This is a genomic window from Mycobacterium sp. NPDC003449 (assembly GCF_053588415.1).
On the sequence record NZ_JBSFPX010000037.1, the window covers coordinates 1 to 44,378 of the forward strand.

44 protein-coding genes, 3 tRNA genes and 1 pseudogene are annotated in these 44,378 nt (G+C 68.1%); 27 read left to right on the plus strand and 21 right to left on the minus strand.

What is annotated here, in order from left to right:
- Positions 1–258, plus strand: a 258-nt coding sequence (locus ACWDTP_RS12565; protein WP_450020046.1) for a fumarylacetoacetate hydrolase family protein, incomplete at its 5' end; no start/stop codon positions are given.
- 30 nt (positions 259–288) lie between these two features.
- Here the strand turns inward: ACWDTP_RS12565 and ACWDTP_RS12570 are convergent.
- Positions 289–1,323 (minus strand): DUF2293 domain-containing protein, encoded by a 1,035-nt coding sequence (locus tag ACWDTP_RS12570; protein ID WP_450020048.1) that lies wholly within the window; start codon positions 1,321–1,323, stop codon positions 289–291.
- A gap of 166 nt (positions 1,324–1,489) precedes the next feature.
- On the opposite strand from ACWDTP_RS12570, the gene ACWDTP_RS12575 reads away from it, so the two are divergent.
- Together ACWDTP_RS12575 and ACWDTP_RS12580 are read left to right on the plus strand one after the other, a co-directional pair.
- Positions 1,490–1,687 (plus strand): antitoxin Phd, encoded by a 198-nt coding sequence (locus ACWDTP_RS12575; RefSeq protein ID WP_450020050.1) that lies wholly within the window; start codon positions 1,490–1,492, stop codon positions 1,685–1,687.
- Positions 1,684–2,064, plus strand: a complete 381-nt coding sequence (locus ACWDTP_RS12580) for a type II toxin-antitoxin system death-on-curing family toxin (RefSeq protein ID WP_450020052.1) — start codon at positions 1,684–1,686, stop codon at positions 2,062–2,064. The genes ACWDTP_RS12575 and ACWDTP_RS12580 overlap by 4 nt, the downstream gene beginning before the upstream one ends.
- An 18-nt stretch (positions 2,065–2,082) precedes the next feature.
- Here ACWDTP_RS12580 and ACWDTP_RS12585 read toward each other — a convergent pair whose 3' ends face one another.
- Entirely contained in the window at positions 2,083–3,240 is a 1,158-nt protein-coding gene (locus ACWDTP_RS12585) for an iron-containing alcohol dehydrogenase (RefSeq protein ID WP_450020054.1), read from the minus strand.
- A gap of 130 nt (positions 3,241–3,370) precedes the next feature.
- Between ACWDTP_RS12585 and ACWDTP_RS12590 the strand changes: the two genes are divergently transcribed.
- A complete protein-coding gene (locus tag ACWDTP_RS12590; protein WP_450020056.1) occupies positions 3,371–4,264 on the plus strand; it encodes a LysR family transcriptional regulator in 894 nt (297 codons plus the stop codon).
- Between the two features lie 7 nt (positions 4,265–4,271).
- Here ACWDTP_RS12590 and ACWDTP_RS12595 read toward each other — a convergent pair whose 3' ends face one another.
- The 7 genes from ACWDTP_RS12595 to ACWDTP_RS12625 form a co-directional block, all read right to left on the minus strand.
- Complete coding sequence (locus ACWDTP_RS12595) at positions 4,272–5,690, minus strand: amidase (protein WP_450020058.1); 1,419 nt, start codon at positions 5,688–5,690, stop codon at positions 4,272–4,274.
- Between the two features lie 36 nt (positions 5,691–5,726).
- The gene (locus ACWDTP_RS12600; RefSeq protein WP_450020060.1) at positions 5,727–7,187 is read right to left on the minus strand and encodes a purine-cytosine permease family protein; all 1,461 of its coding nucleotides are present in this window, start codon (positions 7,185–7,187) and stop codon (positions 5,727–5,729) included.
- A 171-nt stretch (positions 7,188–7,358) separates the two neighbouring features.
- Positions 7,359–8,978, minus strand: coding sequence for a peptide chain release factor 3 (locus ACWDTP_RS12605; protein WP_450020062.1), 1,620 nt, complete (start codon positions 8,976–8,978; stop codon positions 7,359–7,361).
- Between the two features lie 52 nt (positions 8,979–9,030).
- Positions 9,031–9,411, minus strand: a complete 381-nt coding sequence (locus tag ACWDTP_RS12610) for a type II toxin-antitoxin system death-on-curing family toxin (protein WP_450020064.1) — start codon at positions 9,409–9,411, stop codon at positions 9,031–9,033.
- Entirely contained in the window at positions 9,408–9,614 is a 207-nt protein-coding gene (locus ACWDTP_RS12615) for a CopG family transcriptional regulator (protein WP_450020066.1), read from the minus strand. The genes ACWDTP_RS12610 and ACWDTP_RS12615 overlap by 4 nt, the downstream gene beginning before the upstream one ends.
- Positions 9,589–11,061 carry an FAD-dependent oxidoreductase gene (locus tag ACWDTP_RS12620; RefSeq protein ID WP_450020068.1) on the minus strand — a complete coding sequence of 491 codons (1,473 nt, stop codon included), beginning with the start codon at positions 11,059–11,061 and terminating at the stop codon, positions 9,589–9,591. The genes ACWDTP_RS12615 and ACWDTP_RS12620 overlap by 26 nt, the downstream gene beginning before the upstream one ends.
- A complete protein-coding gene (locus ACWDTP_RS12625) occupies positions 11,058–11,462 on the minus strand; it encodes a hypothetical protein (RefSeq protein WP_450020070.1) in 405 nt (134 codons plus the stop codon). Before ACWDTP_RS12625 ends, ACWDTP_RS12620 begins: the two co-directional genes overlap by 4 nt.
- Before the next feature lie 96 nt (positions 11,463–11,558).
- Between ACWDTP_RS12625 and ACWDTP_RS12630 the strand changes: the two genes are divergently transcribed.
- The 9 genes from ACWDTP_RS12630 to ACWDTP_RS12670 all read left to right on the plus strand — a co-directional run bounded on the left by ACWDTP_RS12630 (position 11,559) and on the right by ACWDTP_RS12670 (position 21,145).
- On the plus strand, positions 11,559–12,185 hold the full coding sequence (locus tag ACWDTP_RS12630; RefSeq protein ID WP_450020072.1) for a TetR/AcrR family transcriptional regulator: 627 nt from the start codon (positions 11,559–11,561) through the stop codon (positions 12,183–12,185).
- Entirely contained in the window at positions 12,182–12,865 is a 684-nt protein-coding gene (locus ACWDTP_RS12635; protein ID WP_450020074.1) for a hypothetical protein, read from the plus strand. Before ACWDTP_RS12630 ends, ACWDTP_RS12635 begins: the two co-directional genes overlap by 4 nt.
- Positions 12,866–13,079: 214 nt before the next feature.
- Entirely contained in the window at positions 13,080–14,957 is a 1,878-nt protein-coding gene (locus ACWDTP_RS12640) for an ABC transporter permease (RefSeq protein WP_450020076.1), read from the plus strand.
- A 3-nt stretch (positions 14,958–14,960) separates the two neighbouring features.
- Positions 14,961–16,067 carry an ABC transporter ATP-binding protein gene (locus ACWDTP_RS12645; RefSeq protein WP_450020079.1) on the plus strand — a complete coding sequence of 369 codons (1,107 nt, stop codon included), beginning with the start codon at positions 14,961–14,963 and terminating at the stop codon, positions 16,065–16,067.
- The gene (locus ACWDTP_RS12650; RefSeq protein WP_450020081.1) at positions 16,057–16,830 is read left to right on the plus strand and encodes an HAD family hydrolase; all 774 of its coding nucleotides are present in this window, start codon (positions 16,057–16,059) and stop codon (positions 16,828–16,830) included. Before ACWDTP_RS12645 ends, ACWDTP_RS12650 begins: the two co-directional genes overlap by 11 nt.
- A gap of 19 nt (positions 16,831–16,849) precedes the next feature.
- Entirely contained in the window at positions 16,850–17,674 is an 825-nt protein-coding gene (locus ACWDTP_RS12655) for an inositol monophosphatase family protein (RefSeq protein ID WP_450020083.1), read from the plus strand.
- 30 nt (positions 17,675–17,704) lie between these two features.
- Positions 17,705–18,889 carry a substrate-binding domain-containing protein gene (locus tag ACWDTP_RS12660; protein ID WP_450020085.1) on the plus strand — a complete coding sequence of 395 codons (1,185 nt, stop codon included), beginning with the start codon at positions 17,705–17,707 and terminating at the stop codon, positions 18,887–18,889.
- Positions 18,890–18,934: 45 nt separating this feature from the next.
- Entirely contained in the window at positions 18,935–19,753 is an 819-nt protein-coding gene (locus ACWDTP_RS12665; RefSeq protein WP_450020087.1) for a GntR family transcriptional regulator, read from the plus strand.
- 132 nt (positions 19,754–19,885) lie between these two features.
- A complete protein-coding gene (locus tag ACWDTP_RS12670; protein WP_450020089.1) occupies positions 19,886–21,145 on the plus strand; it encodes a L,D-transpeptidase in 1,260 nt (419 codons plus the stop codon).
- A 23-nt stretch (positions 21,146–21,168) separates the two neighbouring features.
- Here ACWDTP_RS12670 and ACWDTP_RS12675 read toward each other — a convergent pair whose 3' ends face one another.
- Together ACWDTP_RS12675 and zwf are read right to left on the minus strand one after the other, a co-directional pair.
- A complete protein-coding gene (locus tag ACWDTP_RS12675; protein WP_450020091.1) occupies positions 21,169–22,101 on the minus strand; it encodes a dihydrodipicolinate synthase family protein in 933 nt (310 codons plus the stop codon).
- Positions 22,102–22,528: 427 nt separating this feature from the next.
- Complete coding sequence (zwf, locus tag ACWDTP_RS12680) at positions 22,529–24,019, minus strand: glucose-6-phosphate dehydrogenase (protein WP_450020093.1); 1,491 nt, start codon at positions 24,017–24,019, stop codon at positions 22,529–22,531.
- A 172-nt stretch (positions 24,020–24,191) separates the two neighbouring features.
- Here zwf and ACWDTP_RS12685 point away from each other — a divergent pair, with 172 nt between their 5' ends.
- Together ACWDTP_RS12685 and ACWDTP_RS12690 are read left to right on the plus strand one after the other, a co-directional pair.
- Complete coding sequence (locus tag ACWDTP_RS12685; protein WP_450020095.1) at positions 24,192–24,341, plus strand: hypothetical protein; 150 nt, start codon at positions 24,192–24,194, stop codon at positions 24,339–24,341.
- Between the two features lie 247 nt (positions 24,342–24,588).
- On the plus strand, positions 24,589–24,738 hold the full coding sequence (locus ACWDTP_RS12690) for a hypothetical protein (RefSeq protein WP_450020097.1): 150 nt from the start codon (positions 24,589–24,591) through the stop codon (positions 24,736–24,738).
- Here the strand turns inward: ACWDTP_RS12690 and recD are convergent.
- From recD to ACWDTP_RS12740, 10 genes are all read right to left on the minus strand, one after another.
- Positions 24,735–26,402 (minus strand): exodeoxyribonuclease V subunit alpha, encoded by a 1,668-nt coding sequence (gene recD, locus ACWDTP_RS12695; protein ID WP_450020099.1) that lies wholly within the window; start codon positions 26,400–26,402, stop codon positions 24,735–24,737. The genes ACWDTP_RS12690 and recD overlap by 4 nt on opposite strands.
- Positions 26,395–29,631: an exodeoxyribonuclease V subunit beta gene (gene recB / locus ACWDTP_RS12700; RefSeq protein WP_450020101.1), complete on the minus strand. Its 3,237-nt coding sequence runs from the start codon at positions 29,629–29,631 to the stop codon at positions 26,395–26,397. Before recB ends, recD begins: the two co-directional genes overlap by 8 nt.
- A complete protein-coding gene (gene recC / locus ACWDTP_RS12705; RefSeq protein WP_450020103.1) occupies positions 29,628–32,846 on the minus strand; it encodes an exodeoxyribonuclease V subunit gamma in 3,219 nt (1,072 codons plus the stop codon). Before recC ends, recB begins: the two co-directional genes overlap by 4 nt.
- Before the next feature lie 24 nt (positions 32,847–32,870).
- On the minus strand, positions 32,871–34,115 hold the full coding sequence (locus tag ACWDTP_RS12710) for an MFS transporter (RefSeq protein ID WP_450020105.1): 1,245 nt from the start codon (positions 34,113–34,115) through the stop codon (positions 32,871–32,873).
- On the minus strand, positions 34,112–34,567 hold the full coding sequence (locus ACWDTP_RS12715; protein WP_450020107.1) for a MarR family winged helix-turn-helix transcriptional regulator: 456 nt from the start codon (positions 34,565–34,567) through the stop codon (positions 34,112–34,114). Before ACWDTP_RS12715 ends, ACWDTP_RS12710 begins: the two co-directional genes overlap by 4 nt.
- A 57-nt stretch (positions 34,568–34,624) precedes the next feature.
- Entirely contained in the window at positions 34,625–35,461 is an 837-nt protein-coding gene (locus ACWDTP_RS12720; RefSeq protein ID WP_450020109.1) for a hypothetical protein, read from the minus strand.
- Positions 35,462–35,558: 97 nt separating this feature from the next.
- Positions 35,559–36,269, minus strand: a complete 711-nt coding sequence (locus ACWDTP_RS12725; protein WP_450020111.1) for a crotonase/enoyl-CoA hydratase family protein — start codon at positions 36,267–36,269, stop codon at positions 35,559–35,561.
- A gap of 34 nt (positions 36,270–36,303) precedes the next feature.
- Entirely contained in the window at positions 36,304–37,161 is an 858-nt protein-coding gene (locus ACWDTP_RS12730) for a hypothetical protein (RefSeq protein ID WP_450020113.1), read from the minus strand.
- A gap of 67 nt (positions 37,162–37,228) precedes the next feature.
- Positions 37,229–38,230: a phospholipase effector Tle1 domain-containing protein gene (locus ACWDTP_RS12735; protein WP_450020115.1), complete on the minus strand. Its 1,002-nt coding sequence runs from the start codon at positions 38,228–38,230 to the stop codon at positions 37,229–37,231.
- Between the two features lie 228 nt (positions 38,231–38,458).
- A complete protein-coding gene (locus ACWDTP_RS12740) occupies positions 38,459–39,187 on the minus strand; it encodes an MBL fold metallo-hydrolase (protein ID WP_450020117.1) in 729 nt (242 codons plus the stop codon).
- Between the two features lie 140 nt (positions 39,188–39,327).
- Between ACWDTP_RS12740 and ACWDTP_RS12745 the strand changes: the two are divergent.
- The 12 genes and pseudogenes from ACWDTP_RS12745 to rplA all read left to right on the plus strand — a co-directional run.
- A pseudogene (locus tag ACWDTP_RS12745) lies at positions 39,328–39,493 on the plus strand (transcriptional regulator); the annotation flags it as partial.
- Positions 39,494–39,591: 98 nt separating this feature from the next.
- Positions 39,592–39,664, plus strand: a tRNA-Thr gene (locus ACWDTP_RS12750).
- 43 nt (positions 39,665–39,707) lie between these two features.
- A tRNA-Met gene (locus tag ACWDTP_RS12755) sits at positions 39,708–39,781 on the plus strand.
- Positions 39,782–39,820: 39 nt separating this feature from the next.
- Entirely contained in the window at positions 39,821–39,988 is a 168-nt protein-coding gene (gene rpmG, locus ACWDTP_RS12760) for a 50S ribosomal protein L33 (protein ID WP_003881823.1), read from the plus strand.
- Between the two features lie 10 nt (positions 39,989–39,998).
- Positions 39,999–40,475, plus strand: a complete 477-nt coding sequence (hadA, locus tag ACWDTP_RS12765; protein WP_450020119.1) for a (3R)-hydroxyacyl-ACP dehydratase subunit HadA — start codon at positions 39,999–40,001, stop codon at positions 40,473–40,475.
- Positions 40,462–40,890: a (3R)-hydroxyacyl-ACP dehydratase subunit HadB gene (gene hadB, locus ACWDTP_RS12770; protein WP_450020121.1), complete on the plus strand. Its 429-nt coding sequence runs from the start codon at positions 40,462–40,464 to the stop codon at positions 40,888–40,890. Before hadA ends, hadB begins: the two co-directional genes overlap by 14 nt.
- Before the next feature lie 2 nt (positions 40,891–40,892).
- Positions 40,893–41,402 carry a (3R)-hydroxyacyl-ACP dehydratase subunit HadC gene (gene hadC / locus ACWDTP_RS12775; protein WP_450020123.1) on the plus strand — a complete coding sequence of 170 codons (510 nt, stop codon included), beginning with the start codon at positions 40,893–40,895 and terminating at the stop codon, positions 41,400–41,402.
- 184 nt (positions 41,403–41,586) lie between these two features.
- Positions 41,587–41,659: transfer RNA gene (locus ACWDTP_RS12780), tRNA-Trp, on the plus strand.
- Between the two features lie 81 nt (positions 41,660–41,740).
- Positions 41,741–42,193 (plus strand): preprotein translocase subunit SecE, encoded by a 453-nt coding sequence (secE, locus tag ACWDTP_RS12785; protein WP_450020125.1) that lies wholly within the window; start codon positions 41,741–41,743, stop codon positions 42,191–42,193.
- A gap of 26 nt (positions 42,194–42,219) precedes the next feature.
- The gene (gene nusG, locus ACWDTP_RS12790) at positions 42,220–43,032 is read left to right on the plus strand and encodes a transcription termination/antitermination protein NusG (RefSeq protein ID WP_450020127.1); all 813 of its coding nucleotides are present in this window, start codon (positions 42,220–42,222) and stop codon (positions 43,030–43,032) included.
- 81 nt (positions 43,033–43,113) lie between these two features.
- On the plus strand, positions 43,114–43,542 hold the full coding sequence (gene rplK / locus ACWDTP_RS12795) for a 50S ribosomal protein L11 (RefSeq protein ID WP_450020129.1): 429 nt from the start codon (positions 43,114–43,116) through the stop codon (positions 43,540–43,542).
- Between the two features lie 76 nt (positions 43,543–43,618).
- Positions 43,619–44,326, plus strand: a complete 708-nt coding sequence (gene rplA / locus ACWDTP_RS12800) for a 50S ribosomal protein L1 (RefSeq protein ID WP_450020131.1) — start codon at positions 43,619–43,621, stop codon at positions 44,324–44,326.
- The last annotated feature ends 52 nt before the right edge of the window (positions 44,327–44,378 follow it).

Sequence of the window (44,378 nt, forward strand, 5' to 3'; positions counted from 1 at the left end):
TGGGACGAGGTGCTCATCAGGACCTGGGTCGATGGGCGGCTGGTGCAGGCCGAGCCGGTGTCCGCGGCCCATGTCGGCCCCGAAGACCTGGTCTGCTGGGCATCGCAGCAGTTCACGCTGCACCCCGGCGACATCTTCCTGTTGGGGACCCCGGACTATCGCAAGCCCGGCGGCGAAGCCGCCGCGGTGTTGCGGCCCGCGGGCACGGCGCGGGTGGAGATCGCCGGGATCGGGGAGTTGGTCACGCCTGTGATCTGACGTCCGACCCACGGGCACCGGTGCGCGACGCTAGGACCGCCAGGAGTCGAGCACGGTCTCGATGGCGTCGTACACGCGATCCCGCGCCGCCTCGCGGTCGGTGCCCGACATCAGCAATTCGTCATAGTCGGTGTCCTCGTGACGTACCGAGGCCGCGACGGCCAGGCGCACCGCATTCGGATCGAGCGCACGTCCGGCTGCGCTGCGTCCGACCCGGCCGCTGCTCCGGGTCGCCGCGTGGCGGGCGATCGCCTCGGCTCGATCGGTGGGGCAGCGCGGGAACTGGGAGCGGATCGCCTCGGCGAATTCCGCCTGGAAACGAATGTCGTCGTCGGCGCGCCGCGCCTGGTCGCGTTCCCGGCGGCGGGCGCGGACTTCGGCGTCGGACAGGCATTCTTGTTCGGCACGACCGATGGCCTCGGGTTCGGCCAGAATCCCTTGACGTTCATAGCGTTTGCGTGAGCGATTCCACCTCACCACGACCGCGGACAGCGTGCTGGCCTTCTTGGCTCGCCGCGTCAGCGCGGCGTCACCCGCGGGCAGGAACTCCAGATGGCCGAAGTCGGCGCAGTCCAGACACAGCGGGCCCGCATCCTCCATGGACAGGATGTCACCGGTCCCGCCGCAGGATGCGCAGGTCCAGTCCTTGGTCGCGATGATCACCACAAGATCCGGCGGTTTACTCTGCCGTTCGATCGAATGCCTATCGAGATCCCTTGACACCCAATGCGTTCGGTACACCTGCTCGATCTGGTCGTTCCCGTCGATGGTGAACCGCAGCCGACGACGGTCCCGGGTCTGGCTGACGTAGTCGGTCTCGGAGGTGTCCAGGCCGCGGCTGCGCGCCCACCGTTGAAACGCATCCAACGCCGCCGTGACCTTGTTGGGGTTGGTGGCGATGACGTCTTCCAGCGTGTCGAGGCGGCCGTAGCGCCACTGGTGCAGGTGGGACGGTGCGAGCCAGCCCAAGCCGAGCAGGATATCGATCGCGCTCACGTACCGCTGCGCGTCGAGGGCGGATTCGGCGGCCTGCTCGACGCGTTGTTCGAGTTTCGACTGGGCCATATCGGAACAGGTTAACCCGGTGTCTGCGGGTCAGGCCGAGGTGTCGACCCATGTCGCGCGCGGCCGCCTGTGGCGAGTGTGCGGCTTCTCGAGGTGTAGCCGGCGCGTCGAAGCCGGGTATCCAAGTTGGTACCTGTTATGGTACCTAATCCGGTATCGTGGTGACATGCCCTCGCTGAATATCGACTTTGACGACGCGGAGATGGAGCAGATCCGTGCGGCCGCCCAGGCCGACGACCTGTCACTGAAGAAGTTTGCGCGCGCGGCTGTGCTGGAGCGTGCCAGCATGCACAAGCGCAGGGTCGCCGAGGCGGCGCGTGTCGTCGCCGAACGTTCGGCTGAGCTCAACCGGCGTCTGGCGTGACCGACTACCTCGATCGCGAGGATGTCCTCATAGCGGGGTCGATTGCGTTTGGCGGTGAGCTGACGGTGCGTGACTACGGCTTGCTTGACGCCGCGGTGGCTCGACCACAGGCGACCGTGTTCGGTGTCGACGCATATCCGGAACTGTGGGATAAGGCCGCTGCGCTGTTGCAGTCGCTGGCACGCAATCCTGCATTGGTCGATGGAAACAAGCGCACCGCCTGGGCGGCGGCGTGGACGTTCCTGCACATCAACGGGATTGAGCTGGCCGTCGACTTTGATGTCGATCGGGCGGAGGATCTGATGAACGACGCGGCGACCCAGGACCGCGACGTCGCCGATATCGCGGCCTCGCTCGCCGGGTTCGCGGCGCGATAGGTAGCGGCGCCGGGCGCCTCAGTAGATTTCGCGATAGAGCTCCACGATCTCGTCGTGGGTGGGGATCCGTGGGTTGTTGTTCGGTGACCCGGAGGCCAGTGCCTGCGCCGCCATGGTGTCCAGACGCGACTCCCAGTCCCCCTTGTCGATACCGTAGGCCCGTGGGGTGGGCACCTCGACATCGACGCAGAGCTGTTCGAGCTCGGACACCAAAGCGCTTGCCGCCCGGCGATCCTCGGTGGATTCGGCGACGATGCCCATGGCCCGCGCGCAGTCGGCGTAGCGGTCGACTGCGGAGTCGATCGAGAACTTGGTGACCGCGGGCAGCAGCATGGCGTTGGACAGCCCGTGCGCGACGTGGAAATGACCGCCGATCGGGCGGCTCATCCCGTGCACCAGTGCGACGCTGGAGTTCGAGAACGCCATACCCGCCTGGGTGGAGGCCAGCATCATGGCCTCGCGCGCCTCGCGGTCGGCGCCGTCGGTGTAGGCCCGGCGGACGTGCCTGGAGATGGACTTCATCGCCGCCAGTGCGAGTGCATCGGTGAATGGGCTGGCCCGTCGGCTGACATAGGCCTCGATGGCGTGGGTGAGCGCGTCCACGCCCGTATCGGCGGTGAGGCGGGCCGGCATCGACACGGTCAGTTCGAAGTCGACGACGATGGCGACCGGCAGGAAGGACAAGCCGGGGCACAACATCTTCTCGTCGGTCTCGCCGTCGGTGATGACGGTGAACTGGGTTGCCTCCGAACCGCTTCCGGCCGTCGTCGGGACCGCCACGATCGGCAGCGCCGGGCCCGCGTAGCTGCTGGGTGCCTTGTACGACGCGATGTCACCGCCGTTGGCCGACAACACCGCGAATGCCTTGGCGGTGTCCATCGGGCTGCCTCCTCCGAAACCGATGATTCCGTCGGCGTCGTGGGACCTGGCGAGGGCCAGCCCGTCCGCCAGGGAGGTCACCGTGGGATCGGGCACGGTGCCGGAGAAAACGGCGACATCGGCCCCCGCGGCCTGCAGGTTCTTCACGAGCCGTTCGGCCTGACCCGTCTCGGTGAGGTAGCGGTCGGTGACCAGCAGCGGTCGGTGGATGCCGAGTTGAGCGACCACGGTGCCCAGGTCGTCGAGCGACCCGGCGCCGAACTTGGCGACCCGGGGGAGCGCGATGTCGACAGTCATGAGTCCGTCCTCACTTGTTGTGTGGCTGAGTGGCGTTGGCCGTGCACTCATGCTTGTTTCTCATTCGTGCACGAGTCAACGGCCAATGGTGCACATGCGCGTGCACAATTGCACGTGTAGCTTGATGGGCATGTTCAGCGCCGACAACCTGCGGTTTTTCCTCGAAGTCGCCCGCACGGGCCGGCTCAACGAGGCCGCCCGCAACCTGGGGGTGGACCATACTACGGTCGGGCGGAGAATTGCCGCGCTTGAAAAGTCCTTCGGCGAACGGCTTTTCGACCGCTTGCCGGGAGGATGGAATCTCACGGAGGCCGGCGCGGATCTGCTGCCGCGTGCGGAGTCGGTGGAATCGGCCGTGGTCGCCGCATACGACGCGCGAACATCCGCGGCCGGGCCACTCACCGGCACGGTGCGGTTGGCGACTCCGGACGGGTTCGGCGCCTTCGTCGTGGCACCGCGACTGGTCGAGTTGCGGCGGACGCATCCCCATCTGGATGTCGAGCTCGCCACCGCCACGGAACGCGGTTCGCTGTCCGCCCGGCAGTTCGACATCGCGGTGACCCTCGAAGAGCCCCCGCCCCGCGCAGTCCACGTGCACCACCTGGCCGGCTACGACCTGCGTCTGTACGCCGCGCCGCAGTACCTGGACGCGGCGCCGCCGATAACGGAATTGACCGACCTGACCAACCACACGCTGATCTGGTACATCGACGCGCTGCTCGACGTGGCACCGTTGCGGATCCTCGAATACCTGCCGCACAAGCAGCGAGTGGCGATCCAGACCAACAACATCACCGGCCACTGGACCGCGGCCCGCAGCGGGCTCGGCGTCGCACCACTCCCGGAATATGTCGGCGGCCCGGACACGTCGCTGAACCCGGTTCTGCCGCAGTCATTTTCGGTGCGGCGCAACTACTGGCTGGTCATCCCGCGTGAATTGCAGCAGCTCGGCCGGGTACGGGCGGTCGCACAGTTTCTGCGCTCGGCGGTGGCGGCCAACCCATACCTGACCCAGGCCGACTAGCGACAGCTCACACGGCGGGATGCCGCTTGTTCCACGGTGTCACGGCCTGGAAGGCGCCGACCACGTCGACGAGCCGGCGCTCGTCGAAGGCGCTGCCGACCATCTGCAGGCCGACCGGGAACGGGTGGCCGGCTTCTGTCGTGGTGAAGCCGCCGGGGAAGGTGATGGTCGGCAGCTGTGAGAGGGTGAACGGCACCGTGAACCGGTGCACGCCCGCAGTGGTCTCCTCGTCCATCCGGATCATCTTCTCGACCGGTGGGGCGATGAACGGCAGCGCCGGGATCAACACCGAATCCACCTGCGCCAGTGCCGTCTCCATCTCGCCTTTGAAGACCACCCGGCGCTGGAGCAGGACGTCGTAATCGATGCCGGACATCGAGATTCCGAGTTCGATGAGCTCGCTCAGCGCGGGCCCGTAGCTGTCCTTGTGCTCCGGGTAGAGCCCACGGTGCGCGCGTGCGGTCTGCACGGCGCACACCCCGAACCAGTCGGTGATGGCCTCGGTCGGATCGGGCAAGGTGACCGGTACCAGATCGGCGCCAAGGTCGCGCAGCGTCTGCTCGGCCTCCCGGTGGGCCTTCTCGACGTCGGCGCTCACATCGCGGTAGCTCCATTCCGGGTCGATACCGATCCGCACCCCGGTCAGCGAGGCCGGCGCCTCGGTGTCGAACCGCGGGACGGGCCGCAACGACGCGGTCGGGTCGCGGGGATCGGCTCCGGCGATGGCACCCAGCACCAGGCCGGCGTCGCGAGCCGAACGGCAGATCGGGCCCACGTGGTCGAGCGTCGCCGCGAGTTCGACGACGCCCGCCCGGCTGGACCGGCCCCAGGTCGGCTTCAGGCCGGTCGCACCATTGGAGGCCGACGGCATCCGGATCGACCCGCCGGTGTCGGATCCGAGCGCGCCGAAACACAGTCCCGCGACGGGCGCGACGCCGCTGCCACTGGATGACACGCCGACCCAACGACTCGAATCCCACGGGTTCAGCGGGGCCTTGAACGGGGGCGTGTGCTCGGTGTACACCCCCTCGGTGGTGTGTACCTTGCCGACGATGACGGCGCCGGCCTGCTCGAGTCGCTCGACCACCGTCGCGGTGGTCTCGGCTACCTGCCCCGCGCGGATGGCCATGCCTGCCTCGGTGCGCCACCCGGCCTTATCGTAGATGTCCTTGATGGCCAACGGAATCCCGTCGAGGGGGCCGCGGGCAGTGCCGGTTTTGCGCCGTTCGTCGGATTGCGCGGCCTGGGCCATGGCTTCATCCGCCGCCACGAACGCATACGCCCCGATCCGCTGGTCCACCGAGGCGATCCGGTCGAGCGTCAGTTCGGTCAGCTGGCGCGAGGTGACATCCCCGCCGGCCAGCAGCTCCACCAGTTCGCAGATCTCCCGGTAGTGCAGCCCGGCTGCCGAATCGTTGTCCGTCATAGCGTCAATCTCCCTGTACCTGAATCTTTTTCGCTGTCACTCGATGGCCTCTGCGACCGGGTGCCGCCCGTCGGGCAGTTCATCCTCGGAGGCGGGCCCTGGCGCACCATACTGCGAGCCTCTGGAGAGAACCGTGAGCGGGATGTACACGATCGGCCCCACCAGCATGGCCGCGAACGAGGCGAAGTGCAGCGGATAGGCGCCGAACACCCCGAGCGCACCCACGGCCAGGCCCGCGGCCAGCGCCGCCATCCCACACATGTTCCAATCCTTGACCCGGCTCTCGCGGAACTCGATCTGGCTGCTCGGGGCGAGTTTGAACAGTTTGCGGCAGACGAAGTAATCGCTGAGCAGGATGAAGATCCAGGTGTTCGTCATGATGCCGGTGACGGCGAGGAACTTGTCGGTGTACTGCAGCACGTTGATCGGATAGAGCACCACACCCAGCCCGACCAGGAGCACCATCCACCATTGACGGCCAATCCGTTTCGGGGAGAGCACATCCCAGGCGTTGGACAGGGCCAGTGAACCCGAGTACAGGTTCATCACGTTGATCCGCACCTGGGTCAGGATCGCGAATATCACGCCGAGGACGCCCATCACGACCGCGAAGATCAAACCGGGATCCGTGGCGGAGAGCTCCTGTTCGGCGCGGCTGCCGTCGAAATGCGAGATCATCGTGAAGCCGAGGAACACGCCGAGCACCATGACGACGGCGATCATCAGCAACTCGACCAGCATCACGCCCGCGGTCCCCGCATAGGACACCGTCCGCTTCACGAACCGGCCGTAGTCGGTGGCGATCAGCGCCTGGAACACCACCTGCCCATTGGCCAGGCTCAGCGCCTGCCACATCGCCGTCGCCGTGACGCCGTCCTCAACTGCCCATTCCCCGGGCCCGACCAGTACATAGCCGTTGGCGAGCATGACCATGCCGACCACGAAGAGGATCAGGAAGATCGGCATGCCGAAACGCTGCAAGATGTTCATCGAGTGCATACCGCGCCAGGAGTAGTACAGCGCGATGAGCGCGACGATGCCGAACACCACACTGGCGCCCGCCGAATTGATGGGTATCCCTACGATTTCGCTGAGCCCGTGCGAGACGATGCTGCCTTCGAAGATGAAATAGAAGACGTAGTTCACCGCGTAGACGAAGGACGCGACCGCCGAACCCCGCGCGCCGAAACCGAGCCCGCGGGACAGCAGCGGCAACGACAGGCCCTCCTGGCTGGCGATCCTCATCACCAGGGCGCCGACGATGGTGGCGCCGATGACCATGTAGGCGATCGGTATGAGCAGCGTCGGCCACCCGACCAGAAAGCCCATCTGGCCGCCGAGGGCGAACCAGAACATCGCGGTGACATTGCCGGTGAGGACCAGCAGGATGGCCGGCCGGCGCCAGCGCTGACTGTCCGGGACGCGCGTCGTCGCGTAGCTCTCGATCTGATCGTCGAGGCTGGTGGCAGGCCCCTGAAAATAACCGCTGAAGCTCAACGCATGATCCTTATCTCGCGACTGATGGCCGATCCGGTGTGCCCAACATCTCAACCCGCGTATGGGGGTTAGTCAACGGACAGTGCTGCACATGGAAGTGCATAGATGCACGTCGATGCGCGATGCGCTTACTCGTTTATGCACGGCAAGGCATTTCGGGCCAGGCCGGTGTCAGCCCTCGGCGGCCGCCACCAGCGAGCGCAGCGTGATGTCTGGGTTGTCGCGCTGGAAGCCCTCCAGCCGCCACGGTGTGGAGAACAGCACCAGCATGACCCCGTCGGTGCGGGTCAGCACCTCGGCCGAGACCTGCCGGTTGACGAACTCGGCGTCCTCGGGGTCGACGATCCGCGCGACCTGGTACGGCAGCGATTCCAGCGTGATCGGTGCGCTCAGTTCGGCGGCCATCCGATGGGTGGCCACCTCGAACTGCATCGGGCCGACGGCGGCGAACACCGGGGCCTGCTCTCCGCGCTTGTCCGAGCGCAGCACCTGCACGACGCCTTCCTGCTCCAGTTGCTCGATACCGCGCCGGAACTGCTTGTGCTTGCTGGGGTCGGCGTTGCGGGCGATCGCGAAATGCTCGGGGGAGAAGCTCGGGATCGGCGGATAGTGCACGGGCGCATCGCGATACAGCGTGTCGCCGGGGCGCAGCGCGGCGGCGTTGGCCAGCCCGATCACATCCCCCGGCCAGGCGTCGTCGAGTGTGGAGCGCTGCTGGCCGAACACGGACTGCGCGTACTTGGTGACGAACGGCTTGCCGGTGGCGGCGTGGGTGAGGACCTCACCACGCTCGAACGTCCCGGAATACACCCTGGCGTAGGCGATGCGGTCGCGGTGCGCGGAGTCCATCCCGGCCTGCACCTTGAAAACGAAAGCGCTGAACGGGGATTCGACCGCCCGGCGGGTCCCGTCGACATCCACCGCGCCGGCCGGCGGCGGCGCCAGCTCGACGAGCACATCGAGCAGCTGGTTCACCCCGAAGTTCAACGCCGCCGAGGTGAACAGTGTGGGCGAGGCCTCCCCGGACAGGAACGCGTCACGGTCGTAGTCGGCACCGTCGACCGACAGCAGCTCGGACTCCTCGACCGCGGTATCCCAGTCCACGCCCGCGGCGTCGTGCGCCTCGGCGGCGGCGATGTGTTCCTCGGGCGCCGCGGTGGCACCGCCGGCGGTGCGGGTGAACCGGATGAACTGTCCGCCGCGGCGGTCCAGCACGCCCTTGAAGTCCCCGGCGATGCCGACCGGCCAGGTCAAGGGGGTGGGCCGCAGCCCGATCCGCTGCTGGATCTCGTCCACCAGCTCCAAGGCGTGCCGGCCGGGGCGGTCCCACTTGTTGATCACCGTGATGATCGGGATCCCCCGGTGCTTGCACACCTGGAACAGCTTGAGAGTCTGGGGCTCAAGGCCTTTCGCCGCGTCGATGAGCATCACCGCGGAGTCGACGGCGGTCAGCACCCGGTAGGTGTCCTCGGAGAAATCGGCGTGGCCGGGGGTGTCGAGCAGATTGATGACGCAGTCGCGGTAGGGGAACTGCAGCGCGGTCGAGGTGATCGAGATGCCGCGGGCCTTCTCCATCTCCATCCAGTCCGACACCGTGGAGCGTCGCCCGGCCTTGCCGTGGATGGCGCCCGCCTCGGTGATCACCCGGGCGTGCAGAGCCAGCGCCTCGGTCAGCGTCGACTTGCCGGCGTCGGGGTGGCTGATGACGGCGAAGGTGCGGCGGCGGCCCGCTTCGGTGATGATGCGGCGAGATGGCGGGGTGCCCGTGATGTTAACGGCGTTGTCGGTCATATCGACTGGCCATGGTATTGGCGAACCGGGCCGAATCGGTAATCGGCCGGATTCAGCGCCGCGCGCTCCATGCGCGCAGTTCCTCGGCGATGGGAGCCACCTCCGATTCGGCTCCCGTGGCGACTCGGATGACGAAAAAGAAGCGATCGTCTTCCGGGGCGTTGATCCGCTGCCCGTTGATGGCCAGAAAGGTCAGGCAGGCCGCCCAGGCGAGCCGTTTGTTCCCGTCAACCAGGGCATGGTTGCGCGCCAGCGACTGCATCAGCGCGGCGGCCTTGAGATGGAGATCGGGGTAGGCGTCGGCACCGAACACCGAGGCGGATGGCCGCGCCAACGCCGACTCGAGCAGGCCGTAGTCCCGCACCGACACCTGCCGTCCGACGGCATGACGGGCGATCTCCAGCAGGTCTTCGAGATCGAGGTACTCGATCATGCGTCTTTGAGGCGCTCCAGAACCCCGGCCTCCTCGGCGACGACGCGCCGCACCGCCGCGTCGACCTTGGCCTTGTGGGCGCGGCGGGCGATGTACTCGTCGATCGCAGACAGCGCGACCGCCTGCATCGACCGACCCTCGGCGATGGCCTGCCGGCGCAACGCTTCGGTCTGCTCGTCACTGGTGCGCAGCGTCATACCCATCACGTAATGATACCGCCGTGATACCACCCGTCCATTGCTCCAGGGCCGCGTCCCACCCGTGTTGGTCCGCCGACCTGCCGGTCCAGGCCACATAGCCGTCGGGCCGGACCAGCATCGCGGGGCCGTCGTCGGTGCGTTCGGACTGCAGCCCGGCGAACTCCGCCGGCCGCGCGCCGCGCTCGCGGATCAACACGAATCCCGGCCTCCGCTGCAGCGCGGAGAGCGAGCCGTCGGCCAGCGGGATCCGGGCGGCCCGGGTGCCCACAGGTCCGCCGGTGCCGTACCGCAGCCCCGTTCCGGAGAAGCTGCCCGCGACGGCGTCGCGCACCCGGGGTATCCGAAGCAGCCGCGGCGCAACGAGATCGCGGATCCACCGGGCCGCCCGCGGGCGCAGCGTGACGCCGCGGGCCATCAGGCCGGACTGCCGCAACACCCGCCTGCCGATCGGATGCCGCTCGGCCTGGTAGGTGTCGAGCACCGTATCGGGAGCGCCGCCCAGTACCGCGTCGAGTTTCCAGGCCAGGTTCGCCGCGTCCTGGATCCCGGTGTTCATGCCCTGCCCGCCCATCGGCGAGTGCACATGCGCGGCGTCGCCGGCCAGCAACACCCGGCCATGCCGGTAGTCGGCGACCTGCCGTTCGTCGCAGTGGAATCGGGAATGCCAGCCGATCTCGGCCACCCCGAGGTCGGCGTTCATCGCCCGGCCGAGGACGTCGATGATCTCGGCCGCCTCGACCGGCTCGCTGTCGGGCACCTGATGGTGCCGGTCCCACACCATCGTGCGGAACCAGGCGCCGTCGTCATCCGACCGGCCGTAGGGGGCCAGGAACGCGAACACGTCGCGGGTGGAGCCGAGTGTCAGCCCGCCACCGGTCGGCCCGCACGTGAGCTTCACATCGGCCAGCACGATCGAGGACAGGATCGTTCTGCCCGGGAAGTCCGCGCCGACTAATCCGCGGACCGTGCTGTGCGCGCCGTCGGCACCGATCACGTAGCGGGCCCGATACCGCGTCGGGCCACCGCCCTCGCCTGGCCGGGCCGTCACCGTCGCACCGTCGGCGTCCTGATCGAGCGCGACGACCTCGACCCCGCGCCGCACCTGGGCGCCCTGCCCGACGGCGTAGCGGCCCAGCGCCTGATCCACATTGGGCTGCGGCGTGATCATCGCGAACGGATAGTCCGAGTCCAGCTGGGTCAGGTCGATGCGGGCCCCGCCGAAGACGGTGATCCCCGGCGTCTTGTGGGCCGATGCCAGCAGCTCCGCGGCCAGGCCGCGGGCGTCGAGCAGCTCCAAGGTGCGGGCCATGGTGGCGAACGCACGGCTCGACGGGTTGATCGCGGGCCGGCGTTCCAGCACCACGACGCGACGGCCGGCCCGGGCCAGGTCGCCGGCCGCGGTCAGCCCGGTCGGCCCGGCCCCTACGACGAGGACGTCGACGGTGTTCATCGGGCCGCCGCCGCGGTCGGGTACCAGCGCCCGATGTCGTCGGGGGTGGCGACGGCGGCGCGGTTGAACACGAAACGGCAGCCCGGCTGAGTTGTGTGCGCGGTGTTGACGATCGCCTCGAACAGCAGGGTGTTGGCGGCCACCAGCCGCACGCCCGCGCCGATCAGCACGGCGTCGTAGCGGCCGGCCTCCAGCCACTGCCGGGCTTTGGCCGCGCCCGGCTCGCCGAACTCGATCAGACAGTTGTCGACGCGGTACCCGGCCGCTCGCAGCCCGGCCAGATTGTCGTCGTTGGCGGCCCGCAGCCCTTCCCGCGTCAGGCCGGGAAACTGGGCGAAGTCCGGGGAATCGAAGTCGATGACATCGGGATCCAGGCCGATCTGGATGGCGGTGACGGTCATGGTCGGTCCCTCCGCACTCGGCATTCAACGGTTGTTGAACACCAAGCTAGACCGCCGGATTGTGCGTGTCAACAGTTGTTGAATACCCTGGTGGGCATGGCGGCGAAGGGCGATGCGGACGTGACCCGATCGGCGATCCTTGGCGCGGCCCAGGCGCAGTTCGGTGAACGGGGATTCGAACGCACCACGATCAGGTCCGTCGCCACAGCGGCCGGCGTCGACCCGGCACTGGTCATGCATTACTTCGGCAACAAGGCCGGACTGTTCGGCGCCGCCTCGCGCCTCGACATCACCTTCCCCGACCTGGCGGGGGTGGCGCCCCAGGACGTCGCGGCGGTCGTACTGCCGATGTTCGTGACGGTCTGGGCGCCCGAGGGATCGTTCTTGCCGCTGCTGCGGGCGGCCGCCACCAACCGTGCCGCGGCCGACGCGCTGCTCGCGGTCTTCGCCGAACAGGTGGCGCCGGCCCTGGCCGCGGTGGTGCCTGACAGACCGGCCGAACGCGCGGCGCTCGTCGGTGCGCAATTACTCGGTGTCGCGGTGTCGCGCTACATCCTGGCCATGCCGCCACTGGTCGCGATGGACGACGAGGCGCTCATCTCCTGGCTGAGCCCGGTGCTCGCGCACTACCTCACCCACCCCACACCCGCATGCGACACACTGGTCTCACCGGGGGAGGTGTCCGCGGTGCAGCAACCAGACGCGGAACAGGAAACGACATGACTCAGCCGCCGCAGTGGCCCGGCCAGTGGGGCCCGCAGCCACCGCAACAACAACCGCCGCCAGGGTCCTGGGGTCCGCCGCAACAGCCCTATCCGCCGTACCCGGGTCATCTGCCGCCACCACTGCCACCGCAGAAGAGCCGGGCCTGGATATGGGGCGTGATCGCCGCGGTGTGCGTGGTCGGCCTGGTCGCCGTTGGTGTGCTCGCGCTCGTGCTGGTGCACAGCGGCGCGCTCAACGTCACGCTGGGCGGACAACTGTCGGAGGGGCAGTGCGTGACATCGGACGATTACAGCGCGGGCAAACTGCAGTCGAGCGACTGCTCCGACCTCGACGCCGTCTACGAGTTCGCCGGCAAGACCGACGAGGGCAGGTGTCCGGACGGCAAACCCGCCGCAGAGGGCAGCTACTTCGTCTTCGTCCCGACCGACGGCGGCGACCAGTGGTGTTTCGCGATGAACCTCAGCGAAGGCGAGTGCTACCTGCTCGACCTCGACGAGAGCACCATGACCCATGTGGCCTGTGCCCAGGCGAACTCGAGGGCGGGCGGGCCGGTGCGTGCGCTGCATGTCACCGACCGGATCGACGACGGCACCGACACCTCGCAGTGCGGGCCGGTCACGTTGTCCTACAGCCAACCGGAGCGGGCGTACTGCTTCGAAGCGATCGACGGCAACTGATCGCGCCCCGGTCGCGGCGGGCTGGACAGAACAACCAAAACAGTTGCCGTATCGCGGTAATGGGCTGATCCGGGGCTGACGGCCGGGTCTGTGCGCCGCCGGCGCCGACGGCGGAATGTGACTGTTGACACATCGACGGTGTGCCGCATACTCTCCGACAGGTATCTAAAACGATATGTCTTAACAAATGTGAACCTGCAGGCGAGGACACCAGGTGAACCCACAAGCAACGGCGCCCGCTCGTGACGAAGGCGCCACGGCAGCCCGCCCGGCGGAGCCTGCCGAGCGGCAACGCCCGGTCAACGGCGGTCGCGGGCTGCGCTACCGGATCCGGATCGCCGTGCGACGTCCGACCACCGCGATCGGACTGCTGACCCTGGTGCTCTTCGGCTATCTGATCGCGGTGCCGATCGTCACGATGCTGATGCAAGCCGTCACGGTCAGCCCCAAAGACTCGCTCGTCGTGCAGCGACCGGCCGGCTCGGTGACGTCGTACTACCTCTGGCGGGTGTTTCTCTCGCCGGTGTCGGCCGATCTGTTCTGGCGGCCGCTGGTGCACACCCTGGTGGTCAGCGCCTGTTCGGTGGTGTTCTCCCTGATCCTCGGCGGCGTCCTGGCGTGGCTGCTCACCCGGACGGACCTGTTCGGCCGCCGCTGGTTCAGTACCGCGCTGATCGTCCCGTACATGCTGCCCACGTGGGCGTTCGCACTGGCCTGGACCACGATCTTCAAGAACCGCATCGCCGGTGGGCAGCCCGGCTGGCTGGAATCGATCGGGTTGACCCCGCCCGACTGGCTCGCCTACGGCGGCGTGCCGATCACGATCATCTTCACGCTGTACTTCTCCCCGTTCGTCATCCTGCTGCTCGGCAACGCCCTCACCCGATTCGACGCGCAGCTCGAAGACTCGGCCCGGATGCTCGGCGCGCGGTACTTCACGGTGCTGCGGACCGTGGTGGTGCCGCTCATGCGGCCCGCCCTGATCTCGGCCACCACGCTGATCCTGGCCAAGGTGCTCGGTGAATTCGGGGTGACCTACATCCTCGGTCTGCCAACGGATTACAACGTGCTGGCCACCTCGCTGTATCGCAACATCACCACCAGGGAGAACGGCGCGGCGGCGGTGATCGCGGCGGCCATCGTCGTGATCGGGCTGCTCTCGCTGTGGGTGGACGTGCACTTCCTCAAAGAGGCGCGGCGCTTCGTCACCATCGGTGGCAAAGGCTCGATGGACCGGACCCGCCCGCTCGGCCGCTGGCGCCTGCCCGCGACCGCGCTGTGCGGGTGTGCGTTTCTGATCAGCGTCGCGGTGCCGGTCGCGGTGCTGTTGCTGTCCACCCTGATGCACCGGCCCGCCGACTTCTCCGCGGACAACTTCACCTTCGCCTACTGGTTCGGCCACGATCTCGACACCCCCGGCTTCACCGACGGCGTACTGGTGAGCGGCGCGGTGTGGTCGGCGACCTGGAACACCTTCTGGATCGTCGGGGTAGCGGCCGTGGCCGCCGGTGTGCTGGGGAACCTGGTCGGCTATGTGGTGGTCCGCTCACCCAGCCGGCTGCTCGGCACGACCCTGCGCCAACTGACCTTCCTGCCTTATCTGGTACCCGGGATCGCGTTCGCAGTCGCCTATCTGTCGTTGTTCGCCGTCCCGCGCGGCCCGATACCGGCGCTCTACGGCACCGCGACGATCCTCGTGCTGATCTACATGGCCGAGCAGATGCCGTTCGCGTCGCGGGCCGGCATCTCGTCGATGATGCAGCTGGGTCCCGACCCCGAGGAGGCAGCGCAGGTCGCCGGGGCGGGGTGGTGGCGTCGCATGGCGGGAATTGTGCTGCCAATTCAGAAGCGCGCGTTGGCAACCGGGGTGCTCATGCCGTTCATCGCCGGGGTGCGCAGCCTGAGCCTGGTGGTGATCCTCGCTGTGCCTGGCATGGATGTGCTCACCACATTCGCCATCAAGCTCGTCGAATACGGCTACACGCAGGCAGCCAACGGTGTCGTGCTGATCGTCTCGGCCGTCGCGTTCGGCGGCACCTACGCCATACAGAAGACCATGAAGACCGACCTCGGTCGGGGACTAGGTGGATGACCGATGCCCACAATTCAGCTCAGCCGGATCAGCAAGCGCTACCGGGGCAGCGAGGCGAGTGCCGTCGACGACCTCGACCTGACCGTCGACGACGGTGACTTCATGTGCATGCTCGGACCGTCCGGCTGCGGCAAGACAACCACCCTGCGGATGATCGCCGGCCTGGAACAGCCCACGGCAGGGTCGATTTCGGTCGACGAGCAGGTGCTGGACTCCGTCGAACGCGGACTGTTCGTACCGCCGGAACGTCGCGAGATGGGTCTGGTTTTCCAGAGCTACGCGCTGTGGCCGCACATGACGATCCGTAAGAACACCGAATACGGGCTGCGGTTGCGCAAGGTCGCGCGCGCCGAGCGGCAACGGCGGGCCGACGAGGTGATGACCGTGATGGGGATCGACCGCTACGCCGACCGCTACCCGTCGCAGTTGTCCGGCGGGCAGCAACAGCGGGTCGCGCTGGCCCGGATGCTCGCGGTGAACCCGCGCGTCATGCTCCTGGACGAGCCGCTGTCGAACCTCGACTCGCGGCTGCGCCTGGAGATGCGGGCCGAGCTCAAACGCATTCACCAGGACTTCGGATCAACCCTGGTGTTCGTCACCCATGACCAGTGGGAGGCGATGACGCTGGCGACGCGCATCGCGGTCCTGTTCGAGGGCCGTCTCCAACAGATCGGGACGCCGACCGAGATCTACGATCGGCCGCGAAACCGGTTCGTCGCGGAATTCCTCGGCAATCCGCCGATCAACACCATCGAGCTCGGCGGGGCTGCCGAGCCGGCCCCGCACATCGCCGCGGCTCATGCGTTCGCGCTCGCCCGCGCGACCGGATCGGCCCGACCCGGCTCGCTGGGGTTCCGCCCGGAATCTGTGCGCATCGAACGGAGCGGCCGGGACACCACCGGCGCTGGACTGTGCCTGGACGGCAGGGTGTTCGCCGTCCTGCCGACGGGTGGCAGCTGGACGATGGAGATCGTCTGCGACGACCGTCATCTGTTCGCGACCACCTCGGTCCCGCCAGAGATCGCGCCGGGTGACGAGGTGCGGATGCGGGTGGCCGCACACGACGTCCACGTCTTCGATACCGAAGGCGACCGTGTCGATGCCGGCTGAAGCGACGACACCGCGGTTGCTGGCACTCGATCTGGGCGGTGTCATCGTGGAGACAGGTCCGGCCGACGGCTGGGCCCGAGCGTTCGCCCAGCGGTTGCTCGACGAGGTCGACGAAGCCGACCTCCCCGACATCGACTGGCTGGCAGCCGAACTGATCGAAGGCCGAGCCCGCCACAGTGCGTGGAAAGACGCGGACCGCGACGGTGCCGAACTGGACGACCGGCGACTGTGGGCCATGCTCACCCGGCCCGATTGGGGGCAGGCCCTGCTGGAGCACATCGCGGGTGACCGGGCCCGGCTGAGCGCCATGCTGTGTCTCGGTTGGGAGACGCGGATCGTGCGGCCAGGAGTGGGCCGGCTGCTCGACGAGTGCGACCGCGCGGGTATCGCCGTGTGCGTGGTGAGCAACACGATCTCCGGCTCGGCCTATCGAACCGTGCTGGCCGACAACGGGTTCGACGGGCGGTTTGCCGGCCTGGCCTTCAGCGACGAGGTCGGTGTCCGCAAGCCCGATCCGCGCCTGCTGTTGCACGGCATCGAGCAGGCCGGCGCCGATCCGGCGACCACGTGGTACGTCGGGGACACCTACCGCCGGGACGTCGCCTGTGGCCGACGCGCGGGGGTGGCCGCGACGATTCTGATGCGGTCGAGCCGCACCGAGTCGCGCCCCCGCCACGGGCCCGACCCCGATGCCGTCGTCGCCGGTCCCGCAGACCTGCTGGACCGAATCACCACCGGGCTGCCAGACCGTGCCCGCACCTGAACCGAAGAGGATCACTCCCATGTCCGACCTGTCCACCCGTTGCTCGGCCACCGCGCGACGCGCTGCGTTGGCGGTCGGACCCATGCTGCGCACCGGATTCCGCAACGAGATGAACATCGACCTGAAGGCCGACATCCACGACATCGTCACCACCTACGACCGCGCCGCCGAACAGCGGATCCGCGAGATCATCCAGGAGGACTTCCCGGGCTCGACGATCGTCGGGGAAGAGGACGGCGTCCACGGCGATCAGAGCCCGACGTGGTACGTCGACCCCATCGACGGCACCTCGAACTTCGCCCGCGGTATCGCATTCTGGTGCGTCTCGATCGCGGCCGCGGTCGACGACGACGTGATCGCGGGTGTGATCTACGACCCCGTGCAGCGCAACCTCTTCACCGCCGACGACACCGGCGCCCGGTTGGACGGCAAACCCATCCGGTCACGCGGATTCACCGCATCCGGTCAGGCCACCGTGCTGGCCCACTACCCGATGCCCGCCGACCTCCTCGTCGACGAGGAACGCAGCCTCCGCCGGTACGGCGCGATCGTGAAGGACTTCTCGGCCGTCCGCAATACCAGCAGCGGCGCGTTGTGCCTGGCCCACGTGGCCGCGGGCTGGGCCGACGCCACATTCAACTTCGGGACCAACCCCTGGGACGTCGCCGCCGGCAGCTTCCTGCTCAAGCTGGCCGGCGGCAGCTACCGCGCCTACCGCAACGGCAACGAACAACCCGCACGCGGTGATTTCCTGGCCCCCGACTATTACGCCCACGTCACCGATGCCGATTTCCCGTTGATCGAACGCACCATGCTCGAGGGATCCCGGCTGCGTTCAGCCTGATCCGACCCAACCGCGACCCCAGGAGGGCACATGCACATGATCAGATCCGAGCTCAGCCGTGCCGTCGTCACGGGCGCCGCCCTGGTTCTCGCGCTGGCCGGGTGCGCCCCGCCCAGCCAGACCGCCGCGGACGATGCGTCGGCCCCGTTGGCACAGGCGACTTTTCAACCGGACGAGGCCCAGGAGGGTTTCGATCTGGACAAGCTGATCGCTGCGGCCCGCACCGAGCCCCCGATCACGGTCTACGACCAGACCGGAAAGGTGGTCGACACCGCGAAGGCGTTCGCCGAGAAGTACGGGCTGCAGGCCACCGGGGTCAAGGTCGAGCTCGGCGCCATCGACAAAGTGTTGCGAGAAGATCAGTCGGGCAACGTCATCGGGGACGTGATCGTCAATGAGGATCTGCCGACGTTCGCCGTCGAACTGTTGCAACAGGGAGTCCTCGTCAATTGGGTGCCGGGGGATATGAAGGACTCGATCAAACCCGAGGACCAGTATCCACTGACCGTGCACTACGGGCCGATGGGCTGGGTGTACAACAATCAGAGCTACCCCAGCTGTCCGGTGTCCAATATCTGGCAGCTCACCGACAAGGACTTCACCGGACGCGTCGCGATCGCCGACCCGCTCAGCAACCCGAAATACCCGTACTGGTTCAACTCGATGGCGCTAAACGACGATGCGGCGTTGCGGACGGCCTACAAAGACCTGTACGGCACCGATCTCACGACCGATCAGCCCGACGCCGCGCACGAGTGGCTCAAACGCTTCGCACAGAACCAGCCGAAGCTGACCCAGACCGACGAAGAGGTATCGGAGGCAGTGGGCGCGCCGGGACAGACCGAGCCGAGCTTCGGGCCGATCTCGATGGCGAAGTTCCGCAACGTCGCGCAGAAGGGCTACCACCTGGCCCTGTGCGACGGCATGAAACCATGGGCCTTGCAGGCATTTCCGTCCGCGATCGCCTATGCGGCCAAGACCGAGAGCCCCAACGCTGCCAAGCTGTTCATTCACTACATGCTGACCCAGGAGGGGTTTGCCCTCCAGCTCGCCGACGGTAAGCCCTCGACCAACTCGAAAGTTCCCGCGCCCGACGACCCGTCGAACGTCAAGGACTTCCTCGGACAGATGGCACCGCTGCGCAACGACGATCTGGTCAGCGACTATCGCACCAAATCCGACTGGGACGACTTCTGGCGCAGTTCGCATCGCTGAACCGAACCGTTACCCTGCGACCATCCGTCGGACGAGGAGGTGAGGTTGATCGACGAGCGCGTCGACTTCGCCCAATGCTTCAGACCGGTCGCCGCGGCTTCTGGGATTCCACTGTATTCACAGATCGTCCAGCAGGTCGAGGACGCGTTACGGCGGAGAGTCATCCGGCCGGGTCAGTTTCTGCCACCCGAACCCGAGCTGTGCGCGGGGTTCGATGTGGCCCGGACCACGCTGCGTCGGGCGGCCGGCCAGCTGATCGACCGGGGCGTCCTGCGGCGCGTCCCGGGAGTGGGCACCCAGATCAGCCAGGCGCCGTCGATCGACTACTCGTCATTGACCAGTCCCAGCCTGTACTCGGACCTCAAATCCGCGCACCGCGATCCCGCGACGCGAGTCATTTCCATGTGGCCGGTCACCGCCGACGGCGCGTTGTCCCGGCGCACCGGCTTCCCGGTCGGCACGGAGTTGGTTGCCATCGACAGGCTCCGCCTCGCCGCCTCGACACCGATCGCGGTGCTCGGCAACCACCTGCCCGCGCCGCTCGCCGACTTCGAATCGCAGCGACTTGTCGACAACAGTCTCGACGCCGTGCTCCGCGGCCGGGGACACCACACCCGGCGGATCGAATACGAAGTCAGTGCGTGGCAGGCGACCGCGCACGAGGCTCGACTGCTCGACATCGCGGAGGGAACCCCACTGCTGCGTGAGCAGCGGTGGGCGTACGACGCCGGCGGCACCTATATGAACTTCTCCGAGAACTACTACCACCCGACGCACTTTCATATGCGCGGAGTGCTGCTCGAGGATCCGCCGGGGGACGAGCCGAACCGCGCGGAGGCCGCGGACCAGAGACGCCGGTCATAGCAACGACACGGTTACGACTCGCCCACGGCCCAGGAGCCGTCGCATCGCACCTGACCGGGCCCGGTTACCATTGGTGCACCCGATCGGTCCGCCGATCGATACGGCCCTCGCCGAACCACATTGGAGCGCAGTTTGACGTCTGTTCGCCGTGCCTGTCTCGCGGTCGCACTCGCGGTGCTGGCCGTATCGGGTGGTGTCGTCGTCACGGCCCTGCCCGGCTGTGATGAGCACTGCCAGACGGTGGCCGCGCCGCCGCAGGGCGCCCCGCAGCCCTCGCCGACCGAACCGGCCCGGATCACCATTACCCCCGGGCCCGACGCCGACGACATCGACCCGCTGGCCCGGGTCATGGTGACCGCCGCGACCGGCACCGTCGCCCACGTCAAGATGGTCAACGACGCGGGCAAGGACATCCCCGGCGTCCTCACCCCCGACGCGAAGACCTGGAAGCCGACGACGACGCTGGGCTACGGCCGTACGTACACGATGACGGTCGACGGCCTCGGCCCCGGCGGCATGCCGACCCGTCAGACCTCGACCTTCAGCACACTGACGCCCAGCTACCAGGCCAGGGTCTACCTCAACGGCACCTCCTACGCGCCGCTGCGGGACGGTGCGACCTACGGCGTCGGCATGGTCGTGGTGGCCCGTTTCGACGAACCGATCACCGACAAGGCCACCGCCGAGCGCCGCATGCGGGTGAGCACCGAGCCCAAGACGGTCGGCTCGTGGAACTGGATCGACGATCAGACCGCCCACTGGCGCCCGGAGAAGTACTACGCCCCGGGCACCAAGGTCACCGTCGACGCGGCCCTGTACGGAGCCAAGCTCGGCGACGGCCTGTACGGCGCGCAGGACGAGAAGGTGTCGTTCAAGATCGGTAACTCGCACGTTTCGATCGCCGACGACAGGACCAAACAGGTCAGCGTCTTCGACAACGGCAAGCTGGTGCGCACCATGCCGACCTCGATGGGCATGGGTGGCACCGAGACGGTGGGCGGCACCACGATGAGCTTCTGGACGCCGCGCGGCATCTACACCGTGATGGACAAGGCCAACCCGGTGATCATGGACTCCTCGACCTACGGCCTGCCGGTCAACTCGCGGCTGGGCTATAAGACGACGATCCCGTGGGCCACCCGCATCAGCATCGACGGCATCTATCTGCACCAGCTCAACGCGACGGTGTGGGCTCAGGGCAAAGAGAACACCAGCCACGGCTGCCTGAACCTCAACGGCGAGAACGCCAAGTGGTTCTTCGACTTCTCGGTGCCCGGTGACATCGTCGAGATCCGCAACACCGGCGGTGACCCGCTCAAACCCGATAACAACGGCGACTGGACCGTCCCGTGGGCGCAGTGGCGCAAAGGCAGCGCGCTGAGCAACGGGTGACCTGCCGCCGCCCGCAGCGGGGGCTACGCGGCCGGGAACAGCTCGGGTAGCAGCCGATGCGCGTCCGTGCGGGCCGGTTCGACCGCCTGCACCGGCGCCGAGGACGCCGGCCAACGCAACCGGACGCCGACGTCGGCCCAGCCGCCGACCGTCGCCAGGAACTTGTCCAGGGCCGGGTTGGAGAGCCCACGGTCCTGCAACGGGGCGATGTGCCGCCCGAACAGCTCACCGATGCGCCGTTCGACGTCGGCGGCGGCCGCGGGATCACTGGTCATCAGGCGGTACCAGCCGACGGCTCCGCGCGGCGACATGGCCGCCACGTTCGAATAGCTGCCGTGCGCGCCCCTTGCCAGGCCGGAGGCGAGCAGATGGCCCGGCACGAAGACCGACAGCTTGGGTACCGCGGCGGCCATGGCCGCGTACCAGGCGTCGTCACCCCCGGCCATCTTCACCCCGATGAGCTGGGGGACCTCGGCGGCCGCCCGGGCCAGCAGATCCGGCGGCACCGGCGTCTTGGCGTGCGGCGGGTTGTAGAGCACCAACGGCACCCCGCCGGCGGTGTCGGCCGCACCGGTCAGGAACCGCACCACTTCGTCGTCGTTCAACGGCACCCAGTCGGGCAGGATCACCTGGATCGCGCCCGGCCCCAGATCTGCCGCCCGCCGGATCCGGCCCAGCGTCACCGGTGTAGCCGGATGCGAGGCCCCGATCTGGTACGGCAGGCCCGCCGCCTCGCACCGCTGCGCGAGAAGCGTGTTCACGCGGTCGAATTCGTCCTCGTCGATGGCATGGAACTCGCCCGCGGTGCCGTGCGCGTAGATGCCGTCCAGGCCGGCGTCGACCAGCACGTCGATCTGGTCGGCCAGCCGGCCCCAGGCGATGCTGTCGTCGTCGGTGATGGGGAGCAACAACGTCCCCCACACCCCTCGGACCTGATCGGCGGTCAATGGCGTCATCGGAGCACCCTAACGTCCGCCGGATCCTGTCGAACGGTGGCTGACATGCGTGGGGCGTCGGCGAACGCGTGGTCGTAGTGCCCGGCTGTTAGCGACTTTTTAGCGACAATCGCCTCGTGGGCCTCTGGAATCTCATTGGTCCCAGATTGGGTAGTCACTTCCGACTCATACGATGATTGAAGTCCCGTGGGTCCCACCAGTCCAGCGCCCGATTGTCAGCGACTCTGTCGCGCATAGCCGGGCAACCCGAAATCTGTTGCTCGCGAGTTCGGTGAGGTTCGAGCGACGTGAGTATTGATTGCATGCGTGACGAACGTGGCTCATGGTGCGTGAGTGGCGATTGTCGCTGAAAAGTCGCTAACAGCCGGGCAACTCGAGTGGCGCGTCCGAAACTGGTACCGAAGTGACCGGTGTGACGAGTGACGACCTACTCCCGCCAGACCCGTTCGAACGGGAGCCGCCACGCGTTCGGCGCGATCAGCTGGTGAATCGCGTTCGGCCCCCAGGTGCCCTGCGGGTACATCTTCACCACCGGCGGGTCCAGCAGCAGCGGCGCCGAGCGCTCCCACAGCGATTCGATGCCCTCGGCCGTGGTGAACAGCGTGTGGTCGCCGCGCATCGCGTCCAGGATCAACCGCTCGTAGGCCTCGAGCACATCGGCCACCGCCGCGGTCTCCTCGGTGGAGAACTGCATGGACAGCTTCTGCAGCCGCATGCCCGGTCCTGGCCGCTTGCCGTAGAACGACAACGACACCTTCGACTCGTCGGCCAGATCGAAGGTCAGGTGGTCGGGCCCCTGCGACCCGACGCCGGATCCGGCCGGGAACATCGACCGCGGCGCCTCCTTGAACGCGATCGAGATGATGCGTTGCCCCTGGGCCATCTTCTTACCGGTGCGCAGGTAGATCGGCACGCCGGCCCACCGCCAGTTGTCGATCCCGACCTTGAGTGCGATGAACGTCTCGGTCTCCGATTCCGCGCCCACACCCTGCTCGTCGCGGTAGCCCTGATACTGCCCGCGCACCACGTCGGCGGTGTTGATCGGCAGCATCGAGCGGAAGACCTTGTTCTTCTCCTCGCTGATGGCCCGGGGTTCGAGCGCGGTCGGCGGTTCCATCACGACGAACGCCATCACCTGGAACAGATGGGTGACCACCATGTCCTTGAATGCGCCGGTGCTTTCGTAGAAGTTGGCCCGCTGATCCAGGCCGAGCGTCTCGGGGATGTCGATCTGGATGTGGTCGATGAAATTGCGATTCCAGATCGGCTCGAACAGTCCGTTGGCGAACCGGAAGGCCAGGATGTTCTGCGCCGCCTCCTTGCCGAGGAAGTGGTCGATGCGGAAGATCTGCGATTCCTTGAACGTCTTGTGCACGAACGCATTCAGGGTGACCGCACTGGCCAGGTCGGTGCCGAACGGCTTCTCCATCACGACCTTGGACCGCTTTACCAGGTCGGCATCCTTGAGCATGGTGATGACGGACTGGGCGGCCTTGGGCGGCACCGAAAGATAGTGCAGCCGACGGGTGTCGGGGCCGAGTTCGGTTTCGGCGGCGGCGACGGCCTTGGCGAGCGCATCGGGTCCGGCGCCCTGCGGCACGTACTGAACCTTGGCGGCGAACTCATCCCACTGTTCGTCGGTGGGTTTGCGGCTGGCGAACTGGTCGATGGCCTCTTTGGCGTGTTTGAGGAACTGCTCGTCGGTGTAGTCCTCGAGCGAGGTGGCGACTACCCGGATATCGGGGCTGAACGTCGACTGCTCCAGGTACGCGAGCCCGGGCAGCAGCTTGCGCTTCGCCAGATCGCCGGTCGCGCCGAACAGCACGATGACGTGCGGGGGTAATTCCTCGTCTTCGTGTCGCATCGGGCGGGCACCGGGGGCTGGATACGCGATGGACTGAGCTTTATCGGGAGCCACGTCCCAAATCCTGTCATCCGCCCGTGCACTGGTGGCATCGGTTGGGTTAACTCCCCGGCGTCCCACCGACCCCCGGTGGCTTTTGCCCCGGTCAAATCGAGACCTGTTCTTGCTGTGACTCAGCACACGTCACATCTAGAATTGTGATGACAGTCACAGAAAGGGGCGGGCGATGCTCGGAGTAATTGCCACGGTGCTCCTGGTGCTATTCGGGATCGCGGCGATAACCGGTGTCGTGGTCGCCGCAACCATGGGTCTGCCGACGCTCGCGCTGGCGATCGGCCTGATCTCGGGCGCGTACTTCGCCGGCCGGATCGCCTGAAGGTCGACGACCGGGCGCGGGAACAGCGACGATGATCGCTGCGGCGATCATCGCGATCAGCTGCTGATTCCCTGGCCGGCGGTGCTGTGCCCGCGAATTCTGTCCCGATCGGGTTGCGGAGGCTATCTAGCAAGCTGAGCTATACATTTCGGCGCGAAATTGTTAACACGACCAACCCGTCGAAGTGCGTGTGATCCGGCTAACGTCAGAGGTACATTGTGACCGCAGCCATAGAAAGGGTGGGCCAATGCTCGGTGCATTTATCGCCGGACTCCTACTTGTTCTCGGTATCGGTGCGGTCGCGGGTGTGGTGACGGCGGCGGTGATGGGCCTGCCCACGCTGGCCATCGCCATCGGCCTGATTTCCGGTGCGTTCTTCGCCGGGCGCGCCGTTTAAGCCCTGAGCCGCTCGCGCAGGCCGGTCGCGCGGACCGCGCGGCGTTCGATGGCCGCGCGTACCTCAGCCTCGGTGCCGACGACGCGTACCTTCGTCTCGGCCCGGGTGACGGCGGTGTAGAACAGTTCCCGGGTCAGTAGGCGCGACTCGACCTCCGGCAACAGCACCGTCACCTCGTCGGCCTGGCTGCCCTGCGACTTGTGGATCGTCATGGCGTGCATGGTCTCCACCTCGGTGAGCCGTCCGGTCGCGAACGATCCGCTCCCGCCTACGCCGTCCACGAAGGCGCGTAGCCCGTCCGGCGTCGCGACCGTGACCCCGGTGTCCCCGTTGTACAGCTTGAGGCCGTAGTCGTTGGCCGTCACCAGGATCGGCCGGCCCGCGTACCAGGACGCCCACCTGGAACCAAGGGGCTCACCGGTCTCCTCGGTCAACCATCGCTGCACCTGACGGTTCCAATGCGCCACCCCGTACGGCCCGTGCCGGTGCGCGCATAGCAGCCGGTGCTCGTCGACGGTGGCCAGGGCGGCGGCCGAGTCACCGAGAATCGCGGCCTGCCGCAGCCGAAGGGCATGCGGCACCAGCACTTCCCGCAGCCGTTCGGCCGCCCCGGCGGGTACCCACTCGATGTGCTCGCCGCCCGCCGCGAGCACATCGACGGCGGCCGAGGCGTCGCCCGCGCGGATCGCCGACGCCAGCGCACCGATCGACTCGCCGAACCGGTGCGAGGTCCGGAGCGCCGCGACGCCACGCTCACCCAGCCCATCCACCAGGTCGGCCAGCACCGCGCCGGCCTCCACCGAGGCCAGCTGATCGGGATCGCCGACCAACAGCAGCCGGGTCTGCGGGCGCACCGCCTCCAGCAGCCGAGCCATCATGGTCAGCGACACCATCGAGGTCTCGTCGACGACGATCACATCGTGCGGCAAGCGGTTCGCCCGATGGTGCCGAAACCGCGACGAGGTGTCCGGGCGCGACCCGAGCAGCCGGTGCAGTGTGGTGGCGGTCAGCCCGCTCAGCCGGGCACCGTCCACCGGATCGAGCCGATTCACCTCGAGCAGCACCGCCTGCTGCAGCCGGGCCGCGGCCTTACCTGTCGGCGCGGCCAGTGCGATCCGCAGCGGTGGGCGTCCCGCCAGCGCGGCCTGCTCGGCCAGCAGCGCCAGCAGCCGGGCCACCGTGGTGGTCTTGCCGGTGCCCGGTCCGCCGGTCAGGACGGTCAGGCCTTGCGACAGTGCGACATTCGCCGCGGCCCGCTGCTCCTCGAACCCGGCGCCGAACAGCCGGGACACCTCGGGTGTCGCGCCGCCGGGGCGGGCCGACACCAGGGCCAGCACGTCCGCGCACACCTGCTGCTCCTCCAGCCAGTACCGGTCCAGGTACAGCAGATCACCGAACAACCGCAGCACCGGCGGGGTGCCGAGCAGGGGGCTGGCCGCCACCACCGTCAGCCAGTCCTCGGCCGCGGGCCACGGCAACTCCGGCCGGTCGACCTGGGCGGCGACCGACCGCAGATCCACGCACACCGATCCGCCGCGCAGCGCCCGCACCGCCAGCGCCACCGCCAGTTCGACGCGCGCGTCGGTTTCGCCGGCCAGCGCGCTCAGCCGTTGCGCGACATGCCGATCGGCGGGTTCGAGGAGTTCGGCGAAGACGTCAAGCATCGAGCAACTCCGAGGTCGCGACCACCAGGGCGGCCGGCGGCTCCCAGCTGAACACCCCGGCCGGATGCCCGTCGACCACCGGTGTGGCCGGCCCGCACATACCCCGCACGAACAGGTACATCACCCCGCCCAGATGGGTGGCCGGATCGTAGCCGGGCAGCCGCCAACTCAGGAACCGGTGTAGCACAACGCTGTACAGCAACGCCTGCAGCGGGTAGTCGGAATGCAGCATGGCCTCGACCATGCGTGCGCGGCCGTAATCGGCGGCGGTCAACCCGGTGTCCCCGGTGCCGAGCCAGTTCGTCTTGTAGTCGACCACGACGAACCGGGACCCGATCCGCAGCACGACATCCACCGAGCCGGACAGATAGCCCCGTAACGGCTGGCTGCCCAGCAGCCCGGCCGACAACCGGTCGGCATAGCCGGCCAGGGGATCGTCGGCGGGCAGGTGTGCCCGCAACAGCGCCCCGACCTCCGATAACTGGGCGAACTCACCGTCACGCAGATCCCCGCCCGCCATCGGGAACTCGAAGTCCAACTCGCACAACCGGTCCGCGAGACCGATCTGGCGCAGCGTCATCCCGGCCGCGAGCGGGCCCAGCGGGGTGTCATGCATCGGCAGCAGCGCCCCGGCCAGCTCCGGCGCCTCGACCTCAACCGGCCAGCGCGCCGCATGCCGTCGCACCTGCGCGGCCAGCTCGGCGGCCAGATCCGCCGCGAACGGATCGGCGGTCTCCAGCACCGCATGCACGAGCGAGCCGAACGCCGGCCCGGTCGGCAACTGCGCCATCGGCGAGGGCAGATCGACACCCTCGGCGGGCGCGACCACCGCGATATCGTCGCTCTCGTCGTCGAGTCCGGCGACCTCCGGTTCGCTGGACACCCCCGAGTCCTCGGCGGCGCGCAGCAGACCGGAATAGGAGGTGCGCCGCCAGGCGGTATCGATGGCCCGGTGGAAGTGCCGGGCCGCCAGATCGGTGCGGGGCGCCGGCGGCCGCACCGGGGCGAACCCGCCGATGACGGACTCCTCGATCACCGGGCCGCCCGCGGCCTCCCATTCGCGCAGCCGGTCCAGCGCCTGTGCGTCGCCGACCTTGGCCGGTGCGCAACGGTCGGGCACGGCGGACTCGCCGGGCCGCCGGCCCCGCAGCAGCCGGGACAGCCCGCCGTTGGGCTCGTCGTTGGACGGCGCCCACCACGCCACCACCTGCGACTGGGCCCGTGTCATCGCCACATACGTCAACCGGCTGTCGTCGGCGGCGGCCTCCGCGCGGCCGGCCCTTGCCACCGCCGGGTCGACCCCGCCGACGTGCAGGCAGCGCACCCCGTCGTCGTGGAACAGCACCAGATCCTGTTCGCGCACATACCGGTTGAACGCGAACGGCAGGTAGACGATCGGAAACTGCAGACCCTTGCTGACCCACACCGTCATGATCTGCACCGCGGCCGCATCGCTGTCCAGACGCCGGTTGCGTTCGGTCTCGCCGCCGGCCTGCGAACGCTGGGTGCGCAGCCAGTCCCGCAGCGCCGCAAGCCCCAACCCGTCCCGGTGTGCGGTGTCGCCCAGCAGCTGGGTCATATGGGCCAGATCGGTCATCAACCGCTCACCGCCCTGCCAGGACAGCACCCGCCGGCCCATCCCGGCCAGCTGCGCGGCCTCGAAGATCGCCGCCACGCCGCGGTTGCGGGCCTGCCCGGCCCAGACCCGCAGCGTCTCGGCGACCCGGTCGGTGAGCTCCTCACCGCCCGCGGCAAGGGATTCGGCGGTCTCCCCGAAGAACATGGTGGCCGCCGCGGCCCGCACCAGACCGGGCCGGTGCGGCTGGTCGAACGCCTCCAGCAGATACAGCCAATCCTCGGCGGCCTCGGAGCTGAACACATCCGAATCACCGGTGTAGACCGCGGGGATGCCCGCCGCCAGCAGCGCGGCGTAGCACGACCTGGCGTCCTTGTGGGTCTCGGTGATCACCGCGATGTCGCGGGCCTGCAGCGGCCGGCCATCGAACGTCGCGCCGGCCGCCAGCAGCGCCCCGATATCGGCGGCCAGATCCCGGCCGATGTGGGTACGCAGCTCGGCGATCGGAATCACCCTGGTGCCGGACCGTTTTCGGGGCACCACCCGCAGCCGGAACGGGTCGTTGCGGGGCGCCCCGACCAGCCGGTGCCCCTCATGGTGGGCCGCCACATCGTGGACGACGATGTCGGGCCCGCCCAGTTGGGCGCCGCGCAGCACCACCTGCAGCCGGTCCACCAGCGCCCGGTCGCTGCGCCAGTTGGTGCCGAGGGTCTGCTTGTCGCCCGCCGTCGCCGCCGCCCGCAGATAGGTCGCGATATCCCCGCCGCGGAACGCGTAGATGGCCTGCTTGGGATCGCCGATGAGGATCAGCGTCGAGCGTCCCGAGAAGGCCCGTTCGATCACCTGCCACTGCACCGGGTCGGTGTCCTGGAACTCGTCGACCATCACGATCGGCCAGCGGTCCGCCATCCGCACCCGGGCCGGGGCATCGTCCGCGATGAGCGCCGTCGCCAGCCGGGTCAGCAGATCGTCATAACCGAGCACCCCGCGCCGGCGTTTGCGGATCTCCAACTCGGCCAGCACATCCCGGGCGAAGCCCAGCCGCACCGCAGCAGGAGAATCCGGCTCAGGGTCGGCGGGCCGCAGCTCGGTCGCCGGATTGTCGACCACCACCTTGGCCAACCGGAGCGCCTCGGCATAGCCGAGTTCGGGATCCTCGCGCAGCGCACCGAAGTGGGCCAGATACAGATCGTCGACGATCTCGCACACCAGCTCGTCAAGGCTCTCCACCAGGGTGACCCCGGAATCACTGTCCCCGGCCACCCCGAGCGATCGCAGCACGATCTGACAGAACTGATGCGTGGTGGCGATGGTCGCGGCGTCGAAACCGGCGAGGGCGTCGCGCAGCCGCTGCCGCCGGGCCGGGCGGTCGGCCGACACCAGATACTCCTCCAGGTCGTTGGCGGCCAGGGCCGGATCGTCCAGCGCCGCAACCGCCGCGACGATCTGGCCCCGGACCCGTTCCCGAAGCTCCTGGCTGGCGGCCCGGCCGAACGTGATGAGCAGCATCTCGTCGAGTGTGGCCACCCCCTCGGCCAGCAGCCGGGTCACCAGACCGGCCAGTGCGAACGTCTTGCCGGTGCCCGCGCTGGCCTCCAACACCGTGGTGGTGTCGCGTTGCGGCAACGGCCCCAACAGATCAAAGGTCTTCACCGGGGCGACCTCTCGGCCCGCAACACGGGTAGCCACAGCCGTTCGGCGTATTCGCCGAGGCCGAGCCGCACCAGGCTGCTCAACCACCGGTCCCGCCCCCAGGCCCGCACATGCGCGGGCGCCTGATCCTCGCCGGGGAACTGGTTGGTGCGCCAGCGGAAACCGGCCTGCTGTTCCGGATCGTCGCCGGAGTGCCGGGCCGCCGCCCAGGCGAACGACGTCTTGACCGGCAGCGGCAGCGGCTGCCGCCGCCCCTCGTCGTAGATGGCCACCAGATCGGCCAGCAACTCGACCGGATCGGCGGGGCCACCCAGACCCCCGACCCTTGGCGTGGTCCCGCGCCGGGGCCGCCCGATACACACCGCCGACCAGTCCCGGCCCGGATACCCGGCGGTCAACGCCAGCAGCGGAATCCACGACTGCAGCAGATGTTTACCGTCGAGCTTGGAATAGGTCACCGACACCAGCCGGTCGGCGAAGACCGGGGACACGGTGCCGGTGAGCCTCCGCCCGGCCCCGACGTCGATGTCCACGTCGTAGGCCTGCCCGTCACCGCCCCGGAACCCCAGCGCCTCGCCGGCCAGCAGCGCGCACTGGTCGCGCAGCGCCACCGCCCGCCGCCAACCCAGCTGACCGGGCGGCAGGGTGCCGCGCCGCCATTCGGCCTGCTGCGCGCCGGCCGGGGTCATCCCGCGCAGGATGTCGCCCAGCATCCGGTCGCCGACGGTCCACTCCTCGAGGGCGTCGATGTCGACGGGCATCACATCCGATACGCCGTCGACATCCCACGGCAGCGTGTAGTCCAGGGCCCGGAAGAACCCCTTCACCGGATCGTTGAAGAACCGGGTGAGATCCTCCAGCGCGACATCGGTGGGTGGGGGAGCCGGCAGGGGATCGGCGAAGAACGGCGGCCGCGAGGCCCGCTGCCCGGCGCTGGCCTGCGCCGCGGTCAACGCGGTCGGATCGAACGTGAACGGTCCACCCGGCACCAGCTCGCCGGGGATGACGTTGCGAATATCGAACGGCTGCAACGGATGTTCGGTGACGACGGGCACCAGGTGTTCGGTGGTGACGGCGAGGGTGTCGAGCAGTTCGGCCAGCGGGACCGCGGGCGGGCGGGGCTGGCCGGAATACTCGTTGGCGCCGGTGTAGGTGACGACGAGCGTCTGGGTGGCCGAACTGACCGCGTCGAGCAGTAGCTGCCGGTCCTCGGAACGGATATCGCGCTCACCGGTCATCGGGTCGCGGGCCAGGGCGTCGTCACCGTCGACGGCGCCCAGCCGCGGGAACACCCCGTCGTCGAGACCGACCAGGCACACCACCCGGTGCGGCACCGACCGCATCGGGACCATCGTGCACACCGTCAGCGTTCCGGTGCGGAAGTTGGCCCGGGTCGGGCGCCCGGCCAGACGCCGGTCCAGCAGTGCCCGAATATCGGCCAGCCGCAACATAGTTGCCGCCGCGCCGGGCTGCTCGGACATCTCGGCGAACTCGCGTCGCACCTGGGCCAGCGGCCACTCGTCGTCGGTGCTGGCGAGCGCGTCGATGGCGCCGGCGAGCGCGGTCAGCCATTCGTCGAGGGGCCGGGTGCCGCTCAACGCGTCCACCGCGGTGCGCAACGTGTCCACGAAATCGGCGAACCGGCCGGCCAACTCGACCCGATTGCTGCTGACGTCGTCGAGCGGCAGCGTCGTCTCCAGCCAGGCGTGCGAATCGTCGGACATCGCCACCCCGGCCAGCACCCGGTCGATCCCGAAACGCCAGGTGTTGTGCACGAAGTCGACCCCGTACGGGCGGCGGTGCTCGCGGTCGAAACCCCAGCGGATGTTCGCCTCACGCACCCATGCGGTGACCGCGTCCAGATCGTCGTCGGTGAACCCGAACCGGGCCCGCACCGGCGCCGACTCGGCCAGGTTGAGCACCTCGCTGGCCGTGGCCCGGCCGCCGGCGACGGCCAGCAGCTGAGCCGCCACCGCGAGCAGCGGATTGGTCTGCACCAGAGCGCGATCCGCCAACCGGACCCGCAGTTTGTGGGCCGGGTGGGTGCCCTGCGATGTGGCTTCTCCCGGGGTGCGGGGGGCCGTCTCGCCGAGGCCGAAGCCGGCGGTGATCAACGGCGCGTAGGTCTCGATGTCGGGGCACATCACCAGGATGTCGCGCGGCTGCAGGGTCGGATCGTCGGCGAGCAGGCCGAGCAGGACCTCACGCAGCACCTCGATCTGGCGGGCCGGGCCGTGACAGCTGTGCACCTGCACCGACCGGTCCGCAGGCCGGTGCGTCCGGCCGGCCGGGCGCACCGCATTGGCCGCGATGTCGGACTGCAGCCAGCCCAGCAGGGTGTCGGGATAGTCCGGCGTGCCGAGATATTCGTCGGTGCCGGGATGCGGGAGGGCCCGATGCAGCTCGCGCAGGTCGCGGCCCAGGGTGGCCAGCAACGGGTGGGCGACCTCGCGGTGGCTGGTGTCCTCGCGGCGGGGGATGGACCCGCTGGGCGGGGACGACGAGCGCCACAGGGCGTCGCTGGGATGGGGCAGCCACAGATGCAGATCGTGGTGGGTGGCCAGCGCGGTGAGCAGTTCGACCTCGGTGACCGGCAACCGGGTATGCCCGAACAGCGACAGCCGTTGCGGCAGATCGGTCGCTGACTCGCTCAGCCGGGCAAGGGTTTTGGCGTGCCGGATATCCGGCGGATCGGCGTCGACCCGCTCGGTGAGCGCCTGCCACAGCGGCCGCTGCCAGGTCAGGTCGTCGGGCAGCCCGGCCCAGTCGACCAGCAGCCGGGGACGCTGCCGGGCGTAGGACGCGAAGAGCCCGGCCAGCCGTCGTGCCACCGCATACCGCCGGCCCTGCCGCAGCTCGCGCTCGTCACCGGCCTCGAAGTGCCCGAGGTGGGCGGCCAGCGTCGCACACCAGGGCTGGTCGAGGTTGTCGTCGATCACCGCGAGCAGCGGCCACACCAGCGCGTCGGGGGACCACGGGTCGGCGTCGGCGGTGCCGATCAACTCGGCGATCAGCGAACGCGGATTGCGGAACTCGACCCCCGCGCACACCCCGAGCCGGTTCGACAGCCGTTGGCTCAGCCAACGTTCCACCCCTTTGGCCGGGACCAGCACCAGTTCCCGGGCGAACGGATCGGGCAGCGGGTCCGACAGCAGCGCGCCGAGGCCGTCGGCGAGCAGATCGGTGCGCTCGGCCCGGTGCAGGTGCAGTGCCATCGGTTGACACCCTATGAGACCCGGTCAGCGTGGTGCGGGGTTTGGCGCCGTGAGTGCCGACGGCCGGGCCGTCATGGCGACCGCGAACGTCAGCGCGGCCGCGATGACGAACGCGACCCGCACATTGAACACGTCGGCGGCGCCGCCCAGCAGGCCCGCCGCGAACGGGCGCGACCCGACGAACCCGACCAGCCACAGCGCCATGATGCGGCCGCGGAGCTCGTCGGGAGCGCGTTCCTGCACCACGGTGCTCAGCCCGGTCATCGACCAGCCGAAGCCGAGGCCCGCGACCGCGAACCCGGCCAGCGCGACCGGGGTGACCGTGCCCGCGGCCAGCAGCGCGCACCCGGCGACCAACAGCCACAACCCGATCGAGGACACCCGGTCCGCGGCCACCCGCCCGCCGAGGAAGGCCAGCACGGCCATCCCGAGCGCGGCACCGATGCCGAACGCCGCGGACAGCGCCCCGACCAGATGCGTGCCCCCGCCGAGTTCTTCGGCCATCGGCGGGGTCAGGGTGATCGACGGGTCGGAGGCGAAGCCGACGGTGCCCACCGCCAGCAGCGCCACCAGCAGGGGGCGGTCACGCCACACATAGCGCAGCGCCGCCCTGACCCGGTAGTCGCTGTCCGGGCGCCGATCCGGCCGGGACGGGAAGGTCATCACGACCAGGAACAGCGCGAAGATCAGATGCAGGCCCGCGCTGATCGCGAAACCGGTGGCCGCCCCGAAATTCGCGGCCAGGTAGGCGCCGACGGCCGGGCCGAGGATGCGCCCGATGGTCATCGGAATGCTGTTGAGCGCCATGGCGGTGGCCAGTTCGCCGTCACGGATCAGGCTGGGCACGATCGACTGCATGGCCGGTCCGCCGATCACGAATCCGAAGCCGACGAGCGTCGAGCCCACCAGGATCGGGACGGCCGCGGCGTTGCCCTGCAGGCCGGGGGCCAGGCTCAGCCACACCGCGATGGCCCCCGATCCGATCATGCACATGAACCGGCCGAGCAGGATCTGGCGGCCCGGGTTGCCGACGTCGGCCCACTTGCCGCTGGTCGGGCTCAGGATCAGCTGGGGCAGGAACTGGGCCACGCCGACCAGGCCGACCATCACCGCCGAGCGGGTCGCGTCGTAGATCACGATGGCCGCGACGATGCCGTGCGTCCACACCGCCACGACCGAGAACATCTTGCCCCAGAACAGCGCACCGAAAACCGGGTCGAACATCAGGCGCAGCGCGCTGCGGGGCTGGGTGGTGAGCTGGGCTGTCACGAACAGACCCCGCGTTCGAAGTCGGTCACCAGCCGCTGCAGCAGGTCGACCAGGTTCTCGACGTCGGCGTCCGGCCAGTCGGCCACCGTCTCGGCGACCATTTCCCTGCGCCGTTCGGTGACATCGGCCAGGGCGGCCCGGCCCTCGTCGGTGAGTACCAGCACGCACCGTCTCTGGTCTTCGGCGGCAAGGGTTTTGGTCAGCAGCCCGGCATTGACCGCGGCGGTGACGGTTCGGCTGGCGGTGGAGTGCTCGACCACCATGTACTCGGCGACGTCCCCGATCGAGGCGCCCAGCCCGGCGTTCTCGCGTTGTTCGACGGCGCGCAGCGTCCGCAGGGTCGACAGCGTCGACACGGCGCCCGCGTCGATCAGTCGGCGTCGCCAGCCCGGGCGTTGCCGGACGGTGTGGACGCGCACCAGGAGCTCATCGAGTTGGTTGTAACGCGGCATCAAATATGCATAGCACATACATATATATTGGTTTCGATCGGGGTGAGCGAAACGGTGTTACGAACGCGAAGCCCAGGCCTTGGCAACCCGTTTGAGAACATCGGCGGCACTGTCGCGGCGAGTGACCCGGATCACAATCCAGTCCATCTCGATCATCGCGTCGATCCGGGCGATGTCCTTGGCCAACTGGTCGGGGTCGGTGTGGTGGATCCCTTCGTATTCGATCGCGATCCGCAGGTCCGGCCACGCACCGTCGACTTCACCGATCACCACCCCGGACTCGTTCCGCACGGGGTACTGGGTTCGTGGTGGCGGGTAGCCGGCCCGAATGACCAGCAGCCGCAGCCAGGTCTCCCGCGGCGACTCAGCACCAGGGTCGACCAGCGCGATGGTGGCGCGGGCCCGCTTGATTCCTTTGCGCCCGGCGTGCCGGTGCACCGCCAACTCGATATCGGCAACTTTCAAGCCTGCCGCCCGAGCCAGCGCATCGATCGCTGCGACGGCGGTGTCCTCGGGAAACCTGCACGCCAGATCGATCGCGGTCCGCGCCGCAGTCGTGACGCGCATGTCGCCGACGAGGCAGATCTCATCCTCATCGATCGCGTCGGCCCAGGTGACGATCCCACGGGCCGGGCGACGATTGGTGTCGATGATGTAGGCGGGCAAACCACGGTCGATCCAACGGGCGCCGTGCAGTGCCGAGGCCGAGAACCCGGCCAGGACGCCACGCCGATTCGATCGCAGCCAGCAGGCCTTGGCGCGGAGCACGGCGGTGGGGCGGGTGCCGTTCGCCACGTAAACATCGCGGTGTACGGCGACAAACTGCGTCCGCAGCGCGTGGCGGGTCACGGTGCGCGCGGTCAGCGCCTCGCTGCCGATGAACGGGTCCGCCATGGACGGAGTGTGCCGATCGGCACCGACAAGTCCGCGTTTGTAACGCTGTGGCGGCAATTCGCGCCGGAAATCGCCATAGCGTTACGAACGCGAGGAATTACCCCGCGAACTCGGTCGGCAGGCCGTCGATCCCGGCCCGGATGGCCGACAATGCCCCGGCCCGGGCCTTGAGCTTGCTGGCCACGTGGGCGCCGGTGTTCAGGGTCGCCGCGGCCTCGGCCGCCACCTGCTGCGCGCGGGCGAGCACCTGGTCGGGCTCCACGATCTCGTCGAGCCAACCGCCCGCGACCGCGGCGTCACCGGAGTACGTCGCCGCCATCGAGACCGCCCGCTGGAACGTCGCAGGCGTCAACCGCAGACGCATGAGCTCGATCGCGGCGATCGGCAGGGTCATCCCGATCGCGACCTCGTTGGCCTGGCAGCGCGATTTCGGCGATCCGACCCGGTGATCACCCGATTGCAGCAGGAACGATCCCATCGCGATCGCGGGCCCGGTGGCGGCCATCACCACCGGAACCGGAAAGGTCAGGGCGCGCACCGCGAGCTCGAAGCCGCCCGCCAACATGGCGAGCACGGCCTCGAGATCGTTGGTGGCGAACACGCTGAGATCGAACCCGCCGCTGAATACGCGCGAGTTACCGGCCAGCACAACGGCTTTCACCTCACCGGTGCTCGCGGCCTGCGCCGCCCGGTCCAATGCCGAGTTGATCTCGGCCTGCATCGCGGGGGACAGCGCGTTGACCTTGCCGTCGTCCAGCGTGATCGTTGCGACGGACTCGCTGTGCGCATAGCTCACCAGGCTGCTCATGGCACAGATGCTACGGAGCGGGGTTGCTGCGGGGTCAGTCAGCCCGGTGCCTGCGCCCGGTCCGCACCGGCCGGTTGATCAGCTCGGTCTCCGGATCGTCATCATCGAAGTCCTCGTCGTCGTCCTCGTGGGTGGCCTCGTAGCGGCTCTTCCAGCGCTCGCGCACCTCGGAGCCGAGCGTCTTGATCCGGTTGATCTCCGAGCGCAGCACCTGCTCGTCGGTCTCCTTGGCCGCGTACTGGTAATACGCCAGCACACCGCGCAGCAGTTCCAGCTTCTGCTTCTCCTGGCGGGCCCGGTCATGGGTGGTGAGCAGTTCCATCCGGTCCACCGGGGGCAGGGTGGCCCAGTCCAGCACGGCGGTGTTGCGGAACTTCCGGCCCGCGGCCTTGCCGCCCGTGGCCGCCGGCTCGTCGTAGTAGGTGATGGCGCCGTCGAAGCGCGACGCGATGGCCTCCCCGAGCTGTTTGCGGTCCAGCGCCGAGTCCCACATGATCCGCCACTCCTGCGACGGCGCCAGGTAGGGGATCTCGGCGGGCAGGTTGAGCGGGGTGATGTCGACGTAATTGTCGTCGTAGGAGCTTTCGTACTTGCCGACGGTCGGCGGGTTCGCGAACTCGAAACGCAACCCGTAGGCCGGGCGCTGCCCGTAGTTGCGGACCACCAACTCGACCAGATGCCAGTCGGCGCCGCTGGGCTCCATGAACATCGACACGTTCGGTTGGGTCAGCTCGGCGCGGCGCTCCCTGGCCTTCAGATACTGCCGCCAGGCGTAGACCAGCGCCACGATGACGACGACAAGGGCCACCCACGCGGCCAGCGCGGTCCACGCGCCCGGATCGAAACCAGCCAACTCGCGCCCCCGATCAGCGATTGAGTCGAAGAACCCCACCAGAGGCTTATACCACGGACGCCGCCCCACGGCAGCGCTCGTACAGCAAACTACGCGGGACGTCCGATCAGGACGCCGCGGCGACGAACATCGTGGCCGGGGCGGGGACCGAGGCCCATGGGCTCGCCGGTGCGGTCATCAGACGCTCACCGCGGGCCAGCCAGTCGGCGTCGGCCCATTCGATGCGGGCGGGCAGCCTGCGCCAGTACTGGGGATGGGACCGCAGGTAGATCTCGACGCTGGCGTGCACCCCGGCATCCAGCGGCACCCGGCGCGCCCCGAAGGTCGGCGACGCCCCGGCCAGCGCATCCACATCGCTTGGCGAGGAGGGACGTTCGTGCACCCGCAGACCGGCGTGGACGGCACTGTCGAGCATCCAGTCGAGGGCGATGTCGGCCAGCGGCCAGCACGCCCCGGCGCCACCCGCGACGTCGCAGTGCGCACCGCGGAACCACACCTCGGCGACCTGGCCGTCGTGGTGGAGCCGCTTGTGCCCGCCGTCCACGGCGACCGCGTGACGGCCCGATTCGACATTGTCGAGCGGGCCGGAGACCGGCCGGGTCCCGGCGATCGGCAGGGCGTCCCACAGCCCGAGGAAGTGCACCGGGACCGGGGTGTGGTTTTCGCCGAGCAGGTGGGCGGCCAGGCGGGTGACCCGCCGCCAATCCTGGTGGGTGCGCGCGGTGCGCGGCAGCAGATAGGTGGCCAGCGCGTACTGCTGCAGATCGTCGGCGTCGGCGGGCAACAGTCCGACGGTGCCGAGCAGGGTCGCCAGCTCGCAGGCCCGCTGCCCGCCGTCCGCGCCGCCGAACAGGAAGATCCGGTCACCCGGCCGCCAGAATTCGCCGACGAACCGATAGGCAGCCTCGACGGCCCGGCGGGCCTCGTCGATCACCGCACCGTGGTGGCCCGGCAGGAGTCGTCTGCCGCCGGGTGCCCCGGCGTTCGAGCGGTACGAGGCGGGCTGATCGGGGCCCTCCAACAATTCGAAGAGCGCCTTGGCGTTGGTTGCGTCGCTGCGGCCCGGATGCTGATCGGTGTGGTCGAAGCACACCACGATGTTCTTCACGACGACCCCCCGGCGGGACTGATGAAGGCTTGCGGTTACCAGTTTGCCGGTCGCGGGTGGAGATGTCCTGGGTATGGCACTACTCGTATCCGGTTTTTCGAGGTCCTTTTGCGATTGCAAGGGGGTCGACAACGAAATCCGTGGATCCGGGCGAATAATTCGGATGATTTGCCCCGCTACGTGCCGCCCTGAACGGGGCATTCCGCAATCGGCGGGGAAAAGCCCGGGCTATCCGGCGCCCATCAGCATGCGCCACTGATCCAGGTTTGACGCCCGGTAGACGTAGTTGCTGCGCGTCACATCGGCCAGTGCCGCGCTCGGCTCGGCGGAGTACCAGTGGCCGGGGAAGACGGTCGGGTCGCCGGGCAGCGCGGCCAGGGCCTGCAGACTGCGGAACATGGCGTCGACGTCGCCGCCGGGAAAGTCGGTGCGCCCGCACCCTTCCAGGAACAGGGTGTCGCCGGCCACCAGCCGGCCGTCCAGCAGGAAGCACTGACTGCCCGGGGTGTGGCCGGGGGTGTGCAGCAGCTCGATGTCGATCGCGCCGACGGCGACCTTGTCGCCGTGCTCGTGGCGGGTCAGTTCGCTCGGCGCGATTCCGGTGACCCGCGAAACCCAGTCGGCTTCATGGGTATTGACGTGCACCGGCACGCTGTCGTGCTCCAACAGCTCGGACAGGCCCTTGAGCGTGAAGCCCATCATCGAGCCGCCCACGTGATCGGGATGGTGATGGGTGACCAGCACGCCGGAAAGGTGCATCCCGTCGGCGTCGAGCGCGTCGACCAGATCCCCCGCCGCATACGCCGGGTCGACCACCACGGCGTCGCCGGTCTCGCGGTCGCCGATCAGATAGGCGAAATTGCGCATCTGCTGTGCGATCACATCGTCGGCCGCGAAGTCGCGACCGGCGAGCAGCTGGCGGAAATACATGCGGTCCTGAGGCGTCGAATCGGACATCGGCTCAGGGTATTGCGCGACGCCCGGACACCAAACCCGCAGGTCTAAAAACCGCACGTGACGAGGTGTTTAACCACACACGGAGAAAATTCGCATCAGAAATGCACCTGGCCCGGTTCACCGACCTCGGCATCCGCGCCATGATGCTGCCGGCCGCGGGCGAGTCCGCCGACCGGCGTATCACCACCCGCACCATCGCGACTGTCCGAGCTCGGCCTGGTGCAGGCCCGGCGGGGCCGGATCGGCGGCCTGACGTTGACCGAGGCGGGCCGGGTGGCCTCGGTCGGCTGGCTGGTGCGTCAACTCGCAGCCTCCCCATCAGCCGCGCTGACCTGCGGTTTGGTGCGGTTGCCGGGGAGGCTGTACCCTCTTTAAGGCCGCGCGGCATCGCGTCGCGGGGACACGCCCCCTTAGCTCAGTCGGCAGAGCGTTTCCATGGTAAGGAAAAGGTCAACGGTTCGATTCCGTTAGGGGGCTCGGTGGTCGCCAAGCTTTACCGAAGGCGAAGTGGCACCCGGATGGCGGTGTAGCTCAGCTGGTTAGAGCGCACGACTCATAATCGTGAGGTCGGGGGATCGAGCCCCCCCACCGCTACAGGATCACTATTTGACTGATTGAAAGAGGGCAGCTGACGTGGCGTCCAGTACCGACGTACGGCCGAAGATCACTTTGGCGTGCGAGGTGTGCAAGCACCGTAACTACATCACCAAGAAGAACCGCCGCAACGATCCCGACCGGCTCGAGATCAAGAAGTTCTGCCCGAACTGCGGCACCCACCAGCCGCACAAAGAGTCGCGGTAGCTCAACGGTCGTGGCTCTTTCGTCGAACATCGTCGGGAAGCACTACCGCCATCCCGAGTATTACGAGGTGGGGCGCGAGAAAATTCGTGAGTACGCGATCGCCGTCAAGAACGACGACGCGTCCCATCACGACGAAGCGGCGGCCGCCGAACTCGGCAACGACGCCCTTCTCGCTCCATTGACCTTCACCAGCGTCTTCGGCTATCAGGCCCAGACGGCGTTCTTCGCCCACGCCAATATCAGTGTCCAGGACGCCCAGATTGTGCAGGTCGACCAGGAATTCAAGTATGTCAGGCCGGTCCTCGCGGGTGACCGGCTGTACTCCGACGTCTACGTGCATTCGGTCCGGCAGGCGCACGGCACCGACATCATCGTGATCAAGACCATCATCACCGACGACGCCGGTGACGTGGTGCAGGAGAGCTTCACGACCCTGGCGGGCCGTGCGGGTGACGGAGAAGAGGGTTTTACTGATGGCGTTGCGTGAATTCAGTTCGGTCAGTGTCGGAGATGCGCTCCCAGAGCGCGTCATACCCCTGACCCGAGGGGATCTGGTCAACTACGCCGGTGTTTCCGGTGACCTCAACCCGATCCACTGGGACGACGACATCGCCAAGCAGGTCGGCCTGGACACCGCGATCGCCCACGGCATGCTGACCATGGGCCTCGGCGGCGGCTATGTCACCGGCTGGGTCGGTGACCCGGGCGCGGTCAAGGAGTACAACGTCCGGTTCACCGCGGTGGTGCCGGTGCCCAACGACGGCGTGGGCGCCGAGATCACCTTCAACGGCCGGGTGAAGTCGGTCGACCCCGACGAGAAGCTCGTCACCATCGCCCTCACCGCGACCGCGGGTGGCAAGAAGATCTTCGGGCGGGCCGTCGCAACCGCGAAGCTGGCGTAAGGATGGCGCTCAAGGCGAACATCCAAGGCATCGTCTACGACTACCCCGAGGTTTTCGAGGTCGGTCGTGAGCAGATTCGGCAGTTCGCGCGGTCGGTCAAGGCCGAGGACCCGGCGAGCTTCAACGAGGAGGCCGCGGCCTCGCTGGGGCACGACGGACTCGTCGCCGGTCCGACGTTCTCGTCGATATTCGCGGTGCAGGTGCAGGCCGCCTTTTTCCGCGACGTCGACCTCGGCATGGAAACCATGCAGATCATCCAGGTGGATCAGAGGTTCGTCTACCACAAGCCGGTCACGGTCGGCGACCGTCTGCACGCGCGGATGGAGATCCAGTCGGTCGACGTGCGGTTCGGCGCCGACATCGTCGTCACCCGTAACGTCTGCACCAATGACGACGGCGAAGTTGTGATGGAGGGGTTCACCACCCTGATGGGCCACGAGGGCGACAACTCCGTCTCGGTGAAGTGGGACCCGGAATCCGGCCAGGTCATTCGCAAGGCGGCAGGCGAATAGACCGGCCCGGCCGGTCCGGCGGGTGCGATTGGTATCTCGCACCCACAGCGGGGTACACTCGGTTCTCGGGGTTTTTCCCATTTCAGCGCGCTTCCGTCCGCTTTACTCCAGCGAACGGCGAGCGCGCGAATTGTGTAAGCCCCGGACGCAGGGAGGGTGCGGCGGCGAGCCGGGGCACCGTCAAAGGGGCGTAGCTCAACTGGCAGAGCAGCGGTCTCCAAAACCGCAGGTTGCAGGTTCAAGTCCTGTCGCCCCTGCTCAACTGAATATTCGACAAGGTGTGGACACTGGAAGGTGACCACGAACAAACCAGTCCGCTAGAAGAAACGGAGCACGCGGTGAGCGACGAGCGCGAAGGTGCCGGCTCCGCAGACGACACCGGCACCGACGCTGACAGCACCGGCGACACCCACGGCCGGACCTCGGTGGTGACCCGCCCGCTGCGCCCGACCGGCAAGCGGTCGCGTCGCGGCGCGGTCGACGATGTCGAAGACGGGGACGAGACCGAACCCGACGCCGAGGCGACCGATACCGCCAAGAACGGCTCCGGCAAGGGTAAGAAGGCCAAGGCCAGGAAGGGTGCGGCGGGGCCGTCACGGAACCCGATCATGTTCGTCGTCAACTACCTCAAGCAGGTGGTCGCCGAACTTCGGAAGGTGATCTGGCCCAACCGCAAGCAGATGGTCAGCTACACCACGGTGGTGCTGGTCTTCCTGGCGTTCATGGTCGCGCTGATCGCCGGGGTCGACTTCGGCCTGGCGCGCCTGGTGTCATTGGTGTTCGGCACCTGATTTGGAATTGAGAGAGGACTGACAACGTGACCACGTTCGACGGCGATGGGACACTCGCCGACGAGACCGTTGACGTCGAGGCCACCGAGACGGAGGCAGTCGACGCCGTCGATGAGCAGGTTGAGGCCGACGAGGCTCCCGCCGAGGACGCCAGCGAGGCTCCTGAGGCCGGCGAGGACGCCGTAGCGGCGCCCGCCGAGGAGGAGGACGAGGACCCGGCCGTCGCGCTCAAGAAGGAACTGCGGCTCAAACCCGGCGACTGGTACGTCATCCACTCCTACGCCGGTTACGAGAACAAGGTGAAGACCAACCTCGAGACCCGCGTGCAGAACCTCGACGTCGGCGACTACATCTTCCAGGTGGAAGTGCCCACCGAAGAGGTCACCGAGATCAAGAACGGCCAGCGCAAGCAGGTCAACCGCAAGGTGCTGCCCGGCTACATCCTGGTCCGCATGGAACTCAACGACGAATCGTGGGGCGCGGTGCGCAACACCCCCGGTGTCACCGGGTTCGTCGGTGCCACGTCGCGGCCCTCGCCGCTGACCCTCGACGATGTGGTGAAGTTCCTGCTGCCGCAGGGTGCGGCCAAGAAGCCCGGCGCCAAGACACCTGCCGCCGCGTCCACCGCCGTGTCCTCCGAGGCCACGCTGGAGCGGCCGGAGATCCTGGTGGACTTCGAGGTCGGCGAGTCGGTCACCGTCATGGACGGCCCGTTCGCGACGCTGCCCGCCTCGATCAGCGAGGTCAACGCCGAACAGCAGAAGCTCAAGGTGCTGGTGTCGATCTTCGGCCGCGAAACACCGGTCGAACTGACCTTTACCCAGGTCGCCAAGATTTAGCCGGTCAAGCGGCTAGAACAACGGGCGCGCCCAGCGCCCTACGGATGAGCAAGTGATGAGCAAGTAAGGAACAGCACAAGCATGGCCCCGAAGAAGAAAGTCGTCGGGCTGATCAAGCTGCAGATCCAGGCCGGGCAGGCCAATCCCGCCCCGCCGGTCGGTCCTGCGCTCGGCCAGCACGGTGTCAACATCATGGAGTTCTGCAAGGCGTACAACGCCGCGACCGAGTCGCAGCGCGGCAACGTCATCCCCGTGGAAATCACCGTCTACGAGGACCGCAGCTTCACGTTCGCACTCAAGACCCCGCCCGCCGCTAAGCTGCTGCTCAAAGCGGCCGGTGTGCAGAAGGGGTCGGGCGAACCGCACAAGACCAAGGTCGCCAAGGTGACCTGGGACCAGGTGCGTGAGATCGCCGAGACCAAGAAGGCAGATCTCAACGCCAACGACGTCGACGCCGCGTCCAAGATCATCGCCGGCACCGCCCGGTCGATGGGGATCACCGTCGAATAACCGGATCGAAGCAGATCCACGTGGAAGGGCTGGCATCGGCCCGCACCACGACTCCAAGAACACGATTGGAAGCACAATGAGCAAGAACAGCAAGGCATATCGCGAAGCGGCCGAGAAGGTCGACAAGGACAAGCTCTACACGCCGCTGGAGGCCGCGAAGCTGGCCAAGGAGACGTCGTCGAAGAATCAGGACGCCACGGTCGAGGTCGCCATCCGCCTCGGTGTGGATCCCCGCAAGGCCGATCAGATGGTCCGCGGCACCGTCAACCTGCCGCACGGCACCGGTAAGACCGCACGCGTCGCGGTGTTCGCCGTCGGTGAGAAGGCCGAGCAGGCCGTGGCCGCCGGCGCCGACGTGGTCGGCAGCGACGATCTGATCGAGAAGATCCAGGGCGGTTTCCTGGACTTCGACGCCGCGATCGCCACCCCGGACCAGATGGCCAAGGTCGGTCGCATCGCCCGCGTGCTGGGCCCGCGCGGTCTGATGCCCAACCCCAAGACCGGCACCGTCACTCCCGATGTCACCAAGGCCGTGGCCGACATCAAGGGCGGCAAGATCAACTTCCGCGTCGACAAGCAGGCCAACCTGCACTTCGTGATCGGCAAGGCGTCGTTCGACGAGTCCAAGCTGGCCGAGAACTACGGTGCCGCCCTCGATGAGGTGCTGCGGGCCAAGCCGTCGTCGTCGAAGGGGCGTTACCTCAAGAAGGTGACCGTTTCGACCACCACCGGCCCGGGCATCCCGGTCGACCCGGCGGTGACCCGTAACTTCGCCGAGGCGTAATCCTTTTCCTGCGCGAGCAGACACAAAACTGCCCCTTTTCATGTGAAAAGGG

Coding starts and splice junctions, on each gene's coding strand:
- ACWDTP_RS12570 (WP_450020048.1), bottom strand. CDS start 1,323: ATGGCCCAGTCGAAACTCGAACAACGCGTCGAGCAGGCCGCCGAATCC.
- ACWDTP_RS12575 (WP_450020050.1), top strand. CDS start 1,490: ATGCCCTCGCTGAATATCGACTTTGACGACGCGGAGATGGAGCAGATC.
- ACWDTP_RS12585 (WP_450020054.1), bottom strand. CDS start 3,240: ATGACTGTCGACATCGCGCTCCCCCGGGTCGCCAAGTTCGGCGCCGGG.
- ACWDTP_RS12590 (WP_450020056.1), top strand. CDS start 3,371: ATGTTCAGCGCCGACAACCTGCGGTTTTTCCTCGAAGTCGCCCGCACG.
- ACWDTP_RS12595 (WP_450020058.1), bottom strand. CDS start 5,690: ATGACGGACAACGATTCGGCAGCCGGGCTGCACTACCGGGAGATCTGC.
- ACWDTP_RS12605 (WP_450020062.1), bottom strand. CDS start 8,978: ATGACCGACAACGCCGTTAACATCACGGGCACCCCGCCATCTCGCCGC.
- ACWDTP_RS12610 (WP_450020064.1), bottom strand. CDS start 9,411: ATGATCGAGTACCTCGATCTCGAAGACCTGCTGGAGATCGCCCGTCAT.
- ACWDTP_RS12615 (WP_450020066.1), bottom strand. CDS start 9,614: ATGGGTATGACGCTGCGCACCAGTGACGAGCAGACCGAAGCGTTGCGC.
- ACWDTP_RS12620 (WP_450020068.1), bottom strand. CDS start 11,061: ATGAACACCGTCGACGTCCTCGTCGTAGGGGCCGGGCCGACCGGGCTG.
- ACWDTP_RS12625 (WP_450020070.1), bottom strand. CDS start 11,462: ATGACCGTCACCGCCATCCAGATCGGCCTGGATCCCGATGTCATCGAC.
- ACWDTP_RS12630 (WP_450020072.1), top strand. CDS start 11,559: ATGGCGGCGAAGGGCGATGCGGACGTGACCCGATCGGCGATCCTTGGC.
- ACWDTP_RS12635 (WP_450020074.1), top strand. CDS start 12,182: ATGACTCAGCCGCCGCAGTGGCCCGGCCAGTGGGGCCCGCAGCCACCG.
- ACWDTP_RS12645 (WP_450020079.1), top strand. CDS start 14,961: ATGCCCACAATTCAGCTCAGCCGGATCAGCAAGCGCTACCGGGGCAGC.
- ACWDTP_RS12650 (WP_450020081.1), top strand. CDS start 16,057: ATGCCGGCTGAAGCGACGACACCGCGGTTGCTGGCACTCGATCTGGGC.
- ACWDTP_RS12655 (WP_450020083.1), top strand. CDS start 16,850: ATGTCCGACCTGTCCACCCGTTGCTCGGCCACCGCGCGACGCGCTGCG.
- ACWDTP_RS12660 (WP_450020085.1), top strand. CDS start 17,705: ATGCACATGATCAGATCCGAGCTCAGCCGTGCCGTCGTCACGGGCGCC.
- ACWDTP_RS12675 (WP_450020091.1), bottom strand. CDS start 22,101: ATGACGCCATTGACCGCCGATCAGGTCCGAGGGGTGTGGGGGACGTTG.
- ACWDTP_RS12685 (WP_450020095.1), top strand. CDS start 24,192: ATGCTCGGAGTAATTGCCACGGTGCTCCTGGTGCTATTCGGGATCGCG.
- ACWDTP_RS12690 (WP_450020097.1), top strand. CDS start 24,589: ATGCTCGGTGCATTTATCGCCGGACTCCTACTTGTTCTCGGTATCGGT.
- recD (WP_450020099.1), bottom strand. CDS start 26,402: ATGCTTGACGTCTTCGCCGAACTCCTCGAACCCGCCGATCGGCATGTC.
- recC (WP_450020103.1), bottom strand. CDS start 32,846: ATGGCACTGCACCTGCACCGGGCCGAGCGCACCGATCTGCTCGCCGAC.
- ACWDTP_RS12715 (WP_450020107.1), bottom strand. CDS start 34,567: ATGCCGCGTTACAACCAACTCGATGAGCTCCTGGTGCGCGTCCACACC.
- ACWDTP_RS12720 (WP_450020109.1), bottom strand. CDS start 35,461: ATGGCGGACCCGTTCATCGGCAGCGAGGCGCTGACCGCGCGCACCGTG.
- ACWDTP_RS12725 (WP_450020111.1), bottom strand. CDS start 36,269: ATGAGCAGCCTGGTGAGCTATGCGCACAGCGAGTCCGTCGCAACGATC.
- ACWDTP_RS12740 (WP_450020117.1), bottom strand. CDS start 39,187: ATGTCCGATTCGACGCCTCAGGACCGCATGTATTTCCGCCAGCTGCTC.
- hadB (WP_450020121.1), top strand. CDS start 40,462: ATGGCGTTGCGTGAATTCAGTTCGGTCAGTGTCGGAGATGCGCTCCCA.
- hadC (WP_450020123.1), top strand. CDS start 40,893: ATGGCGCTCAAGGCGAACATCCAAGGCATCGTCTACGACTACCCCGAG.
- rplK (WP_450020129.1), top strand. CDS start 43,114: ATGGCCCCGAAGAAGAAAGTCGTCGGGCTGATCAAGCTGCAGATCCAG.
- rplA (WP_450020131.1), top strand. CDS start 43,619: ATGAGCAAGAACAGCAAGGCATATCGCGAAGCGGCCGAGAAGGTCGAC.